Source organism: Sinomicrobium pectinilyticum (genome assembly GCF_003725735.1).
Taxonomy (GTDB): domain Bacteria; phylum Bacteroidota; class Bacteroidia; order Flavobacteriales; family Flavobacteriaceae; genus Sinomicrobium; species Sinomicrobium pectinilyticum.
The window spans coordinates 1-57671 of sequence record NZ_RJTM01000086.1 but is presented as its reverse complement, the minus strand read 5'-3'; the positions used below and the strand labels follow the sequence as shown (position 1 = coordinate 57671).

The 57671-nt window shown below is 44.7% G+C and carries 58 protein-coding genes (1 of these 58 running past the window's edge); 39 read left to right on the top strand and 19 right to left on the bottom strand.

Annotated elements, in window-relative coordinates:
• Positions 1-17, bottom strand: partial view of a TlpA disulfide reductase family protein gene (locus tag ED312_RS12385; protein WP_123216333.1) — the beginning only. It extends 547 nt beyond the left edge of the window; the window shows 17 of its 564 coding nt (coding positions 1-17); it begins with the start codon at positions 15-17; its stop codon lies off the left edge, out of view.
• A gap of 268 nt (positions 18-285) precedes the next feature.
• Between ED312_RS12385 and ED312_RS12380 the strand changes: the two genes are divergently transcribed.
• The 11 genes from ED312_RS12380 to ED312_RS12325 all read left to right on the top strand — a co-directional run bounded on the left by ED312_RS12380 (position 286) and on the right by ED312_RS12325 (position 9701).
• Positions 286-735: a MarR family winged helix-turn-helix transcriptional regulator gene (locus ED312_RS12380; protein ID WP_123216332.1), complete on the top strand. Its 450-nt coding sequence runs from the start codon at positions 286-288 to the stop codon at positions 733-735.
• Positions 736-769: 34 nt separating this feature from the next.
• Positions 770-1402, top strand: a complete 633-nt coding sequence (locus ED312_RS12375) for an NAD(P)H-dependent oxidoreductase (RefSeq protein ID WP_123216331.1) — start codon at positions 770-772, stop codon at positions 1400-1402.
• A 45-nt stretch (positions 1403-1447) separates the two neighbouring features.
• Entirely contained in the window at positions 1448-2026 is a 579-nt protein-coding gene (locus ED312_RS12370; protein ID WP_123216330.1) for a YceI family protein, read from the top strand.
• A gap of 310 nt (positions 2027-2336) precedes the next feature.
• Entirely contained in the window at positions 2337-3731 is a 1395-nt protein-coding gene (locus ED312_RS12365; protein ID WP_123216329.1) for an anthranilate synthase component I family protein, read from the top strand.
• Between the two features lie 31 nt (positions 3732-3762).
• Positions 3763-4341 (top strand): anthranilate synthase component II, encoded by a 579-nt coding sequence (locus tag ED312_RS12360; RefSeq protein WP_123216328.1) that lies wholly within the window; start codon positions 3763-3765, stop codon positions 4339-4341.
• 104 nt (positions 4342-4445) lie between these two features.
• Complete coding sequence (gene trpD, locus ED312_RS12355; protein WP_123216327.1) at positions 4446-5438, top strand: anthranilate phosphoribosyltransferase; 993 nt, start codon at positions 4446-4448, stop codon at positions 5436-5438.
• A 274-nt stretch (positions 5439-5712) separates the two neighbouring features.
• The gene (gene trpC, locus ED312_RS12345) at positions 5713-6501 is read left to right on the top strand and encodes an indole-3-glycerol phosphate synthase TrpC (protein WP_123216325.1); all 789 of its coding nucleotides are present in this window, start codon (positions 5713-5715) and stop codon (positions 6499-6501) included.
• 57 nt (positions 6502-6558) lie between these two features.
• Entirely contained in the window at positions 6559-7188 is a 630-nt protein-coding gene (locus ED312_RS12340) for a phosphoribosylanthranilate isomerase (RefSeq protein ID WP_123216351.1), read from the top strand.
• Entirely contained in the window at positions 7173-8405 is a 1233-nt protein-coding gene (trpB, locus tag ED312_RS12335; RefSeq protein WP_123216324.1) for a tryptophan synthase subunit beta, read from the top strand. The genes ED312_RS12340 and trpB overlap by 16 nt, the downstream gene beginning before the upstream one ends.
• 34 nt (positions 8406-8439) lie before the next feature.
• The gene (trpA, locus tag ED312_RS12330; RefSeq protein WP_123216323.1) at positions 8440-9207 is read left to right on the top strand and encodes a tryptophan synthase subunit alpha; all 768 of its coding nucleotides are present in this window, start codon (positions 8440-8442) and stop codon (positions 9205-9207) included.
• Between the two features lie 356 nt (positions 9208-9563).
• The gene (locus tag ED312_RS12325) at positions 9564-9701 is read left to right on the top strand and encodes a 30S ribosomal protein THX (protein WP_123216322.1); all 138 of its coding nucleotides are present in this window, start codon (positions 9564-9566) and stop codon (positions 9699-9701) included.
• 64 nt (positions 9702-9765) lie between these two features.
• On the opposite strand, the gene proS is transcribed toward ED312_RS12325, so the two are convergent.
• Positions 9766-11241, bottom strand: coding sequence for a proline--tRNA ligase (proS, locus tag ED312_RS12320; RefSeq protein ID WP_123216321.1), 1476 nt, complete (start codon positions 11239-11241; stop codon positions 9766-9768).
• 97 nt (positions 11242-11338) lie between these two features.
• Here proS and ED312_RS12315 point away from each other — a divergent pair, with 97 nt between their 5' ends.
• From ED312_RS12315 to yidD, 5 genes are all read left to right on the top strand, one after another.
• The gene (locus tag ED312_RS12315) at positions 11339-12463 is read left to right on the top strand and encodes a hypothetical protein (RefSeq protein WP_148044282.1); all 1125 of its coding nucleotides are present in this window, start codon (positions 11339-11341) and stop codon (positions 12461-12463) included.
• Between the two features lie 116 nt (positions 12464-12579).
• Positions 12580-14100 (top strand): OmpP1/FadL family transporter, encoded by a 1521-nt coding sequence (locus ED312_RS12310; protein ID WP_123216350.1) that lies wholly within the window; start codon positions 12580-12582, stop codon positions 14098-14100.
• A 314-nt stretch (positions 14101-14414) separates the two neighbouring features.
• Positions 14415-15095 (top strand): GTP cyclohydrolase I FolE, encoded by a 681-nt coding sequence (gene folE, locus ED312_RS12305; RefSeq protein ID WP_123216319.1) that lies wholly within the window; start codon positions 14415-14417, stop codon positions 15093-15095.
• 28 nt (positions 15096-15123) lie between these two features.
• The gene (gene cysS, locus ED312_RS12300) at positions 15124-16611 is read left to right on the top strand and encodes a cysteine--tRNA ligase (RefSeq protein WP_123216318.1); all 1488 of its coding nucleotides are present in this window, start codon (positions 15124-15126) and stop codon (positions 16609-16611) included.
• A gap of 29 nt (positions 16612-16640) precedes the next feature.
• On the top strand, positions 16641-16886 hold the full coding sequence (yidD, locus tag ED312_RS12295; RefSeq protein ID WP_123216317.1) for a membrane protein insertion efficiency factor YidD: 246 nt from the start codon (positions 16641-16643) through the stop codon (positions 16884-16886).
• A 161-nt stretch (positions 16887-17047) separates the two neighbouring features.
• Here the strand turns inward: yidD and ED312_RS12290 are convergent, their stop codons facing one another.
• Positions 17048-17500 carry a carboxymuconolactone decarboxylase family protein gene (locus ED312_RS12290; RefSeq protein ID WP_123216316.1) on the bottom strand — a complete coding sequence of 151 codons (453 nt, stop codon included), beginning with the start codon at positions 17498-17500 and terminating at the stop codon, positions 17048-17050.
• A 59-nt stretch (positions 17501-17559) separates the two neighbouring features.
• Entirely contained in the window at positions 17560-18417 is an 858-nt protein-coding gene (locus tag ED312_RS12285; RefSeq protein WP_206363253.1) for a sigma-70 family RNA polymerase sigma factor, read from the bottom strand.
• 157 nt (positions 18418-18574) lie between these two features.
• Between ED312_RS12285 and lgt the strand changes: the two genes are divergently transcribed.
• Both lgt and ED312_RS12275 read left to right on the top strand, forming a co-directional pair.
• The gene (gene lgt / locus ED312_RS12280; protein WP_123216315.1) at positions 18575-19405 is read left to right on the top strand and encodes a prolipoprotein diacylglyceryl transferase; all 831 of its coding nucleotides are present in this window, start codon (positions 18575-18577) and stop codon (positions 19403-19405) included.
• Between the two features lie 18 nt (positions 19406-19423).
• Positions 19424-19906: a DUF192 domain-containing protein gene (locus ED312_RS12275; RefSeq protein ID WP_123216314.1), complete on the top strand. Its 483-nt coding sequence runs from the start codon at positions 19424-19426 to the stop codon at positions 19904-19906.
• Between the two features lies 1 nt (position 19907).
• Here ED312_RS12275 and ED312_RS12270 read toward each other — a convergent pair whose 3' ends face one another.
• The 9 genes from ED312_RS12270 to ED312_RS12225 all read right to left on the bottom strand — a co-directional run bounded on the left by ED312_RS12270 (position 19908) and on the right by ED312_RS12225 (position 28565).
• Complete coding sequence (locus tag ED312_RS12270; protein WP_123216313.1) at positions 19908-21035, bottom strand: aminotransferase class V-fold PLP-dependent enzyme; 1128 nt, start codon at positions 21033-21035, stop codon at positions 19908-19910.
• Positions 21036-21241: 206 nt separating this feature from the next.
• Positions 21242-22672, bottom strand: a complete 1431-nt coding sequence (locus tag ED312_RS12265; RefSeq protein WP_123216312.1) for a DUF5723 family protein — start codon at positions 22670-22672, stop codon at positions 21242-21244.
• Positions 22669-23214: a hypothetical protein gene (locus tag ED312_RS12260; RefSeq protein ID WP_123216311.1), complete on the bottom strand. Its 546-nt coding sequence runs from the start codon at positions 23212-23214 to the stop codon at positions 22669-22671. Before ED312_RS12260 ends, ED312_RS12265 begins: the two co-directional genes overlap by 4 nt.
• Positions 23214-23921 (bottom strand): YjjG family noncanonical pyrimidine nucleotidase, encoded by a 708-nt coding sequence (locus ED312_RS12255; protein WP_123216348.1) that lies wholly within the window; start codon positions 23919-23921, stop codon positions 23214-23216. The genes ED312_RS12260 and ED312_RS12255 overlap by 1 nt, the downstream gene beginning before the upstream one ends.
• Before the next feature lie 37 nt (positions 23922-23958).
• On the bottom strand, positions 23959-25221 hold the full coding sequence (locus ED312_RS23770; RefSeq protein ID WP_240643094.1) for a polysaccharide deacetylase family protein: 1263 nt from the start codon (positions 25219-25221) through the stop codon (positions 23959-23961).
• A 162-nt stretch (positions 25222-25383) separates the two neighbouring features.
• On the bottom strand, positions 25384-26079 hold the full coding sequence (gene radC / locus ED312_RS12240; RefSeq protein ID WP_123216308.1) for a RadC family protein: 696 nt from the start codon (positions 26077-26079) through the stop codon (positions 25384-25386).
• An 81-nt stretch (positions 26080-26160) separates the two neighbouring features.
• Complete coding sequence (locus ED312_RS12235; RefSeq protein ID WP_123216307.1) at positions 26161-27039, bottom strand: Mur ligase domain-containing protein; 879 nt, start codon at positions 27037-27039, stop codon at positions 26161-26163.
• A 98-nt stretch (positions 27040-27137) separates the two neighbouring features.
• Positions 27138-27752, bottom strand: a complete 615-nt coding sequence (locus ED312_RS12230) for a trimeric intracellular cation channel family protein (protein ID WP_123216306.1) — start codon at positions 27750-27752, stop codon at positions 27138-27140.
• Between the two features lie 69 nt (positions 27753-27821).
• Complete coding sequence (locus tag ED312_RS12225; RefSeq protein ID WP_123216305.1) at positions 27822-28565, bottom strand: RDD family protein; 744 nt, start codon at positions 28563-28565, stop codon at positions 27822-27824.
• A gap of 253 nt (positions 28566-28818) precedes the next feature.
• On the opposite strand from ED312_RS12225, the gene ED312_RS12220 reads away from it, so the two are divergent.
• The 7 genes from ED312_RS12220 (at position 28819) to ED312_RS12190 (ending at position 35601) form a co-directional block, all read left to right on the top strand.
• Entirely contained in the window at positions 28819-29787 is a 969-nt protein-coding gene (locus tag ED312_RS12220; RefSeq protein ID WP_123216304.1) for a stage II sporulation protein M, read from the top strand.
• Positions 29784-30737, top strand: coding sequence for a hypothetical protein (locus tag ED312_RS12215; protein ID WP_123216303.1), 954 nt, complete (start codon positions 29784-29786; stop codon positions 30735-30737). Before ED312_RS12220 ends, ED312_RS12215 begins: the two co-directional genes overlap by 4 nt.
• A 10-nt stretch (positions 30738-30747) precedes the next feature.
• Positions 30748-31473: a DUF4129 domain-containing protein gene (locus ED312_RS12210; RefSeq protein ID WP_170164505.1), complete on the top strand. Its 726-nt coding sequence runs from the start codon at positions 30748-30750 to the stop codon at positions 31471-31473.
• Entirely contained in the window at positions 31470-32681 is a 1212-nt protein-coding gene (locus ED312_RS12205; RefSeq protein WP_123216301.1) for a DUF4350 domain-containing protein, read from the top strand. Before ED312_RS12210 ends, ED312_RS12205 begins: the two co-directional genes overlap by 4 nt.
• Before the next feature lie 2 nt (positions 32682-32683).
• Positions 32684-33772, top strand: coding sequence for an AAA family ATPase (locus ED312_RS12200; RefSeq protein WP_123216300.1), 1089 nt, complete (start codon positions 32684-32686; stop codon positions 33770-33772).
• 90 nt (positions 33773-33862) lie between these two features.
• Positions 33863-35134, top strand: coding sequence for a DUF58 domain-containing protein (locus ED312_RS12195; RefSeq protein ID WP_123216299.1), 1272 nt, complete (start codon positions 33863-33865; stop codon positions 35132-35134).
• 116 nt (positions 35135-35250) lie between these two features.
• On the top strand, positions 35251-35601 hold the full coding sequence (locus ED312_RS12190; RefSeq protein ID WP_123216298.1) for a n-acetylglutamate synthase: 351 nt from the start codon (positions 35251-35253) through the stop codon (positions 35599-35601).
• Between the two features lie 50 nt (positions 35602-35651).
• Here the strand turns inward: ED312_RS12190 and ED312_RS12185 are convergent, their stop codons facing one another.
• Complete coding sequence (locus ED312_RS12185; RefSeq protein ID WP_123216297.1) at positions 35652-36131, bottom strand: Dps family protein; 480 nt, start codon at positions 36129-36131, stop codon at positions 35652-35654.
• A 184-nt stretch (positions 36132-36315) separates the two neighbouring features.
• On the opposite strand from ED312_RS12185, the gene ED312_RS12180 reads away from it, so the two are divergent.
• On the top strand, positions 36316-37257 hold the full coding sequence (locus ED312_RS12180; RefSeq protein WP_123216296.1) for a LysR substrate-binding domain-containing protein: 942 nt from the start codon (positions 36316-36318) through the stop codon (positions 37255-37257).
• 306 nt (positions 37258-37563) lie between these two features.
• On the opposite strand, the gene ED312_RS24250 is transcribed toward ED312_RS12180, so the two are convergent.
• Positions 37564-37761 carry a hypothetical protein gene (locus ED312_RS24250; RefSeq protein ID WP_123216295.1) on the bottom strand — a complete coding sequence of 66 codons (198 nt, stop codon included), beginning with the start codon at positions 37759-37761 and terminating at the stop codon, positions 37564-37566.
• A 176-nt stretch (positions 37762-37937) separates the two neighbouring features.
• Complete coding sequence (locus ED312_RS12170; protein WP_123216294.1) at positions 37938-38327, bottom strand: acyl-CoA thioesterase; 390 nt, start codon at positions 38325-38327, stop codon at positions 37938-37940.
• A 104-nt stretch (positions 38328-38431) separates the two neighbouring features.
• Between ED312_RS12170 and ED312_RS12165 the strand changes: the two genes are divergently transcribed.
• The 3 genes from ED312_RS12165 to ED312_RS12155 all read left to right on the top strand — a co-directional run bounded on the left by ED312_RS12165 (position 38432) and on the right by ED312_RS12155 (position 41745).
• A complete protein-coding gene (locus ED312_RS12165) occupies positions 38432-39223 on the top strand; it encodes a TIGR02757 family protein (protein WP_240643093.1) in 792 nt (263 codons plus the stop codon).
• Between the two features lie 232 nt (positions 39224-39455).
• On the top strand, positions 39456-40937 hold the full coding sequence (locus tag ED312_RS12160; RefSeq protein WP_123216347.1) for a S10 family peptidase: 1482 nt from the start codon (positions 39456-39458) through the stop codon (positions 40935-40937).
• Positions 40938-40956: 19 nt separating this feature from the next.
• Positions 40957-41745 (top strand): patatin-like phospholipase family protein, encoded by a 789-nt coding sequence (locus tag ED312_RS12155; protein ID WP_123216292.1) that lies wholly within the window; start codon positions 40957-40959, stop codon positions 41743-41745.
• A 10-nt stretch (positions 41746-41755) separates the two neighbouring features.
• Here ED312_RS12155 and ED312_RS12150 read toward each other — a convergent pair whose 3' ends face one another.
• Genes ED312_RS12150 through ED312_RS12140 form a run of 3 tightly spaced genes read right to left on the bottom strand, consistent with a single transcriptional unit; the run spans position 41756 to position 44248 of the window.
• Positions 41756-43075 (bottom strand): hypothetical protein, encoded by a 1320-nt coding sequence (locus ED312_RS12150; protein ID WP_123216291.1) that lies wholly within the window; start codon positions 43073-43075, stop codon positions 41756-41758.
• Positions 43047-43652 carry a hypothetical protein gene (locus tag ED312_RS12145; protein ID WP_240643092.1) on the bottom strand — a complete coding sequence of 202 codons (606 nt, stop codon included), beginning with the start codon at positions 43650-43652 and terminating at the stop codon, positions 43047-43049. The genes ED312_RS12150 and ED312_RS12145 overlap by 29 nt, the downstream gene beginning before the upstream one ends.
• A 56-nt stretch (positions 43653-43708) precedes the next feature.
• A complete protein-coding gene (locus tag ED312_RS12140) occupies positions 43709-44248 on the bottom strand; it encodes an RNA polymerase sigma factor (RefSeq protein WP_123216290.1) in 540 nt (179 codons plus the stop codon).
• Between the two features lie 303 nt (positions 44249-44551).
• Between ED312_RS12140 and ED312_RS12135 the strand changes: the two genes are divergently transcribed.
• The 10 genes from ED312_RS12135 to ED312_RS12090 all read left to right on the top strand — a co-directional run bounded on the left by ED312_RS12135 (position 44552) and on the right by ED312_RS12090 (position 57456).
• A complete protein-coding gene (locus ED312_RS12135) occupies positions 44552-45148 on the top strand; it encodes a TetR/AcrR family transcriptional regulator (protein ID WP_123216289.1) in 597 nt (198 codons plus the stop codon).
• A 207-nt stretch (positions 45149-45355) separates the two neighbouring features.
• Positions 45356-46543, top strand: coding sequence for an efflux RND transporter periplasmic adaptor subunit (locus tag ED312_RS12130; RefSeq protein WP_123216288.1), 1188 nt, complete (start codon positions 45356-45358; stop codon positions 46541-46543).
• Between the two features lie 147 nt (positions 46544-46690).
• The gene (locus ED312_RS12125) at positions 46691-49846 is read left to right on the top strand and encodes an efflux RND transporter permease subunit (protein WP_123216287.1); all 3156 of its coding nucleotides are present in this window, start codon (positions 46691-46693) and stop codon (positions 49844-49846) included.
• A gap of 1 nt (position 49847) precedes the next feature.
• Positions 49848-51287 carry a TolC family protein gene (locus ED312_RS12120; RefSeq protein WP_170164504.1) on the top strand — a complete coding sequence of 480 codons (1440 nt, stop codon included), beginning with the start codon at positions 49848-49850 and terminating at the stop codon, positions 51285-51287.
• A gap of 140 nt (positions 51288-51427) precedes the next feature.
• Complete coding sequence (locus ED312_RS12115) at positions 51428-52384, top strand: aldose epimerase family protein (protein ID WP_123216285.1); 957 nt, start codon at positions 51428-51430, stop codon at positions 52382-52384.
• 100 nt (positions 52385-52484) lie between these two features.
• Positions 52485-53561, top strand: coding sequence for a methylmalonyl Co-A mutase-associated GTPase MeaB (gene meaB, locus ED312_RS12110; protein ID WP_123216284.1), 1077 nt, complete (start codon positions 52485-52487; stop codon positions 53559-53561).
• A gap of 144 nt (positions 53562-53705) precedes the next feature.
• Positions 53706-54419, top strand: a complete 714-nt coding sequence (locus tag ED312_RS12105) for a glycosyltransferase (protein ID WP_123216283.1) — start codon at positions 53706-53708, stop codon at positions 54417-54419.
• On the top strand, positions 54420-55043 hold the full coding sequence (locus ED312_RS12100) for a lipid-A-disaccharide synthase N-terminal domain-containing protein (RefSeq protein ID WP_123216282.1): 624 nt from the start codon (positions 54420-54422) through the stop codon (positions 55041-55043). It begins immediately after the preceding gene.
• Positions 55036-56676: an ArnT family glycosyltransferase gene (locus ED312_RS12095; protein ID WP_123216281.1), complete on the top strand. Its 1641-nt coding sequence runs from the start codon at positions 55036-55038 to the stop codon at positions 56674-56676. Before ED312_RS12100 ends, ED312_RS12095 begins: the two co-directional genes overlap by 8 nt.
• A gap of 96 nt (positions 56677-56772) precedes the next feature.
• Positions 56773-57456, top strand: a complete 684-nt coding sequence (locus ED312_RS12090) for a hypothetical protein (RefSeq protein WP_123216280.1) — start codon at positions 56773-56775, stop codon at positions 57454-57456.
• Positions 57457-57671 lie beyond the last annotated feature (215 nt).

The following is a 57671-nucleotide window of genomic DNA, read 5'->3' as shown; positions in this document are numbered from 1 at the left end:
GTAATATGTAGTTTCATCTCTGGAATTTTTATCCGGAACCAGCAAAAATACCCCGAATTTTATATCGGGACCAGCATTTTGTCATCATTCCGGGACTTTTCAACAAAAACCAATTACAAACAGTACTAATCACTAATTATTAAACAATTAGCCCGGGCACCGTATCATATAAAGATAAACACAAGCAGTCGGGAAGCAAGTAATTTAACAAAAAATTATCAAACAAAAAGTTGCAGGGAAATAAAAAACAAATTTATATTTGTACCTACAAATGTTGTATGAACAATGAAAATTGAAGAAGTTGTCAAATCACAAAATATGCAAAGCCATACCAGGACAATAATAAACCTGATATACACGGCGAGCGAAATAAGTGGTAAAGTTGCCGATGCGGTCAAACCTTATGACATTTCTATACCGCAATTTAATGTCTTGCGGATACTGAAGGGACAAAAAGGACAGCCTGCAAACCTGTCTACCATACAGGAACGGATGATTGCCAAAATGAGCAATACCACCCGGATTGTGGACAAATTGATAGATAAAGGCCTTGTAAAAAGAACTCAATGCCCGCAAAACAGGAGAAAGGTTGAGATCTTTATAACCAAAGACGGTATGGCCCTCCTGGAAGAAATGAATATTGCCGTAGCCAACGTGGAAAAAAAGATCATAAACAAACTGGATGAAGAACAGCTGGAAACCTTCAACCGGATGCTCGACACCATGCGAAGTTAAACATTATGTAGAACCAAATATAATTCAATTTAATATGAGCACTATTATCGAATCATTGAACTGGAGATACGCGACCAAGAAATTTGATCCGTCCGCAAAAGTATCAGCCGAAGACCTCAACACCCTTAAAGAAGCCATCCGTTTGTCCGCTTCTTCCTATGGTATGCAGCCCTACGAAGTCTTTGTCATAGAAGACCCGGAAATCCGCAGGCAACTCAAAGAGGCTTCCTGGGGACAACCGCAGATAACCGATGCCTCCCACCTTATTGTCTTTGCCAGTAAGACCGATGTTACCGCCAAAGACACCGAGGCATATATGAATAACATCAGTAAAACGAGAAACATCCCGGTAGAAAGTCTTTCAGGCTTCAGCAATATGATAAATAATTCGGTCATATCACTACCGCAGGAAGTAAAGAGTACCTGGGCTGCCAAACAGGCATACATAGCATTGGGAAATCTCCTGGCTTCCGCCGCCCAACTTCAGATAGACGCTTGCCCGATGGAAGGATTTGATGCCGAAGGGTACAACAAGATACTCGGACTTAAAGAAAAAGGATTAAATGCCGCGGTCATTGCCACTATAGGTTATCGTTCTTCTGAAGATGAAATGCAGCATCTCCCGAAAGTAAGAAAACCGTCGGAAGAATTATTTACCTCCATATAATCACAAATAAAAAGTTCAAACTCATAACACAAATTTCTGAAAAACATGAAAAACAAATTCGCAAAAGCAGCATTGACCCTGGTTATAGCTATAGGTGCTACCGCCTTTACACCCGTAGATAAAGAAGAAAAAAAAGTTGATGTAACCACCAGTAAAATTACCTGGAAAGGTTATAAAGTAACCGGATCTCACGAAGGTGTTATAAGTCTCAAAGAAGGTTCTCTCATTTTTGAAGGGGATAAACTTACCGGAGGAGAATTCGTGGTAGATATGACCTCTCTTACCAGTACAGACCTTGAAGGAGATTCCCGGAGCAAACTGGATGGTCACCTGAAATCAGACGATTTTTTTGGGGTGGAAACACATCCGACTTCCAAATTGATAATAACGAAAGTAAAAGCTTCCGGAAAAAATGCCTATAAAGTTACCGGCGATCTTACCATTAAGGGAAAAACGCATCCCGTAACTTTTGATCTTTCTGTTTACGGAAATAAAGCAACAGGCGCTTTGAAGATAGACCGGTCCAAATACGATGTCCGTTATGGTTCCGGAAGTTTTTTCGACAACCTGGGAGATAAAACCATTTATGACGAATTTGACCTGGTCGTAGACCTGAACTTTTAACCGGATCGGGAAAAAATAGCTATAATAAAGAATCCGGGCTCCTTTTGGCAGAAAGGAGCCTTTTATAAGGATACACAAAAAAAATGTTATAAAAGCATTTTACCACTTGCAGTTATCATTTTCCTTTCTATATTTGTATCCAAATAAAAGAAAATGCATACTATTTTAAACAATACTTGGTGGTGGAGCAACTTACGTCGAAACGTCGTGAGCTAGACCCCTGTAAAGTATTTTTAAAATCAAAATACAGAAGGCTTGTCAATCACGACAGGCCTTTTTTGTTTTCCGGACCTTTTAATTTCAAAATATAATGATACATCTGACCACAAATTACAAACAGATACTCGCAGATACCATAACCCCGGTAAGCGTTTACCTTAAAATACGCGACAGGTATCCCGGCAGTCTCTTGCTGGAAAGCAGCGATTATCATGCGAACAACAACAGTTTCTCCTATATATGCTGTAACCCTATAGCCAGTATCGAAATAAAAAAAGGGACCATCACCGAATCATATCCGGACGGGGCTACAACACAAACCTCTATAGGAGAGGACACCAATATACCCCTGGCCATACATAATTTTGCCAGTGCCTTTAAATCCAAAGACAACGGCTTTAAGTTCATCAACAAGGGCCTGTTCGGTTATATTGCCTACGACGGTGTCCGCTATTTCGAGGATATCGAGATTTCGGAAAAAGAAGAAACCTTGGATATCCCGGATATTTATTATGCCGTATATCAAAACATCATCGCCATCAATCACTTCAAAAACGAAGCTTATATTTTCTGTCACAGTGCAGATGGTGCCAACAATATCCCCGAAATAGAACAATTGCTTCAATCCAAAAATTTCGCTACCTACAACTTTACCAAAGTAGGCGATGCGGTTTCCAACCTTACGGATGAAGAATACAAAAAAAGTGTGGAATATGCCAAAAAGCATTGTTACAGGGGAGATGTATTTCAACTGGTCTTGTCCAAAAGGTTCTCCCAGGAATTTAAGGGAGACGAATTTAATGTATATCGCGCGCTCCGCAGCATAAACCCTTCCCCTTACCTCTTTTTCTTTGACTACGGTAACTTCAAGATATTCGGTTCTTCCCCCGAAGCGCAACTGGTGGTTAAGAACAGAAAAGCGGAAATACATCCCATAGCCGGTACCTTTCGGCGGACGGGAAATGATGAACAGGATACCGTCCTGGCCAGGCAGCTTGCCGAAGATGCCAAAGAAAATGCCGAGCATGTTATGCTGGTTGACCTGGCAAGGAATGACCTCAGCAGGCACGGCCATGAAGTTAAAGTGGAGACCTACAGGGAAGTACAGTTCTTCTCTCATGTTATTCACCTGGTATCCAAGGTCACGGGAAAATTACACGACCATGCATCTACCATGCAGGTAGTGGCCGATACCTTTCCGGCAGGAACACTCAGCGGGGCACCCAAACACATGGCCATGCAATTGATAGACAAGTATGAGAACTGTAACCGTAACTTTTACGGTGGCGCCATAGGTTTTATGGATTTTGAAGGAAATTTTAATCACGCCATTATGATACGGACCTTCCTCAGTAAGAATCACAGGTTGCATTACCAGGCCGGGGCCGGGGTGGTCTCCGAATCCAGTGCCGAAAGCGAATTACAGGAAGTATATAACAAACTCGGAGCCCTCAACACAGCCATGAGCCTGGCCGAAAGTATTTAACCCGTCCTTATTAATAAGAATACAAGAACCGATGAAAACACAAAAAATACTGGTTATAGATAATTACGACAGTTTTACATATAACCTCGTGCACTATCTCGAAGACCTGGGCTGTGAAGTTACCGTAAAGCGGAATGACCAGCTCGAACTGGAAGAAGCGGCACCATTTGACAAAATACTCCTTTCCCCCGGCCCCGGAATTCCTGATGAAGCCGGACTTTTAAAAGCAATTATCAAAAAGTATGCCCCCACCAAAAGCATCTTGGGCGTATGTCTCGGACAACAGGCCATAGGCGAAGTGTTCGGCGGAAAGATCATTAACCTGAACAAAGTATACCACGGTGTGGCCACTAAGGTAAAAATAACCGTTAAGGACGAACCGCTCTTCGAAGGCCTCGAACAGGAGATCGAAGCGGGGCGCTATCACTCCTGGGTCGTTGATCCTGAACTCCCCGCTTCACTGGAAGCCACATCTTTCGATGAAAACGGGCAGGTAATGTCCCTCAGGCACCGGGAATACGATGTGAAGGGCGTACAGTACCACCCCGAGTCGGTACTTACTCCGGACGGGAAAAGGATACTTAAAAACTGGCTGAAATCAACTCCGTAAAGAGAGGCTTTGCTTCTCTAACTAACAGGTAAAGGTGTACGGCCGTACACCTCAACTAACACAAAGACGTACGACTGTACGTTTTAACTAAAAAACCTTTCAAAATGAAAGAAATACTCAACAGGCTTATAAACCACGAAACCATCTCCAAGGAAGAGGCCAGGAACGTACTGGTCAACATATCCAAAGGGTCCTATAACACCAGCCAGATTGCCGCTTTTCTTACCGTCTACATGATGCGGAGTATTACCGTCGAAGAACTGGAAGGTTTTCGCGATGCCCTCCTTGAACTTTGTATCGCGGTAGACCTCAACGGCTACGAAGCCATTGACCTCTGCGGTACCGGGGGCGATGGTAAAGACACTTTCAATATTTCCACATTGGCATCATTCATAACCGCAGGTGCCGGGATTCCCGTTACCAAACACGGCAATTACGGGGTTTCTTCCAAATGCGGCTCCAGCAATGTAATGGAGTTTCTCGGTATTAAATTTTCCAATGACCCTGATTTCCTGAAACGGTCTATCGGGGAGGCGAATATCTGTGTATTACACGCTCCCCTGTTCCACCCTGCCATGAAAAATGTAGGGCCTATCCGCAAAGAACTTGCAGTGAAGACTTTCTTCAATATGCTGGGCCCCATGGTGAATCCGGCCTTCCCTAAGAACCAGATGGTGGGCGTATTTAACCTGGAACTGGCACGCATGTACGGATATCTTTACCAGAATACGGATAAAAACTACACCATACTTCACGCCCTCGACGGCTATGACGAACTATCGCTTACCGGTCCGGCAAAAGCCATTCGCAACCAATCGGAACAAATGCTGACCCCGGCCGATTTCGGAACGGAACAACTGGACCGGGAGGCTATAAAGGGAGGAGAAACCATAGAAGACTCCGCAGCTATTTTTATGGATGTCATAAGTGGAAAAGGAACGGAAGCTCAAAACAATGTCGTATGCGCCAACGCCGGGATGGCCATTGCCACCGTCAGAAACCTGCAACCGAAGGAAGGTTTTGAAATAGCGCGGGAAAGCCTCTTCTCCGGAAAAGCCCTGACCGCTCTTAAAAAATTACAGGAGATTAGTCGGTGACGGGTGACGGGTGACGGGTGACGGGTGCAAAATTAATTTAGACGAACCGATACACTACATAAAAAATGGAAGCTAAGTTTAAATTTGAAAAATTAATTGTCTGGCAGGAAGCTATGGATCTGGGAGAAAATATACAATTACTTTCTGAACGTTTTCCTCGATGAACAAATTAATCGCCTGTAAAAACAGCTTGCGATAACACAGTACCGAACACCGTTCCCCATCATCGGTCATCGTACAAAAACATTAATTAACATCTAAAAATCACAATCACATGTCTAACATATTAGACAAAATAATAGCCGATAAGCGCAAAGAAACAGAACTTAAAAAAAATATCGTTCCGGTTTCCCAGCTGGAATCTTCGGCGCTTTTCGGACGCAATACGGTTTCCCTGGCATATAACCTGAAAAACAGCGATACGGGTATTATAGCCGAGCACAAAAGACGGTCACCGTCCAGGTCCGTTATTAATCAAAGCCTTAGTGTTGCCGATGTGGCTAGCGGATATGAAAAGGCAGGTGCCTGTGGTATGTCGGTACTTACCGACGGCAAGTATTTCGGGGGTTCTCTGGAAGATCTGCTGCAGGCCAGGGCCGTGGCAAAATTCCCCTTATTGCGCAAGGAATTTATCATTGACGAATATCAGCTTCTCGAAGCCAAAGCACACGGGGCAGATGTCATACTCCTTATAGCTGCAGTATTATCGCGGGATGAAATAAAAAACCTCTCTCAATTGGCCAAAAGCCTGAGCCTGGATGTCCTCCTCGAAGTGCACAATGAAGAAGAATTGCATAAATCCCTTATGCCCACCCTCGATATGCTCGGCGTGAACAACCGGAACCTGAAAACCTTCGAAGTAAGCATCGATACCAGTAAACAACTATCCGGCATTATTCCCGACGATTTTGTAAAAGTATCCGAGAGCGGCATAAGCGACCCGGAAACAATTAAAGACCTGCAACATTACGGTTACAAAGGCTTTCTGGTAGGGGAAAACTTTATGAAAACCGAAAACCCGGGACAAAGTGCGGAAATATTCATCGGGAAACTGAAAAACTAAATGGCAGAAAATATTCAACATACCGGTTACAACATCCCTAGGCTAAAGGTCTGCGGCATGAAATATCCGGAAAATATCCGGGCGGTTGCAAGCCTGCATCCCGATTACATGGGATTTATTTTTCACGGGAAATCCCCGAGGTACTTTAAAGGAGAAATACCGGATGATCTCCCGGTAGCAATACGAAAAACGGGGGTGTTTGTAAACTCCTCCATTGTAGAAATTATCGAAAAAGTCACCCGCTACCATTTACACGCCGTGCAATTACATGGCGGGGAAACGGCAGAATTTTGCAGGGAACTCCGGGATGCCTTACCCCGTATAGAAATCATCAAAGTGTTCTCCGTAAAGGACGAATTCGATTTCGCGCAACTTCTTCCTTTTGAAAACACCGCAGATTATTTCCTTTTCGATACCAAAGGAAAACAGCCGGGAGGTAACGGTTACACCTTTGACTGGAAACTTCTTAAAAATTATCCGTCCGGGAAACCCTATTTTCTGAGTGGCGGAATAGGTCCGAAAGAAACGGAGAAAGTTCAGGACTTTCTCCATAATCAGGAATACCGCAACGTATCCGCCCTCTGTTACGCTATTGATGTGAACAGCAGGTTTGAAACGGAACCCGGGTCCAAAAACACCGAAAAATTAAAAGAATTTAAATCAAAAATACTATGTCAACACCAGTAAAAACTGCTGTTCCTATCGGTGGAGCTGCGGGATCGGGCTCCTATCACGTGAGTGAAAAAGGTTATTACGGCGAGTTCGGAGGGGCATTTATCCCGGAAATGCTCTACCCCAATGTAGAGCAACTCCGCCAGAAGTACCTGGAAGTAATGAGTGATCCTTCGTTTAAGGAAGAGTTTAACCAGCTTTTGAAAGATTATGTAGGGCGGCCTTCTCCCCTTTATTTCGCAAAACGGATGTCCGAAAAATACGGTACCAGGATATACCTGAAACGGGAAGACCTCAATCACACGGGAGCGCATAAGATCAACAACACCATTGGCCAGATACTCATGGCCAGACGCCTCGGCAAAAACAGGATCATTGCAGAGACCGGGGCCGGGCAACATGGGGTAGCTACTGCCACAGTATGTGCGCTTATGGGCATGGAATGCGTAGTGTACATGGGCGAAATAGATATAGCGCGCCAGGCACCTAACGTGGCGCGCATGAAAATGCTCGGGGCCGAAGTACGCCCGGCACTTTCCGGTAGCCGCACCCTTAAAGATGCGACCAACGAAGCTATCCGCGACTGGATAAACAACCCGGTAGACACACATTATATTATAGGATCGGCTATAGGCCCGCATCCGTATCCGGATATGGTTACCCGCTTTCAAAGTGTTATTTCCGAAGAGATCAGGATTCAGTTAAAGGAAAAAGAAGGACGGGAAAATCCGGATTATGTTGTGGCCTGTATAGGAGGTGGCAGTAATGCCGCCGGTACTTTTTACCATTTCCTGGACAAAGAAGAAGTAGGTATTATTGCCGTAGAAGCTGCCGGTAAAGGTATAGATTCCGGTGAAAGCGCGGCAACTTCCGTATTGGGTCATAAAGGCATCATTCACGGGTGTAAAACCCTGCTTATGCAAACCGATGACGGACAAATTACCGAACCCTATTCTATTTCCGCCGGACTGGACTATCCTGGTGTAGGGCCTATGCATTCCCATCTCTATACTTCGGGAAGGGCAACTTTTAAATCCATCACTGACGACGAGGCTATGAAAGCCGGACTGGAACTGTGCAAACTGGAAGGTATCATTCCTGCCATAGAATCCAGTCACGCCCTTGCCATTTTCGAGAACACCAGGTTTGAGAAGGACAATATCGTGGTGGTAGCTCTCTCCGGAAGAGGGGACAAAGATCTCAATACGTATATCGACCATTTCGGGTTATAATCTCAAAAAAATACAGACAATTAATCAGAAAAACATGACGACAAACAGGATACATCAAAAGTTACGGGAAGATAAAAAAATCCTGTCCATATACTTTACTGCAGGTTATCCCGATCTTGAAGATACCGTTCCCATTATAGAAAACCTTCAGGAGAGCGGGGTGGATATGATAGAAATAGGGCTCCCTTTCAGCGATCCCCTGGCCGATGGTCCCACCATACAGGAAAGTTCTACCCGCGCCCTGAAAAACGGTATGACCACAACCAGGCTTTTCAAACAACTGGAAAATATTCGTGAGACAGTGCATATCCCTCTTATTATTATGGGATACTTCAACCCCATAATGCAATACGGGGTAGAGAATTTCTGTTCCAGATGTGCGGAAACAGGGATAGACGGCCTGATCATTCCCGATCTTCCGGTAGACGTTTATGAGGAGGAATACAAAAGCCTGTTTGAAAAATATGGCCTGGCCAATATATTTCTCATTACCCCGCAAACCCCCAACGAACGGGTACGGTTTATCGATTCGGTTTCGGATGGCTTTATTTATATGGTAAGCTCTGCAAGTGTAACCGGGGCAAAGAATACTTTCGGGGCCATTCAGAAGCAATATTTCGAACGCATTCACAACCTCCGGTTAAAAAACCCGCAGATCGTAGGTTTTGGTATCAGTAATGAAGACACATTCCTGGCTGCCACAGAACTGGCCAAAGGGGCTATTATCGGTTCTGCATTCATAAAGTTCCTGAATGAGAAAGGAAAAGAACGGATACCGGAATTCGTAAATTCTATCCGGTAGCAGGTCGATCCGGGGCAAATGTATTATACTCCGAAAATCTAAGGGTGATAAAAAGTTTAGACGTTGCGGAGTACACCGGATGTCTGTTTAACCACGGGTATACGAATCACTGTAAAATGACCAATATATTATATATCCGTGAATCCCGGGCTTCGATACATCCCGATCGGAGTCCGGGGCACTCAGCCGCCTTCGTTTTGGCTCAGCCAACTGCAACCTGCAACTTCGGGTATTAAACATAGAAACAAAACTTGTTATATTTTGTGATACGTTTATTCCGGGCAAAACCTCCATACATTTAGCCGTTTAATCATAATTTATTAACTTGTGACGAAGTTTAACCAAATGATTAAAATATGGGAAAAGGAGACAAAAAAACGAAAAGAGGTAAAATAATCATGGGGTCTTACGGAAAATTACGCCCCAAGCGTCGAAAATTCAAGGTCCGCCCTAAGCATGTCAAAGGCGAGACCGTCAATGATGCGGACAAATAAACGTTAGCGGTAAAGTATTTGGAAAGAGGCGTACCTACAGGTGTGCCTCTTTCGTTTAATACGGTTAATATGCTTTGGCAAACAATACCCTTCTTCCCGAAGGTTTGCCACTGTATATACACTTACCTTCTTCCTCTTCAGCATCCAGCGGGATGCAGCGGATCGTTGCCTTGGTCAGTTCTTTGATGGTATCTTCCGTTTCCGCGGTACCATCCCAATGCGCAGAGAGGAACCCTCCCTTGCTTTCCAGTACCTCTTTGAATTCCTCGAAAGAATTGACCTCGGTAATATGAGTCCTCCGATGTTCAAGAGCCTTTTGGTATATCCGTTGCTGAATATCTTCCAGAAGGTTTTCTATCCTGGACACTACATCATCTTCATGTACCGTTTCTTTTTCCAGGGTATCCCGACGTGCCACTTCATAAGTACCGTTCTCCATATCGCGCTGGCCGATGGCCAGACGGACCGGAACCCCTTTCAATTCGTATTCGTTAAATTTCCATCCCGGTTTATGTGTGTCCCGGTTATCGTATTTTACCGAAATCCCCTTACTGCGTAATTCGCGTACAAGAGGTGCTACCTTTTCCGAAATGGCACTCAGTTGTTCTTCTCCTTTGTATATAGGCACGATTACAACCTGTATAGGTGCCAGTTTAGGAGGTAACACAAGACCGTTATCATCGCTATGTGTCATGATCAAAGCTCCCATAAGACGGGTAGATACCCCCCAAGAAGTGGCCCAAACATAATCCTGCTTTCCTTCTTTATTAGCAAATTTCACATCAAATGCCCTGGCAAAATTCTGCCCCAGGAAATGGGATGTCCCGGCCTGTAATGCCTTGCCATCCTGCATTAAGGCTTCAATACAATAAGTCTCTACTGCTCCGGCAAAACGCTCACTTTCCGACTTCACCCCCTTAATTACCGGCATTGCCATAAAATTTTCAGCAAAATCCGCATATACGTGCATCATTTGTTCTGCTTCTGCAACCGCTTCTTCGCGGGTAGCGTGGGCCGTATGCCCTTCCTGCCATAAAAATTCTGCCGTACGCAGGAACAGTCGCGTGCGCATTTCCCACCGCACTACATTAGCCCACTGGTTTACCAGTAAGGGCAAATCGCGATAAGACTGTATCCATTTCCGGTACGTATCCCAGATAATGGTCTCGGATGTCGGGCGGACAATAAGTTCTTCTTCCAGCTTGGCATCCGGGTCTACTATGACTCCGCTTCCGTCTTCCGCATTCTTGAGGCGATAATGGGTTACTACGGCACATTCCTTTGCAAAACCTTCTACGTGGTCGGCCTCCTTACTGAGGTAGGATTTTGGTATGAAAAGCGGAAAATAAGCATTCTGATGTCCCGTTTCCTTAAACATACGGTCCAGTTCGGCCTGCATTTTTTCCCATATGGCATAGCCATAGGGCTTTATCACCATACATCCCCTTACCCCCGAGTTTTCAGCAAGATCTGCCTTTACCACCAGTTCGTTATACCATTTGGAATAGTCTTCGCTTCGTTTTGTTAAGTTCTTACCCATTATCAGAAGTTTGGCACAAATATTGCGCTTTTGTTAAAGTAGAAAATAGTTTGGCAAAACTAACTATTTTTGTTATGTTCAACAATAAAATTTTGCAATGATGAATACTTTAAAACATATTAAAAAAATCCGTTTTCTACTGACCAGTGCAGTAGCCGGAGTTTTGCTCGTTTCCTGCGGTTCTTATCAGCAGGCTTCGTATTACGACTCCGATGGCATTTACGGAGATGCCACTGATTACAGCTATAGCGAAAGGCCGCAGAACAACAGGGCTGCACAATCTTCGCCTTCTTCGAATTACGAGGCTTACTTCGCAAGACAGTCCGAGCAATTCGAGCAGATAACCAGCAATGACTATATATTTACGGATATCGATTCCTATTCCAGTAATGAGGTAAACGATTCGACAGATATCGTAGCCGATAATTATAACTACAATTACCAGGGCGGATATCCCGGATGGGGTGATAATCCGCAATCCACTTCAGTGAATATTTATAATAATTCCTGGGGATGGGGTAACTGGTATGGAGCCGGATGGGGCGGCTGGTACGGTCCCGGATGGGGAATGGGCTGGTATGATCCCTACTGGGGCGCCGGATGGGGTGGCTGGTACGGTCCCGGATGGGGCGGTGGCTGGTATGGTGCCGGCTGGGGCTGGGGTCTCGGTTGGAGTTATTGGGGCGGATATCCCGGGTACTATTACCATCGTCCATACTACTATAACTATCCCAGAAGAACCTATGCCTACACCAATTCCAGGAGATATTATAACCGGAGCAACATCGCCAGTACAAGCAGAAGAAATTCATCTTCCTACAGAAATTCTTCTACAAACAGGAGATCGTACCGGAACAGTGCTGATGTGGGAACAAACAGAAGCAGCACCAGCAGAAGAACATATCGTAACAGTGCCAATGTGGGTACGGACAGAAACAGTACCGGCCGAAGGACATACAGGAACAGTTCTAATGTAGATGCCAACAGAAGCGGCACCAACAGAAGAACATACAGAAGCAGCAACCCTAACTATAATAGCCGTAGCCGGTCTACGCCGACAAGGGCCACACGCTCTTCCTCTACTACAAGGAGGTCCTACAGCACACCTGCGCGATCTACAAGGTCCAGCGGATCCTCTATGCGTTCTTCTTCACCGTCGAGATCCTCGGGAGGAGCCACGCGCTCTTCTTCATCCAGAGGTGGCGGCCGGGGAAGAGGCTAGGAACATAACAACGTATTCATCATTGCAAAAGCAGAAAAATAATCATGATATACCCCAATATCATGGTTATTTTTTACCTGGAACAAACATATTGTTTTTTATCAAAAAGAATTCTCATGAAAAAAATACTGGCAATACTTGTAATCTTTGGTGCTGCTACACAGGCAAAGGCACAGACCATTAACGACGTATTACGATACGGATCGGAGAATTTGCAGGGTACGGCAAGGTATCAATCCATGAGCGGCGCATTCGGTGCCCTGGGAGGAGACCTTTCCGCTTTGAATACCAATCCCGCCGGATCGGCTGTCTTTACCAACGGGAGCCTTACCATCTCCGGTACCAGTTATAACACAAAGAATAAAACCAATTATTTCGGGGGACGGACCTCTACCGATGTTTCCGACTTCGACCTCAACCAGCTGGGAGGCGTACTGGTTTTCCACAATACAAAAAACAATGCGGGATGGCGAAAATTTTCCCTGGCTTTTAATTTTGAGAAAGCAAACAACTTCGAAAACGAATTCCTGGCCGCAGGTCATGGAGATACTTCTATAGATCAATATTTTCTAACGTTTTCCCAAGGAGTTCCTCTTGGCGTTCTAGGTGTCGGATCAAACGAGGTAATAGAAGAGGCATATCTGAATATTTTTTCCGATCCAAACCTGGGTTTTGTTCCCCAACAGGCATTTTTAGGCTACCAGGCATATATAACTGATCCGGTGCAGGATATAAATAGCAATACAGAATACGTCTCCAATGTTAACTATAATACTGTCAGTCAACGTTTCCTTCAAAGTACTTCCGGGTACAATAATAAATTCACCGTTAACTTTGCAGGACAATACCTGGAAGATTTCTACCTGGGGGCATCCCTCAACTTCCACGATGTTCGATACGAAAAATACACCCAACTGGATGAGGATGGTTATGGCCCCGGAAGTAACCTGGAATACATAAATTTTGACAACCTTCTTCGTACTGACGGAAACGGTTTCTCCTTTTCTTTAGGGGGGATTGCACGTGTAGGGGAAATGGTAAGAGTGGGATTAACATACCAATCGCCTACCTGGTACAGGTTAACTGATGAACTCTCGCAACGTATCATCACAGATCAGGCATTAGAACAAAATCCGGATATCGAATTTATTAACTTCAACCTTGTAAGTGTCTTCCCCGATCACAAAATACAGATCCCGGCCAAATACACCGGTAGTATGGCTGTCGTTTTCGGGAAACAGGGACTCATAAGCCTGGATTACAGTTACCAGGATATGAGCAATGCCAAGCTGAAACCCACATCAAATCCGGATTTCGCAGCAGAAAATGATTATATGAGCGATGTTCTGCAAGCCGTATCTACCGTTCGGCTAGGCGGCGAGTACAGGATACGGCAATTCAGCCTGCGTGCGGGTTACCTCTATGAGCAAAGTCCTTATGACAACGATATGATGGGAGATCTCAATGGCTATTCCTTCGGACTGGGGTATGATTTCGGTGCAGCCAGGCTGGATGCCGCCTTTAATCAGTTTATGAGAGATTACAAGTCGCAGTTATATGAAACCGGACTTACCTCCGCGGCAGACATTGAGAACAGAAATACCAACGTAACGCTGTCGCTCACATTCAATCTTTAGGAGATTTTTTTATCCTTCCCGGTATGAATGACCCACCGGGAAGGATAAGACATTCCGTTAAAAGTAAATTAAAGTTATAGAACCATTATCATTATCTATACTTCAAAAAATAAATTGTCCTGTATAAATAACTATCTTTGCCTTTCCTTTTGCTTCGGAGGAGCATGGAGGTTTTTGAAAGACAATTTTCTTGCCGTAGTGTGAAGAATGCCTGTCACAAAAACCTTATATTTGCGACATAGTAGCAAAACACAAACAAGCATATAAAAACAGAATTATGCGTTTGTTTTCAGGAACATATAAATTCCGAAACGATGAAAATAGACAAAGCCTTGGAAGAACATTTTGAAGAGATCGGTGACAACCATGTTTCATCATCCGCAGACACGCCTTTGAGGGAAGATGCTTTTGATCTGTCTGACGATGAAAAAATAGAAAAAATACAACAGGACGTATATAACATTATGGAAACCCTGGGACTGGACCTTACGGATGACAGCCTCAGAGGGACACCGAGAAGAGTGGCCAAAATGTTTGTAAAGGAGATATTTGGCGGACTCCACCCGGAAAGAAAACCCAAAGCATCCACTTTTCAGAACAAATACAAATACGGCGAAATGCTCGTGGAAAAGAATATCACCGTTTATTCCACCTGTGAGCACCATTTATTACCCATCGTAGGGAGGGCCCACGTAGCCTATATATCCAAAGGAAATGTCATAGGCCTTTCCAAGATGAACCGGATTGTAGACTACTATGCCAAGCGGCCCCAGGTACAGGAAAGGATGACCATGCAGATCGTACAGGAATTACAAAAGGCACTCGGCACCAAAGATGTTGCCTGTGTGATAGATGCCAAACACCTGTGTGTGAATTCCAGAGGAATACGCGATATAGAAAGCAGTACGGTAACAGCAGAGTTCGGGGGTAAATTCAAAGATCCGGCCGTAAGAAGAGAATTTCTGGATTACATCAAATTAGAAACCGAATTTTAATTATAGCCCAAAATTCAAGTAACCGAGAATGCAACTGTACCAAAATCAAAAGCTGAAGATCTATAACTCACTTACAGGAAACAAAGAGATATTCGAACCCATTAACGAAAGCCATGTAGGCATGTATGTCTGCGGCCCCACGGTATACAATTACGTACACCTGGGGAACTGCAGGACTTTTATCTCCTTTGACCTGATTTTCCGCTATCTGAAACATCTCGGTTACAAAGTGCGCTACGTGCGGAACATTACCGATGCCGGCCACCTTGAAAACGATGCGGACGAAGGAGAAGACCGCATTGCCAAAAAAGCGCGTCTGGAGCAGATCGAGCCGATGGAAGTAGTACAGCGTTATACCGTGGATTTTCACAACACACTCAACCGCTTCAACAATCTCCCGCCCAGTATAGAACCTACAGCCACCGGGCATATTATCGAGCAGATAGATATTATCCGGGAAATTCTGGATAAAGGGTTTGCCTACGAAGTCAACGGATCGGTCTATTTTGATGTGATAAAATTCAACAAAAGTACCAAATACGGAAAATTAAGCGGGCGGAATATTGAGGACCTCATCCACAATACCCGTGAACTGGACGGCCAGAGCGACAAGAAAAACCCTCAGGACTTTGCCTTGTGGAAAAAAGCGGAGCCCCAGCACATCATGCGCTGGCCTTCCCCGTGGAGCGATGGTTTTCCCGGCTGGCACCTGGAATGTACCGCAATGAGCACCAAATATCTCGGGGAAAAATTTGATATTCACGGGGGCGGAATGGACTTGAAATTCCCACATCACGAATGTGAAATAGCACAGGCCGAAGCCTGTAACGGGCACTCTCCCGTAAATTACTGGATGCATGCCAATATGCTTACACTGAACGGTAAAAAAATGGCTAAATCCACCGGGAACAACATACTACCCAACCAGATTTTTACCGGGGACAACGACATATTGAGCAAGCCTTTTTCACCGGCAGTTGTGCGGTTCTTTATATTGCAGGCCCATTACCGTAGTGTACTGGACTTCAGCAACGATGCACTCATCGCTTCGGAAAAAGGGTTTAACAGGCTCATGGAAGCCATTCACCTCCTGGAAGAACTCCCCGTTTCTCCGGAAACGTCCGGCATTGATATGGCCCAATGGCAACAGAAGTGCTACGATGCCATGAATGACGACTTTAACAGCCCGGTACTCATTGCCAACCTGTTCGACATGGTCAGATTCGTCAACCAGGCAAAAGAAGGAAAAGCCGGAATATCGGAAGAGGACCTGGCATCCCTTAAAAACACGGTCCACGCTTTTGTTTTTGATGTCCTTGGCTTGGTCGACATAACGGTTTCCGAAGAAAACGGGGCCGATAAGCTTTCCGGAGTGGTAGAACTGCTCATCAATCTCCGCGCCGAAGCCAGGGCCAATAAAGACTTCGCCACATCCGACAAAATAAGAGATGAACTCGCGGCTATGGGAATACAGTTAAAAGACGGGAAAGAAGGGACTACTTTCTCCGTCTCCTGATAACCCGAAGCCCGGAAATCCGTATACGCATGAAATTTTTACTGAAAATACTCGCCTACCCGTTTATATTTTTAGTAAAAATATACCAGTACCTTATTTCGCCTTTAACTCCCGCCACCTGCAGGTATACGCCTACCTGCTCACATTATACGGTAGAAGCCCTTCAAAAGCACGGACTGATAAAAGGCGGAAGGCTTGCCATAAAGAGGATATTCAGTTGTCACCCCTGGGGAGGTTCCGGTTATGATCCGGTTCCAGAAAAAGAGGAGAACTGAGATATCTTAAAATCCCGGTGTTTACATCCCGCATTTCGCCCGGAAAGTTCCGGTAACTCATTTTTTCCGCATCATTCATTTTACATATTGAACAGAAAAGAGAAACGACAATAAAAATTCTCGTCTCTCTTTTACCGCTGGGCTGAGTTCCCTGAATCTTTTTAACCTCTTACCTTGTACTCACCCGGTTTGGTCCGTACCACCTGTTGAATACGGTTCCAGGTATTTATCTGGGCTATGACCAGTGTAAGAAGGGATATTTCCTGTTTGTTGAAAAAGCGTTGCATATTTTCAAATAGGGCATCATCAATATGCTCGTGCGGCAAATCCGTAAGAGCTTCCGCAAATTCCAGTGCCGCACGTTCTTGTTCCGAGTAATACGGGCATTCCCTCCAGGCTGCAACAGAATACAACCGTAAAGGTTCTTCTCCCATATGCAGCGCTTCTTTATAATGCATATCCAGGCAGTAAGCACAGTGGTTGAGTTGAGATACACGGTATTTCAATAGTTCCACCAATCGCAGATCCAGTCCGCTCCGGTGTATGTAATTCTCGACCTCCACCAATACCTGGTACATTCCTTTGGGCAATTCCCCATAGCTGATTCTTTCCATGACATTTGTTTTTTTAAGTTATATATACCATAGACAAACGAACGGAAAGAAACGTGACATCAAATATTATTTTTCCGGAGATTTTTTAGTTTCTCGGGGTTACGGACAAAATAAACATTCGCTATTTTTCCTTCTTTCATATCCAGAAACATACAATTAACTACCTTGTTTTCATAAGAATAAAACAGGGCCGGCCGGTTATTAACCTCGGAAATGGCAATAGTGACCTCCGGTACATTTTCGTAAAATTTCCTGAATATTCCGAAGAGAAATTTCGAAGCACTCTTTGTACCCGATACTACATTCAAAGCAGCGGAAACTTTACCTCCGCCATCCGAAGTTATACTGATATCCTTATGCAGCAGTACTTCCAGATCGGCCATTTCCCCGTTTTGTATGGCAAAAAGCAATTGCTCCAGTTGCTCCGGGTTTTGCGTATCCTTTTCCGTAAAAACTTCTTCCCCCCGGAGTTTGTCTTTTCCCCTCCGGTAAAGCTGCCTTGAATTATCTATGGAAATATCCAGCGTTTCGGCGATTTCTTTGTGCGAGTAATTATAAGCTTCCTTCAGGATAAATACCCCCCTCTCCTTAGGGGTGAGCCGCTCCATCAAAACCATCAGGGAATACGACAGTATCTCCCGGCGTTCCAGAAATATATCCGCCCGGTCTGTGGCTATCGGCTCCGGCAACCAGTTTCCCGGATAATCCTTACGAAATTTATGTTGCCGCTTTTTCACATTAATAGCGTGATTGATCACCGACCGGACGAGGTACGCCCGGGGATTTTCCATGTCCTCAACCGGTTTTTCCAGTTGCTTCAGCCACACATCCTGAACTACATCTTTCGCATCTTCATACGAACCGAGGATGTTATAAGCATATGTTTCCAATAAAGGTCTGTAAGTTTCTATTACCATCTTAGTCTTAGCACTAATTAAAGCTCAATATATCCGGACAATCAAGTAAAACCATACGTGACATTATTTTTGTTAAGATAATACATTTAATTTAGTTTTTCGTTTGTATTCATTTCGCCCGGGTTTCCCTATATTTACACCTACAAAATAAAAAACCATGCATCTTTTAAGTATAAACTGGAATCCGAGCGAAGGTATTGATCTCGGTTTTTTTATGCTGCGATTTTACAGCCTGATGTTTGTAGTCGCCTTTGTCCTCGGATGGTTCCTGATGAAAAAAATATACCTGCGGGAAGGTCTTACCGTAAAAGAACTGGACTCTTTGTTCATCTATACCGTCCTTGCTACGTTGATCGGCGCCAGACTGGGGCATTTCCTCTTTTATGAACCCGAAATGTTCATCAAAGACCCGCTTCATATATTTCTCCCCGTAGAGTTCAGCCCGAAATTCCGTATTGTAGGCTTTCGGGGACTGGCAAGTCACGGTGCCGCTATCGGTATTATTATTGCCATGTATTATTACAGTAAAAAAGTTATCCACAAACCTGTTTTATGGATACTGGACCGTGTGGTTATTCCGGTTGCCTGCGGTGGTGTTTTTGTACGTCTCGGGAATTTTATGAACTCCGAAATTATCGGCAAGCCTACCAATAGTGATTACGGGGTGGTTTTCCAGAAACTCGGGGAGACATTTCCCCGTCATCCTTCCCAGTTATATGAAGCTGCCGGGTACATCATCGTATTTCTGGTACTCTGGTATACTTACTGGAAAACAGATAAGAGAAAGCACCTCGGTTATATCTTCGGATTGTTCCTTGTTCTTCTCTGGACCGTACGGTTTATCGTAGAGTTCTTTAAAGAAAACCAGGTTGCCTTCGAAGACCAGCTTTCACTGAATATGGGGCAATGGCTGAGCATTCCGTTCATTCTCATAGGATTCTACCTCATATATAGGAGCAGGAATTCCGAAAAAACAGCTAATCCATAAACCCCAATACAAGAAGTTATGTACAAATTACCTGTATATCTGTTGCTTCTCACAGGCCTTGCCCTGTTTTCCTGTAAAGATAAAAAGCAGCACAATGCAGTAAAAAAACAGGAAGTAAGTTTTACCAAGGATGGTGAGCTGCAATTATACAAGGCAGACAGCACGTTCATAAAAAAACTGGAAATAGAGATAGCAGATGACGAATATAAAATACAGACAGGGCTTATGTATCGTACTGCCATGAAGGAAAACAGGGGAATGCTGTTTATTTTTGAAGATGAAGAGCCCCGCTATTTCTATATGAAAAACACCAATATTCCCCTGGATATCATTTATTTTGATTCCGACAAAAAAATAGTGAGTATTCGGGCTAATGCGGAACCCTTAAACGAAAAATCCCTGCCTTCCGGAGAACCCGCCCGGTATGTACTGGAAATTAATGCCGGACTTGCCGAAAAATGGGGGTTACAGACCGGGGATTATATGAATTTCGCCCGGTAGCCTACAAAAGTGCAAACAACTTGTCTATATCTCCCATATTGTTATAAATGTGTGGGGCAACCCGCATGTTATCACCCCGGAAACTGACATGGATTTTATGTTTGTCCAATTCGCTTTTGAGAGACCGGGATTTATCGCCGGGAATTTTTATCCCTGTCATATGTCCCACACGATCTGATTTCTTAACAGTCTCATATTCCGATGCCAGCGCTCTCTTTTCTATTTCATCTGTCAGTAGCGAAATGGTCTCCTGGATATTTTCAACACCCCACTCCAATATCCGGGCAAGTGCCGAAACAGCCATGGGAAGCTGAATAGTACTTGAAAACTCTCCGAAATCAAATCTTCTTGCTCCCGGCCGGTAAGCATCCTTATAATCCACCAGGCCAGAAAAATTCTCACTTTCCTTCTTATTGAGCCAGGAAAATTCGATAGGCTGGCCGTTTTCCGTATATTTTTTATCGGCATAAAGATAACCCAGCCCATAAGGCCCGAGAAGCCATTTGTAACCTACGGTGACCAGAAAATCCGGCTGTATTTTGGCGATGTCCAGCGGATAAGCTCCTACTGACTGGCTTCCGTCCACCACCAGTTTGGCCCCTGCCGACCGGGTTCTTGCTCCTATTTGCTCCAGGTCCAGTACTGCCCCGTCCGTCCAGTGGCAATTGGGGACGGCAACAAGACATGTACGGTCATCTATTTTTTCGAGTACCGCCCGGGTCCACGTTTGCTCCGGCCGCTTCTTCACTGTAATGATCTTTGCTCCCGATCGTTTCGCAAGTTCCCTCCAGGCGTAGATATTGGATGGATACTGCTGTTCCAGCACCACTATATTCTGGCCGCGTTCCGGTAATATGTTATTTGCGGCTATAGCAATACCATAACTGGCCGAAGGCACCAGTGCCACCTGTTCTTTATCTCCGTTAATAACACGGGCAAACAGCGTTCTGAGTTCTTCCGCAGGCGCAAACCAGTCTTCCGGTTTTAACTCCCACGGAGTTTTTCGCAACTGTAATCCGTCTATCCCTGCCTGCTCAACACTATACAACAACGGCGACATGTAGGAACAGTTCAGGTAGGTCACTTCATCGGGAATATGAAAAAAATCTTTTTTATTTTCTAATATCATAGGTTAAGAATTTCCCGGTTGCTCATACATCCGGTATTTAGTACAAACACTACTACTTGCATAAAGGGTCTTGAAAGTTTACAGGGGGGCCTGTTAACGTTACTTATGTTAATCAGCCCGGGCTACCGTAAACCTCTTGCATAAAATTAAACATATAGACAGAATGACAATCCAATGCTGTCAGTGATTTTTCACCTTTCCTTATCTTAATAAGGTTCTCCCGAGTGCGGAAAAACATAATTAAACCCGAACTGTAAAGACGCGTAATGTGTTTTAGCCAGGTCGAACAATCCGGGGATATTATCCGCAAGCAGGTAAAAGTGAACATTTTTCATATAAGCGGAAAGCCCTGCCCCTATATTGGTCTGTGAAAATTTATCGGCGGTATACGTGACTTTTACTTCCAGCGATTTCATCAGTTTCCTGCTGAAAAACCCGGTAACGGAAGGTAAAGGCCCCCTGGGGCGGTTTACTATAAAAAACTGTGCCCCCACGGTGTTGACATAATTTTCATAATCGGTCAGGTAATACCGTTTTTTATTTCTCCTTATGCCGAAAGAATAACGGACGGAGCCGTTCAGTTTCCACGGTCGCATAAGCGTATACTTGTTGTGCAGCGTATCATAGGGCAATTGTTCCTCTATATCATTTCGAAGATCTTCCCAGTAATCCCTGACCTCTCCGGAACCATCTATAATAGAAGGAAATATCAGCTCTATTCCTTCCAGTTCATAACTTCCTTTAAGGCTGTAAGACTCCACATCTTCCGTATACCGGATAAATCCCAGGTCCTGCAGACTTCCCGTAACCGTCCATTGCTTAGCGGGGTGATACGTAAATCCGAAGTCCAGTCCCAGCCCCATATTTCCGCTGAACAGTGCACGGCTGCGCAATTCTTTCCAACCGTTCTTCACCTGGTTTCCATCTTCTTCTATTTCCCTCAGCGAAACATAGCCCGAAGTATGCAACACCGCATCCGAAACCACCCGGTGCCTGTAGAAGTTCTCTTCTCCGGTCTCGGTGACAAAATAGCCCGAATTGTCGGTGGAATTAAAATTAATCATTCCGGAATATAGCTTGGCACGGGCACCTACATACAAACGTTCGCTGACTTTTTTACGAACTCCGAAATGCAGCACCGTGAGCATTTCTGCTGAAGCGTTAAGATGCCCGAAATTAAAACGTTTGCCCAGATAGTCCCGGTTTCCTTCATGTGCCAGGATGGCCAGGTCTTTCGGCCAGTACATAAAAGCATCTGCTTCCTGGTACATCCCGAAAGAATAATAATACCTCCCCTTCCAGTTATTCTTGAAGCCTATATTAAATATTTCCAGTTGCTGGTTGACCATAACGGCATCGCGGGAAGATAAACGGAATAAAAGATCCCGTACCTTGTCGTTGAAGCTCACTTCATTATCGGCAAAAAGATCATATACCGAAAACCCGTCCGAACCAAAGCTTGCGCGAACTCCCGACAACAATGGTATTCCCGTATACCAGCGATTATCCACTTCGGCCCCCGGGTTCAGGAGCAGGGACTGGGGTATTCCGGTAAAATCATACAATACCGGTTTGTTCTGGCCTAAAGCAGAAAAGGAAACCATACTCCATAAAATTATCCGGTATATTTTTCTCATCCCTCTATATGTAAATAAAAGGTCCCTTTCGACTTTAATTTAACATAAGCTTCTTCATTCCTGTTTTCTAAATAGGGGATGGTTATATAAAAAATGATTTGGGTGACATTGGTAAGTTTATCGATATTTTCCTCCGTATAGATCAATTCTGCCACGGAACTCTCTTCTTCTCCGTTTGAAGGCGGCAGGGACATCGACAATTCGTCGAGGACTATATAATAATCGTCCAGTAGCTGTATGTCTACGGACAAGGACTGGCTGACGGTGCTTAAAGTCTCAAAATAAAGTTCCGCTTTTTCCAGGTTATCTACGGAAAAAGAATCGGAAAACAACTCTATGCGGGTAGTATCGGACAAAACCAGGGAAAAAGGAATGCTGTCCACTACAGGTACGGGAAGTTCAGAATGGACCAGGCTGCTCTCCACCACGGGGTTCATTTCAAATTCGTTTACCTGGTCAAAGTCCACATCCTTAAGACAGGATACCGTAATACAGCATACGGACAGTAACAGGAGAGCAATATACAGTGTCCTGAATCTCATTATAAATATTTTTTTATCTCCAGAAGGTCATGGATGGTAATAACTTCCTCTCCTCCCCTTTCTTTCCGGGTATTGTAATGGATCGCATGCATTCCCACTTTCATGGCCCCTTGTATATCGGCCACAAAATCATCACCGATCATTACGGAATTTTCCGCCTTTATACCTGCCCTTTGCAGGGCGTGTTCAAAAATGGCGGGATGCGGTTTTTTAACCCCTGCAGTTTCGGAATTGACCACATGTGTAAAATAAGTGTGGATCCCGGAATTAAACAGTTTTTTATCCTGCACCTTGTCAAAACCGTTGGTAATAATATGCAATCGGTATCCGGGCTTGAGATAAGACAATATTTCGGTGGTATGATCGAAGAGATGGTTGTATTTCGTAAGGTAACGGATATAATCTTCGGATAACTGGTCTATAAAGTTATGTTCTACCGATGCTCCCAGGGTAAAGAAAGTCTCCCTGAGCCTGCGGCGGCGCAGTTCTATCTGGTCTATCCTCCCTTCCCGGTACTCTTCCCAGCACTTGCGGTTCACCGGCACATATACCTCCAGGAAGTCTCCGAGAGGGATTCCCATACGATGTTTTTCCAGGAGATGTCCGAAAGTCAGTGCCGAGTTTTTTTCAAAATCCCACAGGGTGTGGTCCAGGTCAAAGAAGACATCCGTTATCTTGTTATTTCCTCTCCACTGTGTTGTACTCATTGAATTTCTTTTTGGTTGGCCTGTTGCCAGTGTTTTATTATTCATCCGTTCCATTTTCCGCAACATATGCTATCCACCGCATATATACATTCCGTAAATTCACCTGTGTTTCTTCTATCCACCTTTCGTTGGAAAATACGGTAATAAAATCCCCTCCTACCTGTTGTATTCTGCTATAGAGTTCCTGCATTTTTGCTATCGCCTTTTCTCCGCTTTCAAAGGCTGTCAGGGCAGAATCCTGGACACAAAACGGATTTATTTTCAACGGAAGCTGTATCTCGTAACTAATATCATAAAAATGAAAAGGGGTACAGGTTCCCGCCCGGAACCCCGGAAAATTGGAATATCCCATAGTATAATCTTCATTAAACCCGGCTTCTACCTCATCTTTAAAGGTATCGGGTATAAGGAGGCGGTTATAGCGGGCCCTTGCCCTTTTCACCGGCCTGTTAATAATATTTATCAGGCGTTTTCGCTCCTTCTTAAGCCGTGCCACATCATTTACGGCATAATACGACATCATAAGCGACACAATATGGTAATCAGCTACCGACTTAATCAGCGTCCGAAATGATCCCTTATTATAAGGTATGTTCTTGTCAAATGCCGAATAATCACCCAGCAGGAAGAAAAAGAGGGCTTCCGTTCCGTATTTTTTATGCGCCTCGATCAACTCCTCAAAATAGTCATAAGGGTCCTTTTTCAGTCCCAGTAACACCATGTATCTTTCCAGCACCTTGTTGATCTTAAAGGCAGTTATATCCATTAATGTCCCGGCCAGGGTACGGATAATTCCCTTTTTCCTGTAAGCATAGGCCACAGCAATATCCATAACCGAAACATACCCGGTTTTCCTTTTCCCGAAATTTTCTTCCGGGAACCTTTTGCTCAGGGCCACGGCTAATTTTCTTACCCAGTAATCGATGACCGGCACCTCCAGGAAACCGTGCTCCCAGGCAAGGCTTTCCCTGGCGGGATATCTTCCGTGCTCGTCTTTTACGTGGGGCAGATATTCCTCGTACCTGCTCAAAAGATAAAAACTGGCGGCAAAAATATCAAAAGGGATGCTTCCTTTATCCCCTATGCCGAAAAAGCAGGGGACATCTTCCCATGATTGCACATTGATTTCCAGGGTGGTAATGCCCTGTTCAAAAAGGATATCATGGCTGCGCACGAAAAACTCATTTTGCAGCGGATGCCGGGTATAGGTGATCTTCGGTCCCGTATGTGCAATGAAGTCTTCTACTTTGGCCGTTATGGCAACTTCTGTCTGAAGCATATTCTTAAAAACGTGCTTCATGATATAAGTAACCCTCGGCGTGATCTTATGTGTATAGACTAATAACATTCCTGTTCTTTCCGTTGGCATTTGACAGCTATGGCAACAACCACAGACCCGGCAAGCCCGTATACATACCTTTTCTCTGCGAATGCTTCAAAAACGGTATCTCGCATTCCGGGCTCACAGTATTCTCTGGTCCGCAAAACTGAAATAGTTTTCTTCCGTAATGATCAAATGATCCAGAACACTGATATCCAGGCTTTCGGAGGCTGTTTTCAGCTTTTGTGTGAGTTGTTTATCTGCTTCACTCGGCAGCAAAGTACCCGAAGGATGATTATGTACCAGTACTATGGCGGTAGCTCCCAGTTCGAGGGCGCGTTTCATCACCAGCCTAACATCTACCAATGTCCCCGTAATCCCTCCTTTGCTCAATTGAACATATTGTATGACCTTATTGGAATTGTTGAGATATATGATCCAGAACTCTTCATGAGGGAGTTCTCCCACTATGGGCTGCATAAGTTCAAATACCGATTTGCTGCTGATTATTTTCATCCGCTCCAGGGCCTCTTCCTTCCGTCGTCTCCTGCCCAGTTCGAGAGCAGCAGCAATAGTAATAGCCTTGGCATCCCCTATTCCTTTGAACTGTGTGAGCTGTCTTATGGAAAATTTCCCCAGTTCATTGAGGTTGTTATTTGCAGCAGACAATATCCGCTTGGAAAGTCCTACGGCACTTTCATCTTTATTGCCGCTTCCTAACAGTATGGCTATGAGTTCGGCATCGGTGAGTACTTCCCTGCCTTTCTGTGATAACTTTTCTCGTGGTCTGTCATCTTCTTTCCAGTTCTTTATGGAAAAGGATGCCGTTTTTTCCATGCGGTCGTATTTTGCATAAAGATAAAGTTTTTGATGGGATTTTTACAAATTTACCCACACATGAAAAACCCGTTTTAACCTTTACATACCATATGCAGCGATCGCTTCATAAAAATCGTCTTCATCTACTCCCATATGCTGACAGATCCATTTTGCGCCGGCAAGGTGATGCAATGCCAGTTCATCCGGCAGTTCGAGAGGCATCGGTCCTTCCGGTGTATCCAGTATAATAGCCCCGTTCTCCTCTTCGTATTCCGGTCGGCCGTACGGATGTTTGCGGATAGGATTTTCGGACGTTTCCACTATGGTTTTCAGTTTTTCATCTTCCTCGTTATAGACTGCAATGCCTCCCTTAACTATACGGTCTACAAAAATCCGGAAATGTTCTTCGGTTTCCGTTTCCGCACCCATTCCGCTTAACAGGGCAATATTGGGCCGGTACCAGTGAAATTCCGGGGTTTTATCCGTTTCAGACGAAGGCAGGTCATTACCCGTAAGAAGTATAAAGTCATTGTCTTTCGTAAGGTGTGCCGTATGCTCCGGTTCACCGGAGATTACATGGTCTACTTCCCTGTTGTGATATTCCAGCACGTGCAGTATTACGGATGCTATGGCAGCCCTTCCCGAATCGCCTCCTATAACTACCCGGGTCTTATAGCGGGCAAATTCATACAAGAATTCCGGAACGGAATAAATTTTTATTTCCAGATCAGCAGCTTTCAGCAATTCCGGGTGATCCGGTTTTACATGGGCCCCGGTTATTACTCCTTCCAGTCCGGTGTGTATCTGTCCGGCCGAAGGGGTCTCACCGGTTACCGGCCATCCCTCTTCTTCCATTTCGGATTTTTGCGCAGCGGAGATATCCTCACCACTGCCACTTACCACATATCCACATTCCCGCAGGGCGCGGGCAAGAGTATATAGTTTGTCTTCTCCTATTCCAATACAATGTAGATGCATACGAAATTTATTTCTGCGCGTAAAGGTAAAAAAGGAGATTTATAAAAGCACTAAAAAACGGGAAAACTCAGGTGGGATTAAGGCCGGAGGACAATAACTCACTTCCCGTTTTTTCCATAGATACTCGGAAGGGCAAGTTGAAATTTCACCGCCAGTAACCTTATGGCAATAACGATAAGAATGGATGCTATAAAAACCACATCATCGGATACCGGCAGTGACCTCAACAAAAAATAAGCCACTGCCCCCACTACACATGCGGTGGCATAGATCTCCCTATGGAAGATCACAGGGATATCATTACATAAAATATCGCGGACGACCCCTCCGAAGCAGGCGGTAATGGTGCCCAGAACAACGCACATTACGGCACTCAATTCCACTGCCAGACCTTTTTCTATCCCCACTAATGTATAAAGGCCTATTCCTATGGTATCAAAAAGAAAAAGGGACGTACGCAGATACTTCAGCTTTTCCTTAAAGATCAACGCAAAAATTACCGTTATGATAATTGTGTACATATATACATTGTCCTGGAGCCAGGTGACAGGTTCCGTTCCGATGAGGATATCGCGGATAGTTCCGCCCCCTACGGCCGTGACAAAAGCAATAATAAAAACGCCGAAAATATCCAGTTTTTTCTGCAAAGCCGCCAGAACGCCCGATATGGCAAAGGATACCACACCGAGAAGATCTATAACAAGGTAAAACATTCCAATTTGGGTTTATGGGTTTTCAGGCATCCGTTTGATTGGTCTATCTGCAGCGGATTGCTTCCGCTTCTACATTTTTTGAGTAAAATAATTATAATCCTTAAGTACCCTGTCTATAAATGAGTTCACATCCGGCTCCACCGCCTTCACCTGTATCACTTCTTCTATTTTTGTCTTCAGTTTCAGCATCACCAGTCTGTCCCTTGATTTTTTGGCTGACAAAAAGGTCTCTTTAATAATCCGTGTATCATTATCGGATAAACGGATCACGGAAGGATATACAGGCTGGTAGCCTTCCTGCAGGTTTTCCAGGATCGTGTGGTCTATGGTTACCTTGTTTTTCAGACTTATTACCGAAGTACCCGCTGTCATATCGCCCAGCCGCTGGCTTTTTTCACTGGCCACAATACTGATAATGGCAATGATACCACTAAGCATATTGATATCCACTATCCTGAGAAACCATCGGATGAGATAATCCGGGAACGAAGCCTGATAACCGTCTATTTTCACTACTTTAATCTTGAGCAGCCTCTTGCCGGGGGTTTGCCCTTCGAGCATGGATTCGAACAAAAGGGTATAGAATATAAAAGGCAGAAAGAAGATCAGTACAACAGCTATCTGCGACCATTGGTCCATTCCGCTCAGTAAACGGTCAAACGCCAGAAGCCGGAACAATATCTGGTAAACCACCACGGCATAGGCCACTTTTATGAGCATATCAATAATATAGGCAAGGATACGTTCTCCTACGGAAGCAGCAGTAAAACTGATATTAACGTTCTGGGTTGTATTTATTTGTAGTTCTGCCATATCACTGTCTTCTGATATTTAATCGCATGCGGAGCGGCAATTGCCGTATAGCATTATTTTTCACCTCTAAATTACTGTACCGGCAGTCATTGTATCCATCCCTTAAATCCGGTATATTTGAACAAAATAACCGTGCGCCCGATGTAAAAGTATCAGTTTTATTTTAACTTTACACTTTCAACACGCCTTATTTGACGTACTATCGCATGTCTCCGGCGGAACTACTCAATACCGCGAGCATTTAACCAGGACTATGAGAGAAGTAGCCTTCATAAAACAAAATAAAGAAAAATGGCTCAACTTTGAAAAAGCTGTTTTCAACCAACGGTTTAAAAACCCGGATGAGCTGGCCACTTTATACATCCATCTCATCAATGACCTGTCGTATGCCCAGACCTACTACCCGAAAAGCAAGGTCATAGCATATCTCAATCAACTGGCAGCCCGGGCCTTTCAGCGAATATACCGGACTAAACGACAGGAGACCAATCGATTCCTGTATTTTTTCCGGACGGAGGTCCCGATGACGGTATATCAGTACCGGAGATATTTTGCCTATGCCTTTATTCTCTTTTTTGCCTTTGCGGCCATCGGAGCCGTATCGGCTGCATATGACGATACTTTCGTACGCCTGATACTCGGGGACGGCTATGTAAACATGACCCTCGACAATATACAGAACGGGGACCCGGTAGCTGTTTACAAAAGCGGAAGTAACTGGGGCAGTTTCATAGGTATTACCATTAACAATATCTATGTAGGAATGCGGGCATTTGTCTATGGCATTTTCGGCGGACTCGGCACCGGGTGGATATTATTGCAAAACGGCATTATGCTGGGGGCATTTCAGTACATGTTCCAGGCCGAAGGAGTTTTGTGGGAAAGTGTCCGCGGCATATGGATACACGGTGCCATGGAAATATTTGCCATCGTAGTAACAGGTGCTGCCGGCTTTATTCTTGGTGCGGGCATACTCTTCCCTGGTACATATTCCAGAAAAACTTCCTTTAAAATGGCTTTTAAAGACGGGATAAAGATACTTCTCAGCACCTTTCCCTTCTTTGTTATGGCCGGTTTTCTGGAAGGTTTTGTTACCCGTTATTCCGCAGCCATGCCAAATGCGCTCTCGGTAACCATTATCCTTGCTACTCTTGCGTTCATTACCTTCTATTATATTTTTTATCCTTTTATGGTAACCAGAAAAATCAATCCGCATTTATGATACAGCTTTACAGGAAAAGGGATTTCGGGGAATTATTTTCCGATACGTTTGCTTTTATAAAGCAAAACGGAAAACATTTCTTCAAACATTTTTTCGTCATAAACGGAGGGTTTATACTGATTCTTATGGTACTTATGTACTTTTTCATAAAGGTTTATACCTCTTTAATGACATCGTCCTTCACCCCGGGCGGTGGCAGCCCCGATACGGCAATAGAGAATTACTTTAACAACAATGGTATCGTTGTCCTGATTTTTCTCTGTTTGTTTATAGCGGTTGCCGTTTTTGTGGCTTTTCTGACCTATACCTATACACCGGTATATATGCTGCTCTATTCCAGGAAAGGTTCCAATGACTTTACGGGAAAGGATATTGTTAAGGCTATAAAAGACAATATCGGTAAACTTATCATTTACATACTGGCTTCCGTATTATTGTCCCTGGCCGTTTTTCTCGGGGCAGGGATTGCCATGTTCATCCTGTTCATTACCATAATCGGAATATTTTTACTACCCGTTCTTTTAGGGGCCATCACGCTTACATATAACAATGCCCTGATGGAGTACCTTAATTCGGATAAAGGTGTATTTGACTGTTTCGGATATGGTTTTCAGTTAACCACCAAACGTTTCTGGACATCGGTAGGGTGTGTGGCTCTCTTTTATCTGATGGTACAGATCATTCAAGGTGCCGTTACGCTTATCCCCTACATGGCGGGTATTTTTTCCATTGTGATAAGCCCCTCCGGGCTGGATGCCAATGCCGAAGAAAATGCCATGTTATTTTTTACACTTATACTCTTTGTTTATTTGTTTGCTTTTCTTCTAAGTCTTCTGGGGAATACTGTCATACAAATAAACCAGGGTATTATCTATTTTAGTCTGAAAGAAGAAAGCGAAAATATAAACACCTCCTCGGTCATAGATCAGATCGGCCGGTCGGAGGATTAAAAAAATGGTGTTGAAGAAGTATTTTTTATCTTTTATTTTCTGTTTTTTCTTCGGCGCCCTGTCCTTTGCCCGGGAGACGGCGGACAGTTTGCGCATCGATAATTCTTCTCCGGAAAAAAGAACATTTCCGGAAGGCTTCGGACAACAATATTCAGGGCCCGAATACCAGTACGATACAACCAATGCCACGGGTTGGTTTACCCGTCTCAAAGAAGCGATCATTCAGTTCTTTATCGATCTCTTTAAGCTCAGTTCCAGGCACCAGGCAGAAAATATTGCCGATATTTTCCTGAAGGTTTTCTACATCCTGATTTTCATTGCCGTGGTCTATTTTATCGTCAGGGCCATTATGAACCGGGAAGGCCAATGGATTTTCCGCAAACCGTCCGACCGCAAGATCATCGCTGCCCGTGATATTGAAAACAATATTCACGCCACGGATTTTCATCAACTCGTGAGCGATGCCGTCTCCGGACAACATTACCGTGAAGCTGTCCGGTATTACTATCTGTGGCTGCTCAAAGAACTCTCGGGAAGGGAGCTGATCGATTATGATGCCGAAAAAACAAATTCCGATTACCTCCGGGAACTGGAAAACCACCGGTTACAAAAAGATTTCCGTTATGCCTCCTACCTCTACAATTATATCTGGTACGGGGAGTTTGACATAGACCGTACACAGTATGACAATGCCGCCCGTGCCTTTTCTGCGCTGATAAACTCCGTAAACCAATGAACAACAGGATAAAGTTATATACCGGGATTCTGGTTCTGCTGATCATTGTAGTGACCATATTCGAGTTTTCACGACCGGAGCCGGTAGACTGGAGCCCCACTTTTAATGAAAAGCATACCAAACCGTACGGACTCAAGGTATTGTACTCGGAATTACCATCTTTCTTTGCCGGGGGAGTAAAAGACGTAAAAGTATCCCCCTATGAATTTATTGCCGATCTGTGCGATCCGGTCGATTCTACCTATATTTCGGACAACAGTTACCTGTACATTAACAGGTATTATATACCCGACGAAACTTCTACCCGCGAACTCCTCAGATATGCCGCCGCCGGGAATACTGTATTTATCGCGTCCGAAAATATGCCTGCCGAACTACAGGATTCCCTGGGTTTTGCTTCCGAATATGATTTCAGTATGAAAAGCAAGGGAAAAATAACCCTTGCCAATTCCCGGTTGAAAAAAGATTCCATTCCTGTGGATAACGGCATGATGAGCACCTGTTTTTCCAAACTGGATTCCGTCAACACCACTGTTCTGGGATACCAGAATTTCGGGAAAGAAAAGATCAATTTTGTGAAGATAGCCTATGGGGACGGATATTTCCTGTTGCATACCTACCCCTATATATTTACCAATTATTATCTGTTAAAAGGTAATAATCATCAATATGTAGCGGATGTCCTCTCCTATCTGCCGCAGGGCGGACTTTATTTCGACTGCAAAGACCGGCTGAGTGCGGAACTGGGAAATTCCCCGCTCCGGTATATTTTATCACAACCGGCCCTGAGGTGGGCATGGTATATCGGTATGGCTGCATTACTGGTATTTATGATATTTAACGCCAAGAGAAAGCAACGTATTGTAAAAATTATTCCTCCCGTGGAGAACACAACTGTGGCCTTTACCAAAACCATAGGCAACCTGTATTACGAAACCAGGGACCACACCAACCTGGTAGATAAGAAGATCACCTATTTCCTGGAAAAGATACGCAGCGATTATTATTTGGAAACAAACGATTTAAACGATAAATTCGTTCGTAACCTGGCCGCAAAGACCGGCAAAAATAAAGATGTTATAAAAAAACTGGTAGACCGCATCATACGGCTCCAATCCAAACCCGATTGTACGGAACAGGACCTGCTGGAACTAAACCGGGCCATCGAACAATTTCATTCCCGGAACAATATCAGAAAAGAAAAATAAATATGAGCGAACAAGAACATAATCCTGAAGAAATTACGGGACAGAATATAAATCAGGACAGTGGAAACACCGAAATCCCGAAAGAAGAAAACAACACAGGAAAAACCTCTGCTTCCGGCGAACTGGAATTCCGGTCACGCATAGACCTCTCGGGGCTTCAGTCTGCCGTGGAACAGATCAGGGGGGAGCTTTCCAAAGTTATCGTCGGGCAGAAACATATGATAAACATGCTCATTACTGCATTGCTGGCTGACGGGCATGTTCTTATCGAGGGTGTTCCCGGTGTTGCCAAGACCATTACGGCAAAACTGCTCTCCAAAGCGCTGACGGTAGACTTCAGCCGGATCCAATTCACACCGGACCTGATGCCTTCCGACATACTCGGGACCTCGGTATTTGACCTGAAAAAATCGGAATTTGAATTTAAAAAAGGACCTGTATTCGCCAACATGCTCCTGATCGATGAGATAAACCGGGCACCTGCCAAAACCCAGGCCGCCCTCTTTGAGGTGATGGAAGAAAGGCAGATTACCATGGACGGACAGCGTTATGTCCTGGAGCCGCCTTTTATGGTGCTGGCCACCCAAAACCCGGTAGAACAGGAAGGAACATATCGGCTTCCGGAAGCACAACTCGACCGTTTTCTTTTTAAGATCAATGTGGCATACCCTTCCCTGGAAGAAGAAATAGAGATCATATCCAGGGAACATCAGCTCAAGGAAACCAAAAAAACGGATAAAGTAACAGCTTTCCTTACCAGGGAACAGGTATTTACCTATCAGAAACTGGTCAATGATGTCCTGGTAGAACCGCACTTGCTGAAGTACATAGCGGAACTGATTATCAATACCAGGAACAATCCGTTTTTATATCTCGGCGCTTCTCCGCGGGCATCTATTGCCATACTGAAAGCTTCCAAAGCCTATGCCGCAATTAACGGACGTGATTTTGTCACCCCCGAAGATATTAAAGAAGTGGCCGTCCCCGTACTGCAACACCGCATTATTATTACCCCGGAGCGGGAAATGGAGGGTGTAACCGGTAAACAGGTAATACAGCAGATCATACAGGCGGTTGAAATACCCCGGTAACGGAATAAACACAACTTAGAAAAAAGAGCATTGAAATTTTTAAAACCTCTATATCTTCAAAACCGTTTTTTTTACGGCTGTATAATCGTAATGGTCCTGTTCATTATCAGTTTCATTTTTAACAGGCTGTTTTTCCCTGCCCAATTAGGGCTTATTATTTTGCTGGCATTTACTTTTCTGGATATTCTCATTCTCTTTTTCACCAAAACAGGCATAAACGCAGAGCGGGTACTTCCGGAGAAATTGTCCAACGGCGATGAGAATCCCATAAAGATCAGCATAGACAATTACCATACTTTTCCCGTCTATGCCAGAATAATCGATGAAATTCCCGAACAATTCCAGGTGCGTAATTTCCGGATCGACCGGAAACTGGCTGCTTCGGCCACACATACCTTAGAATATGATCTGCGGCCTACCCAACGGGGCGAATATTATTTCGGGAAACTGAATATTTTTATCTCTTCTGCATTAGGGCTGGTCTCCAAACGGTATATTTTCTCAGACGATGCCATGGTGCCTACCTATCCCTCTTTTCTCCAGCTCCGAAAGTACGATCTTATGGCCTTTTCCCACCGTCTGCACCAGTACGGAATTAAAAAGATCCGCAGGATAGGCCATACCATGGAATTTGAGCAGATAAAAGAATATGTACAAGGGGATGATCTTCGCACGTTGAACTGGAAGGCTACCGCCAAGAAAAACCAGCTAATGGTAAACCAGTTCCAGGACGAAAAGTCGCAACCCGTTTATTCCGTAATAGACAAGGGACGCGTGATGAAAATGCCTTTCGAAGGGCTGAGCCTACTTGATTATGCCGTTAATGCCACCCTGGTAATCAGCAATGTTGTGCTAAAAAAACAGGATAAGGCGGGTATGTTCACCTTTTCCAAAAAAGTGGAAAATATTGTTGTGGCGGAACGACGGTCTTCCCAGATGGGGCTTATCCTGGAAACACTTTACAATATAGAAACAGATTTCTTTGAGTCGGATTTCAGCCGTTTATATGCCGATATTAAACGCAGTATTACCAACCGCAGCCTCATCCTGCTTTACACCAACTTTGAAACGCTGGACGGGCTTCACCGGCAGTTACCCTATTTAAAAGGTATCGCCAAAAACCACTTGCTCGTAGTTATTTTCTTTAAAAATACCGAACTCAATAATCTGATACAAAACCGGGCAGAAACCATTCAGCAGGTTTATGACAAGGTCATTGCAGAAAAATTTGCCTTCGAAAAACGGCTTATTGTCAATGAACTGAGAAAATACGGTATCTATTCCATATTAACCACACCGGAAAATCTTACTGTGGATACCATTAACAAATACCTGGAGATAAAAGCCAGGGGACTGTTATAACTATTATAGTTAAAACCGTAAGAGTTATGCCACGCCATTTAACGGGTCAGATTTTCCTTTAAAGATAAAGATCTTAATTTTGGTATTCGATTTTAACATACAAACAATATTCTGTGATGAAAATCAATTACGACAACCGGGTTTTCCGCCCCGTAAGTAATACGAAAAACGGAGAGACCTCTTCCGAAACCGTTTTTTTATATAAACAAGAGGGAAATATCCTGACTTCCGAATATAAAGGAGGAAAGATACGTTGCGGTCACCTGGTAGGAATAGTAGATTTCGAAGGAGTTATAGAAATGCGTTATCACCAGGTAAACACCTCGGGAGAGTTAATGACCGGCACATGCAGGTCTGTGCCTGAAATTCTATCCGATGGCAGGATAAGGCTCCACGAAACCTGGCAATGGACTTCGGGGGACGAATCCGAAGGGCATTCGGTAATTGAAGAGATTTTCCAAAAATAAAGGCGCGGAATTCCGCGCCTTACACATGTTCTTTTCTTATTTGGAACAAATTATATCTTTTCGTCCAGCCATGCTTTCATCATCCAGACGGTTTTTTCCTGTTCGGTAATGAAATCACTCATCATGGCGTTGGTACCTTCATCGCCGGCATCGTCAGATTCATCCAGGATGACCCGCTCTATTTTCAGCAATTCCGTTAATGAATCCACTACAAGCGTCACGGCAGCTACGTCCTGATGAATATTCTTACCAACCGGTACTTTTCCGGCTTTGATGTAATCCTCAAAAGTATGTAAAGGTGTACCTCCCAGGGTGAGTACCCTTTCCGCTATTAGGTCTATTTTTTCCTGACTGTCATTGTATAATTCCTCGAACTTGGGGTGAAGGTCAAAAAAGCGCTTTCCGCGTATATTCCAATGAATCCCTCTCAGGTTCTGATAGTACAGTTGAAAATTAGCCAGTAGATTATTGAGATCTTTTACCAGATTTCCGGTTTTTTTAACATCTAATCCTAAACTGTTTAGTTCCATAATAGTATGATTTTTAAGTTCCTTATCAATTTACAACAAATTTACGGATTATTTCAGAGGGAAGATGTATAACATTTATCAATAGTTTTTATATTTTTATCGAATAAAACTATGTAAAAAACAGGGAGAGAAAAGCTCAGAAAACAACAGGTTCCTCTTCTTTTACAGAGCATAATATACGACAATGACCATAACACAATTGCAATATGTACTGGCTGTGGCCGAGTACCAGAATTTTACGCTTGCCGCCGAAAAGAGCTTTGTTACCCAGCCCACCCTGAGCATGCAGATACAAAAGCTGGAAGACGAACTGGACATCCTGATTTTTGACCGTAGCAAAAAGCCCATCCAGCTTACGGAGGTCGGGAAAAAAATCGTTGCCCAGGCCAGGAATATTGTCAGTGAGTCCGGGCGGATCAAAGATATTGTTCACCAGGAGAAAGGATATATCGGCGGGGAATTTAAGCTGGGTATTATTCCGACGGTTATGCCAACCCTGCTCCCCATGTTCCTCAAAAATTTCATCAATAAATACCCCAAAGTCAATATAAAAATAGAGGAACAGAATACGGCAACCCTCATTCAAAAAATTACGGACGGGCACCTGGATGCCGCTATAGCCGCTACACCACTGGAAAACATCAATATCAAAGAGCGGGTATTGTACTATGAGCCTTTTGTGGCTTATATCCCCGAGGATCACCGCCTGCACTCCAATATGAAAATCGATACGGCCGATCTGAAGATAGAAGATGTCCTGCTTCTCGAGGACGGACACTGCTTCCGTGACGGGGTTATCAACCTGTGCCATGCCGAAAAAGATTTTAAAGACGATCGTTTTCAACTGGAAAGCGGAAGTTTTGAAACCATGATAAGACTGGCCGATGAAGGGATGGGAATGACATTACTACCTTACCTTCATACCCTCGGGCTCAATGAAAAAGAAAAAAAACACCTTCATTTTTTCAACGATCCCAGCCCGGCAAGGGAAGTTAGCCTCATTTATCACAAAAGCGAGCTCAAACTACATATTATCGAGGCCCTGAAAGAAGTGATCGCCGGTGTCATACGCGGTGCCATTGCTTTTCAGAATGTACAGATCATTAGCCCTTTAGGTAAAAAATAATGAAAAGTGAGAGGTAGCTATGAAGTTTTTTAGTTGGTAGTTATGTTGTTTCAAAGTAACAACAGTTCCTATCTGAAAAAATCCGCTTTTCCGTATTTCTATAGGTGTTATCTTTCGGATAGTAGTGAATATTTCCGGTTCCGGGTTATAAATAATCGCTCCTTCCCAACCAGCTCGAAGGCTATTAACAACAAACCAAAGAATTCCCGCAGGATTCCTGCCTGGCCCCGGAACTTTTGTACCGGTCCTGAATAATAATACTACCCTTTTAAAACAAAAAATCCCGCTTTTGCGGGATTCAGATTTTTATGACCTGAGATAAATTAGACATTGTGATAGTTCAGGTTTTCCGGATATAAACTGATCAAGCCAGATTTTTAATTCTTCCAGTTCATATGGTAATAATCGGTGAACCGCTTTTTCTACCTCTTTACAAAAGAGAACGGAATCAAAGCTCACTTTCTGGAGTACGACTTGGGTATACTCATACATAGCTCTTGCCATAATTATGAACGTTTTTAGGGTTAGTGACCCGGCACCGGGCCGGGTAATAATTATATCAAATATAACGATTTTTCCATACCGATTATTTCAGGCAATCGTTAAATATTTACTAATTAACTGATTTGCAAAATCATGCATACATATTTCTACCCGGATTTCCATAACATATAAAACCGTTACTTTTCCAGGCGGTCTTTCACATATTCTATCTTGGTCTTCCCATGTGGTTTGGGTTTACCGTCATCGCCGAGATTTACCATAACTATCCTTTCTATGGAAATAATGGTTGCCCTGGTCATTTTATTTCTCACCTCACACCGGAGGGCCAAGGAGCTTTTACCGAAGTTAACCACATCAATACCTATTTCTACAATATCGCCCTCCCTGGCCGAGTCGATAAAATTGATATCGGACATGAATTTGGTGACTACCTTTTTATTTTCCAGTTGAATAATGGCATATAATGCAGCTTCTTCGTCTATCCACTGCAAGAGGCGCCCCCCGAAAAGGGTTCCATTCGGGTTCAGGTCTTCGGGTTTTACCCATTTACGGGTGTGAAATCTCATAGTTGTCGCATTATGATTATCCTCTAAAATTATTTATTTTGCACGAGATAACCTAACAGAACCACCGGATGTTTTCCGGGGTCACAAACCAGAAACAGGAAATATTGGAACTGAAGAATAACACAACTCCGCTATCGTCCTCCGAATTAAAGGAATTTCTCGATGCCAAAGCGGCAGAATACAATAAACCCGATTTTATTGATACGGACCCTATACAGGTCCCTCATGCCTTTACACGTAAGGAAGATATAGAAATAGCCGGATTTCTTGCTGCCACCATTGCCTGGGGAAACCGTAAAAGCATTATTAACAATGCCCGCAAGATGATGGCCCTTATGGGAGATGCTCCTTACGATTTTGTAATGTCGCACAAAGCGGATGACCTGGAAAAGCTGAATACGTTTGTGCACCGCACTTTTAACGGAACGGACCTGAAGTGCTTTGTGCAGTCCCTGAGACATATATATGGCAGACACGGGGGACCGGAAACCGTTTTTGCCAAATACGCCGGAGAAGGAGGACTGCAGCATGCCATTCATCATTTTAAAAAATCATTTTTTGAGATCCCGCATTTACCCAGAACAGAGAAACATGTTTCCGATCCTTTAAAAGGTTCTTCCGCCAAACGCATTAATATGTTCCTCAGGTGGATGGTAAGAAATGATAATACCGGCGTGGATTTCGGTATCTGGAAACAACTATCCCCTTCCCAGCTTTCCTGCCCCCTGGATGTGCATTCGGGCAATGTGGCAAGGAAGCTGGGGTTACTGAAAAGAAAACAAAATGATGCCAGGGCACTGACAGAACTGGACGGCAACCTTAGAGAACTGGACCCCTCCGATCCGGTAAAATACGATTTTGCACTGTTTGGTCTCGGGGCCTTTGAAAAATTCTAGGCCTGTCCTTGAATGTACCGGTCTTCAAAAGGATTAAAACTATCCGCTCCGGTGATCCCCGCACGTAGGGGATTGCCCTGACTTTTAAAAATCGTCGCCCGGGTTAATGGAGTACCGGCTTAAACGGTTCAGGGCAAATTTGCAAAGTTCCGGGTATTGTTTCTTGATAATTTATAGTAATTTAGGTGCAGCCCAAATAGCTCAGTAACCCGTTAAAAATCACTTTATGAAAATGAGAAATACCCCCTTCCTTTTATTGCTGTTCTTCTGTTCCCTTTTATTCGCTCAAAAACGCACTATTCCGGCCGATACTACGGTTACTACCACCCATGAGGTAACAGTCAACGGCAACCGCTTTTCCTATACTGCCACTACAGGCACTCAACCGGTTTGGGACGAAGGCGGCAACCCTACGGCTACTTTATATTATACTTATTACGAGAGAAACGGAATAAAGGACAGGGCCTCCAGACCCCTGGTCATTTCCTTTAACGGGGGACCGGGATCAGCTTCCGTGTGGATGCATATTGCATATACCGGTCCCCGCCTGCTGAACATCGATGACGAAGGATACCCGGTACAACCTTACGGCATTAAGGAAAATCCGTATTCTATCCTCGACGTTGCAGATATCATATATGTAAATCCTGTAAACACCGGCTATTCCCGGCTCATCGGGACCGAAGACAAAGAAGTGAAAAAATCCGATTTCTTCGGGGTGAATGCCGATATCAAATATCTCGCGGAATGGCTGAATACTTTTGTCTCCCGGTCAAACCGCTGGCAATCGCCGAAGTACCTGATTGGTGAAAGCTATGGCACAACCCGCGTTTCCGGACTTGCCCTTGCCCTGCAAAACCAGCAGTGGATGTACCTAAACGGCGTTATCCTGGTGTCCCCGACCGAACTGGGCATCAAGAGGGACGGTCCTGTGGAAACAGCCAATCGCCTGCCATATTTTGCCGCAGCCGCATGGTTTCACAAGATGCTGCCCCCCGACCTGCAACAGAAAAAACTCGAAGAAATACTGCCGGAGGTAGAACATTATACGATCAAAGAACTTCTCCCCGCACTGGCACAGGGAGGACATCTGGATGACGCACAGAAAAAATCTGCCGCCTCAAAAATGGCCAGGTATTCCGGCTTATCCGAAAAGGTATTGTTACAGCACAATCTCAACGTATCTTATGGCTTTTTCTGGAAAGAGCTTCTCCGGGATAAAGGCTATACCATAGGCCGGCTGGATTCCCGTTATCTCGGCATAGACCGTGAAGATGCGGGAGATTCCCCCGATTACAATGCAGAACTTACCTCCTGGCTGCACTCCTTTACCCCCGCTATAAACTATTACGTGAGGGAGCACCTTAATTTCAAAACTGATGTCAAGTACAATATGTTCGGACCGGTCCACCCATGGGACAGGTCGAATGACAATACCGGAGATGACTTGAGGCAGGCAATGGCGCAAAATCCTTACCTGAAAGTCATGGTGCAATCCGGGTATTTTGACGGGGCATGTACGTATTTCAATGCCAAGTATACCATGTGGCAAATGGACCCTGCAGGAAAATTTGCCGACCGCATGCGTTTTGAGGCCTACCACAGCGGACACATGATGTACCTGCGTAAGGAAGACCTCAAAACCGCTAATGACCATATCCGCGAATTCATACAGAACTCCCTGCCGGGAAAGAACGTACCGGCCAGGTACTAATGCCAAATCATACCCGTTTATGCTGAAGTCCTTGTTCTCCAGGAAAAAATCCGCTCCCTACCGTTACGGCATAGCACTCGGTGGAGGTGGTGCCCGGGGATTTGCACATCTCGGTGTTCTCAAAGCTTTGGAGGAAATTGGCATTAAACCGGACATGATATCCGGAGTAAGTGCAGGGGCCATTGTGGGCGCTTTTATCGCAGGTGGTTTTTCTCCCGAAGAAGTTTTTGACATTATGAAGGAGAACAGACTGGGAAACTTTACCAGTATACAATTCCCCAGGGACGGGCTTCTTAATTTTGATAAGCTCCGGCATACTATTGCCCGCTATATCCCGGCCAAAAATATAGAAGACCTTCCCATCCCTTTCTATGCAGCAGCATCCAACCTTAATGATGGCATTATAGAATATTTTGACAAAGGTGACCTGGGAAAAATAGTACAGGCTTCCTCATCTATTCCCATATTGTTTTCACCGGTCAAAATAAATGGCAAAAAATATGTAGACGGCGGTATTTTTGACAACATCCCCATCGCCCCCCTGAAGGGTAAATGCGATACTATCATAGCCATAAATATCACCCCGCCTCATAAAGCGGATAAGCTGAATAACCTGATAGATATTGCCACAAGGACATTTCACCTGAGTGTAGAATCCACGTCTTTCCGGAAAAAAGAAGAATGTGATATTTATATAGAACCGCCGGAACTGTATAACTATCCTATACTGGATGCTTCGAAAGCAGAGAAAATGTTCCTTATAGGATATGAGTATACCAAACTACTGGAAGTGCTTCCCCCGGAATAGTGTCCGGGCGTTAATTAAACCTGACATTACTGTATTTGGCATGAACGGTGATCTGCCCGTCGGAATCACCTTCCCTGGTATTGCCCCTGATTACCTTATTGTCCGTATTTCCGGAAGTCGAGACCTTCAGGCCTGCGGGTATTTTTATATCAGAATTTTCACTGTTCACGGAAATCCGGAAACCGGCTTGGGGCAATGTAATTACGGCAGTAGCATTATCCAGCATAAGGTCCAGGTTCCGGAAATCTTTTCCTATTTTATTGATCTGTAAATTTCCTAACGTTCCCTGTATATGCCCGGTATACAGTAGGTTATTTACCGTTACGTCGGACGCCTTGGATATAAGATTCATGCTTGTAACGTTTTCCAGGGCTACTTTCTTTACATAATTTACCTTCAGGGTTCCCCCGTTCCAGTTGTGGACCAGAACGGGAGCATATGAAGTTTCTATAGACGTATCCTCACCTTTTACCTTATTGGCAAGCAGGCTCGCATGAGAAAGGGTAGCCTTTATGTTCTCGGAATTCTCTGCCAGTTTAACCTCCCCGTGACGTACGTTCATTTTCAGTTTCGCTTCTTTCGGTATCCGGATAAGAATACTTTTCCGGATCTTTATATGTTGTTTACCGGATTGCCCGTTCTGCATCTTCATTTCTCCCTTGCTTCCGTCGTCTGAAAAATAGAATATTTTCATGTTCTTCTGGGTCTCCTTGACATGTGCCTTTATTTCTTCGGCATTTAATTGCATTTCCTTAGCGTTTAATCGCATTTCTTCGGAACGCTCTTCCATTTCTCTTTTCCATTCCTCCATATTTTCCCTGAAATCTTCGTCGAAAATATTCTTCATTTTCTTTTTCCATTCCTCCAAATAGGCATCGCCTTCTTTCCGGTATGCTTCATAATCAAAAGTAAGACCTGACATATCCGGCATTTTGGGCGGAACCGGAGGTACGGGGGGAATGGGTAATTCTATGGGTTCCGGCATTTCAGGGATCTCGGGGAAAGCAGACAGTACAAATACATTACCGGGTTTTGTTGACACCTGTATTTTGTTTTTATCTCCGGTAGCCCGAAAGTCCCAGCTTTTAAAATATTTCTCTGCTTCTTCCCTGTTGAGTCCTTCCACATCTATGGTCGCGACGACCTCAACCGTATTTTTCTCCCACGTCTCAAATTGTACATCGGAATGGCTGGTATTTACTTCAACCGTTACGTCCTTGTTTACCGGAAAGTTTTCCCGGAAAGTTTTAGACTCTTTCTGCGCTTGTACCTGCAGGGCAAAAAACCCCAGCAGCAATGCGCTAAACCTGTAAATCGGATATTTCTTCATTGTTTTTGTTCTTTAATTCCTGTAATTTGTCTTTCAGGCGGTACAGCAATTGCAGCCGCATTTTCAAATTGTCTATCAGAGCAACAACCGTCTGCTCGTTGGGCCCTATATCGTTCAGTTCCCGGTTTAATGTCTGATATTCCTCATTAAGTTCGCCAAGCCTGGCCATATATTCATCAAAAAGCTGCTTGTTCGCATCGTCAATTTCCACCTGGGATAATTCCCAGTTAATAGCAGTCACATAATATTCCTCTACTTTTTTCAGGTCGGGAGAAAGGTCTCCGAGCGATAACCTGTTGGCATCATTTACCGGATTCTGTTTATCCGTAACTACCGGGGTACCCTCTGCAACAGCACCCTTTTGTTTTATCCCGAAAAAAAGAACAGCGGTAATGCCTCCCACGATTAAAAAAGAAGCGGCGATTTTCCAAACCTTGCCCAATCCGAAATGTACCCGTCTTACTTTCCTTTCCGGCAATTCACGCTCTAACCTGGCCAGAAAACGTTCTTCATGATCTTCCGGCATCTTCTCCCGTTCCTTATATCCCTTTTCCAGTAATTCCCTGATGTCTTTCATTTGACCGTCCTTTTTACTTTATTCTCAATACAGATTATTCCCCCGCCATAAAACTATCATACCACCTTATACTCCCTAAGTATTTCCCGGAGTTTTTGTTTACCCCGGAAGAGCAATGTTCTGGAATTTACTTCCGTAATTCCCATGATCTGCGCTATCTCCTCATGATCGTACCCTTCGAGTAAAAAGAGCATAACCACATATCTGCTACTTTCCGGCAGTTGCTCAATGGCACGTACAACCATTTTGGGGGTTACGCTGTCTTCTACCTGCCAGCTTCCGTTTTCTTCCACCACGGCATTGAGATATTTCTCCTCTAAAGCCAGCAATTTTTCCTTTTCTTTCTTTACTCTGTCCAGACAGTGGTTAATAACAATGCGTTTCAGCCACGCCCCGAAAGCCACTTCCTCCCTGTATTGATGTAAATTTTTAAAAACTTTTATAAAAGATTCCTGCACGGCATCTTCTGCATCTTCCCTGCTGGCCAGGTAACGCTTGGCCACACAAAACATGGCACTGCAATACTGCCGGTACAGTTTTAATTGCGCCCTGCGGTCGTTATTTCTACACTTTTCAATAAGTTCTGTCTGAAACATTCCGGCCGGTTTGTTCTGGTTTTATAGTTTTGATATACTCTCGGATCGCCGTAGCTTTCACCTTTATAGACGAGCCGGAATACAGTGTGTTGCAGATTTTTGACAATTTTATACTTTTGTCCTGAAAAAAAAGATATAAAAATCACTACCAAAAACCGCAAAACACTGTAAAACAGTAAATTAATACTATTTTTAGATACTGAAAAAATATTCCCGGCTTTTTCTTATCAAAATTTTAACATTTGACATTTGGTTTTTATAGACGACCGGTCATATTTTTGCATCTGAAATTAAGAGTAAACGGTGTCAAAGACAATCAAACATCAGGAAAAGACAGATTTCCTCCTGGATAAGGGGTTGGAACTGCTTTGGTGTAAAGGTTATAACGGCACCAGTGTCAATGACATCGTAAAGGTAGCTGATGTTCCCAAAGGTTCATTCTATTTTTATTTTGACTCTAAAGAAGATTTTACTGTTAAGGCTCTGGACAGATATTTTGCCTTGAAGCGAGCGGCCACTGCAGAAGTATTGGAAGATCGGTCTGTCTCCCCTTCGCAACGGTTGTACAATTACTACGAAAAACGGGTGAATATCATGAAAGACCAGTTGAATTGTACGTGGGGCTGTATGGGAGCCAACATAGGCAATGAAATGTCCGAGCACAGTGAAAAAATACGTGTAACCATTGTTAACCACGAAGAAAAAATAAGGCGGCAGCTTGTGGATGTGGTCATTGAAGCGCAGATGGACGAGGAAATAGATCATACTGTGGACCCGGATAACATTGTTGCATTTATCGAAGATGCCTATAAAGGCATGCTGATATCGATGAAAGAAACCCAAAGTGCCGGCCCCCTCGATAACTTCCTGTTCTTTTTAAAGACGCTCATATTAAAGTAATCTTTTTTTGAACTTTATATAGACGACCGGTCAATTTCAAAAAATACCAACATTAAACCCTGAACTTATGAAACATTCTATTTCTCCACCAGGATATCATATTCATTAATATGTCGTCCACAGTCAACCACATTCATTCTCAAACTTAAATTAAATCAGATCGGAGCACACGGCCCGCGCTTTGTCCTCCCAAAAAAAGTAAACGCTATGAAAAATTACAAATATCAAACTACAGTACTTCCCCTGTTGGCATTCCTGCTGGTTACTTCGGTTTTTGTTTCCTGTAGTGATGGTAATGCTGCGGAACAGGGGCCACAGGCTCTTCCTGCGCCTTACGTTCATCCCGCTGTTCATAAAATCACGGACTGGAGTGAATATATAGGCCGTTTTGAGGCTTCGGAGCGCGTGGAAATACGCTCCAGGGTAAACGGATATATTCAATCCGTCAACTTCAGGGACGGTGATATGGTCGAAAAAGGGCAGACCCTCTTTATCATTGATCAGCGGCCTTATTATGTAGCCCTGAAACAGGCCGAAGCTGAAAAACTACAGGCCGAAGCTGATCTCCGCCGTATGCAAAGCGATTATGACCGTATTGCTTCCGTACAGGATTCCCGCGCCGTATCTGCCGAAGAAGTAGAACAGCGGAAGCAAATTGCCAAATCTGCCGAAGCACGCCTTATGGCTGCCAATGCCCGACTAGCACAGGCCCGTCTCGACCTCAGTTATACGGAAATCAAGGCACCCATAAGCGGAAAAATAAGTGAAGATTTTGTCAATTCCGGAAATTACATAACCGGCGGAGCTTCCAGTGCCACACTCCTGACCACTATTCTCGCTGTTAATCCAATCCATTTTTATTTCGAAGGGAATGAAAACGATTTCCTGAAATTTCACACTTCCCCCGGTTCGGATGGTAACACTTCATCCATAAAAAAACCCGTGGTTGTGAAATTATCCGGAGAGGGAGAGTATTCGCGTGAAGGATATATGGATTTTGTCGATAATGAAATCCGGAGGAATACCGGGACCATCCGGGGCAGGGCCGTATTTGAAAATCCGGATATGCAGCTGGAGTCGGGGATGTTTGGACGTCTGAGATTGCTCGAAGAAACAAAGACCGATGCCATTCTCATTCCGGAGGCCGCCATAAGCAGTAACCAATCACAGAAAATCGTCTATACCATCGGTGCGGACAGTACCGTCCAGGTAAAACCCGTAAGAATAGGTAAGCTATATGGCGAGAAGTACAGGATTGTCGTAGGCGGACTTACGGAAGAAGACCGCATTATAACAGGCAACCTGCTTAAAGTACGGCCGGGAATGAAGGTAGCCCCCAAGGAAGGAACTTTCGCGGTGACCACACGTGACACTGTTTCCGTAGCCCTGCGCTAATAATTCCTGACATAATATTTTGTTTCCTTACTCCCGGCATACAATGGCCGGGAGAAGGATCTTATTTTCCTGTTTTCAAACTATTTATCACTAAAAACGGAAGGCTATTCCACCGGGAAACTTTCCACAACAAAAAGTAGTAAACCAATGAAATTCAGTCATACTTTTATCAAAAGGCCGATTCTTTCGATCGTGATCTCCATCCTGCTCATGATCGTCGGGGCCCTGGCCTATTTTTCCCTGCCGATATCGCAGTATCCGGATGTAGCTCCTCCCACTGTTGTGGTCCGGGCAGTGTATCCCGGGGCCAGCGCGGAGACCATTTCCAAAACCGTAGCCACTCCCCTGGAGCAGGAGATCAACGGGGTGGAAGGAATGATATACATGTCGTCACAGGCTTCCAATGACGGTGCCCTGCAGATCACCGTCTCCTTTAAGCAGGGAGTAGATGTGGACAATGCCCAGGTACTTGTACAGAACCGGGTTGCCACTGCGGAACCCCGTCTCCCGGAGGAAGTGCGAAGGCTCGGAGTAACCACAGAAAAGAGCTCTCCGGACCTCATGATGGTTATCCACCTGATATCACCGGACAATACATACGACCAAACCTACCTGGCCAATTTTGCCAATTTCCAGATTACAGACCGTCTTTCCCGTATTGACGGAGTAGGTTCGGTGCAGATGTTTGGTGGTGACCAGTATTCCATGCGAATATGGCTCAACCCTGACCGTATCGCCACACTGGATATGACGCCCAATGAAATACTCACCGCCCTGAGATCACAGAACATCCAGATTGCCGGGGGGACATTAAACCAGCAACCCCTGACCAACCAGAATGCCTTTGAGGTAAATGTTCAGACCCAGGGCAGGCTCAATTCTATCGAAGAATTCGAGAATATTATCGTAAGGAACGGGGATGAAGGTGAACTGGTCCGTATCAAAGATATAGGAAGAGTAGAACTTGGCGCCGCCACATACAGTACCAAGGGATACCTCAGTCAGTACCCCGCCGTGGCCCTGCCCATCTCGCAAAGGCCCGGAACCAATGCCCTGGAAACCGCAGAAGCCATAAAGGCAACCATGACAGAGGCCGCCAAAGATTTTCCGCAGGGGATCGAATACCGTATTGCCTATAACCCTACGGAATTTATACAGCAATCCGTAGATGAAGTGGAACATACCATCTACGAAGCCGTATTCCTTGTTGTGCTGGTTATTATATTATTCCTCCAGACATGGCGGGCAGCCATTATTCCTATTCTCGCGATTCCTGTTTCACTCATAGGTACATTTGCGGTTATGCAGGCCCTCGGGTATTCCCTTAACTATCTTACCCTGTTCGGACTGGTTCTGGCCATAGGTATTGTGGTAGACGACGCTATTGTCGTCGTGGAAAACATGGAACGTAACCTGGAAGAAGGTCTGAGTGTCCGGAAAGCAGCTAAAAAGACCATGAACGAAGTCGGTGGTGCGTTGGTATCCATGGGGCTGGTCCTTGTAGCGGTTTTCCTGCCTACCATATTCCTCGAAGGTATCAGCGGACAGTTTTACAGCCAGTTCGGGGTAACGGTTGCCGTGGCCACAATGATCTCCGTATTCGTATCCCTGAGTCTCAGCCCGGCCATAGCGGCCCTGGTTATGAAAAAACATAAACCTGCAGAAGAGCAGCATGCAACCGTCAAAATGGGTATTATATCCGCATTCTTTGCTCAGTTCAACCGTATGATGGACTGGGTTTCTGACCGCTACGGAAAAATAGTCCAGAAATTTATTGGCATCCGCGCATGGGCCCTCGCCATATATGCAGTACTTATCCTGCTGACTGTCTTTGCCTTTTACCGCGTTCCCTCCGGGTTTATACCGGCCCAGGACCAGGGTTACTTTATAGCTGTGATCCAGTTACCTCCCGGGTCCTCCCTGGAAAGGACGGACAATGTGGTGAAAAAGGCCATTGACAGTATTATGAAAATCGACGGGATAAAAGATGCTGTCGCATTTACGGGCTTTGATGCCGCAACCTTTACCAATGCTTCCAATGCCGGGGCTATATTCCCCGTGCTGGAAGATTTTGACACCCGGAAATCCAAGGGAATCGCATATGAAGATATTCAGGCCAAACTCAACCAGGCCCTGGGAGTTTTTGAAGATGCATTCATCGTCGTTATCCCTCCTCCTCCCGTAAGCGGAATCGGAAATGCCGGGGGATTTAAACTCATGCTCCAGGACAGGGGCGGACTGGGCAACGAACAACTGCTCCAGGCCGGGTATGCGCTAATGGCAGCAGCCAATCAGGATCCTGCTCTTACCGATGTATTTACTTTTTTTAATACAAGTTCCCCCCAATTGTTCTTTGACATTGACAAAGAACGGGCGCAGAAACTGGGTATTCCCATCCAGGAAATATCCAGTGCCATTGAAGTTTATCTGGGCTCCGCTTTTGTGAATGATTTTAACCTTCTGGGGAAAACATTCCGCGTAACCGCCCAGGCAGACGGGGATTACCGTTATGGCCCGGAAGACCTGACCCGTATCCGGGTGCGGAACAAAGAGAACAAGATGATACCACTCGGGGCCATCGGTGAACTGGAAAACTTTTCGGGCCCCGCAAGAGTTCCCAGGTACAACCTCTACCCTGCCCTTGCCCTGACTGGTAACACCGCGTCAGGATACAGTTCGGGGGAAGCCATTGAGGCCCTGGAAAAACTCGCCGACGAAACCCTTCCGGAAGGTATCGATTACGAATGGACGGAAATAGCTTATCAGCAGAAACAGTCAGGTAATACCGCAGGTATTGCTTTTGCCCTTGCCGTACTTTTCGTTTTTCTCCTGCTTGCCGCACAGTACGAAAGCTGGGTATTGCCGCTTGCCGTTATTCTTATCGTCCCCATGTGTCTCCTTTCCGCCATGCTGGGTGTGGGGATCGCAGGTATGGACAATAACATCCTTACCCAGATAGGACTGGTAGTCCTGGTGGGGTTAGCCAGTAAAAATGCCATTCTCATCGTAGAGTTTGCCAAACAACTGGAAGACCGCGGTTATGCCCTAGAAGAAGCAGCCAGAGAAGCGGCCAGACTCCGCCTTCGTCCCATTCTGATGACCGCATTTGCCTTTATACTGGGGGTAGTACCATTGGTTTTGGCATCCGGTGCAGGCTCCGAAATGAGAAGGTCGCTCGGTACGGCCGTATTCAGCGGTATGCTGGGAGTTACCTTTTTCGGGCTTCTCTTTACTCCCGTATTCTATGTTCTATGTAGAAAAATGGGAATTAAAAAAACTAAAACTATTGATGTAAATGCATAATATGAAAACGATCCATTTTTTGAAATTTGCTTATGTCATCCTCGCCGGATGGACTATCCTTCCCTTACAGGCACAGGATAGCCTTACGGGCTGGAAATGGCAGGAACCACCACAGGAAAACATAGTATTATATATAGGAAACGACACCATTACCAAAAATGCCGACCCCGTAACGGATAGCGCCCCCTGGTGGAAAGCATTCGGATACACTGAACTGGACAGCCTGGTACAAAAAGCACTAGCTAACAATATAGACCTCAGGATTGCCGGGGCAAGAGTAGAACAGGCCAGGGCAAACAAAAAAATAGCGTTGGCCGCAATGTTCCCCGCTATCCGTCTGGAACCGTCTTTTGTAAGGCAAGAGTTTTCCCCGAACCGTCCGAACCCGTTTGGCGGACAACTGGACAGGGCTACGCTCAACACATATGAACTACCGGTGACCCTGTCCTATGAAGTGGATGTTTTCGGTAAGAATATCAACAACGTGGAAGCCAGTACTCTCATGTCCAGGGCAAGTGAGGAGGAACGCAAAAATACCCTGCTCGCCGTTATCGCTGAAGTATCCCGGAACTACTTCCTGCTGTTACAACTCGATGCGGAAAGCGATCTTCTGAAGCATACGGAAACAACCCGGAAAGACAATCTCGAAATCACCTCAACCCGGTATGAAGCCGGCCTTGTCAGCGAAATCGACGTGCTCAGGGCAAAAACGGAACTTTCGTCCGTACAGGTGCAATTAAAGAACAACAGGCAGCTCCGGGCGGAAATAGAGTTGATCCTCGCCACATTGACCGGTGAGGATGCAAGTACTTTCCAGGTTCCCCATAGCAAGGTCAGATATCTTCCGCCTTCCGTAGCATTTATGGAGAAAGATTCCCTTGCCCTTTCCAGGCCGGACTTAAAAGCGGCCCGGTTGTTACTGCAATCTTCGGATAAAAGGGTAAGCAAACAGTGGAAAGAACTCCTGCCATCATTTTATCTGAACGGCTCATATGGTTACCTCTCCGGGGATGCCGGCACTCTCATAGAAACTAACGGCAGATCCTGGATTGCAGGGATATCCGCTTCCCTTCCTATTTTTGAAGGAGGAAGAAAACGTTCCGAGATAAAGCTGAGACGAAGTGAATTACAGGAAGCCCGGGAAAATTATAACAAACTCACCCTCGAATCCTATCGCCAGGTAGAAAATGCATATGCCCAGCTGCAATGGGTCCATCAGCAGCTACTGGCACAGCAACAATTTGTCATTGCCGCCAGGGATGCCGCAAACCTTACAGGTGAGCGATATCGAAAAGGACTGGTGAATTATATCGATGTCGTAGATGCCGAACGGCAGGTTCTGGAAGCAGAACGCCTGAGCGTACAGCTCTTCGGCCAGGAGCTCAGCGGACGTGTTTCGCTGATCCAGGCTCTAGGGCTGTTTCCGGAGACCCTGAAGTAATTTTTATCATTCCACTATATACATTCGTTTTATTTACAACACGAAAACCCTGCGCATGCGGGGTTTTCGTATTTTAGCCTTCCATAAAAAAACATTTCTGATTTCCCGCGGGAAATCCGGACCCTTAAAAGATATTTTCGGTGAAACATACCATAAAGAATTCCCATATTAGCCTGGTTACCTTTAATTATGGCGCTACGATACAACAACTGATTGTCAAGGACAAAAACGGAAATGACATCAACGTGGTTCTCGGTTTCGAGACAGAAGAGGATTATAAGAACAATCCATTTTACATAGGGGCCTCCATAGGCCGTTATGCCGGGAGGATAAGCCAGGGAGGCTTTTCCCTGAACGGTACAGATTACAAACTACACCAGGAAAACGGCGTGCACCTTCACGGGGGCAGAAACGGACTGAACAAGAAAAACTGGAAGCTGGAAAAAGCGGAAACAGAAGGGGAAAGCCCGTTTGTAACCTATGCGGTTACCAGTCCGGATCTCGAAGAAGGTTATCCCGGCACCCTAAAGGTAAGCGTTACTTACCGGTTGACCGGCAACAGCCTTAAAATAACCTATGAGGCCACAACAGACAAAACGACGGTCATTAATCTTACCAACCATGCGTATTTTAATCTCGAAGGAAGAAACTCCATTCTCAACCACGAATTAGAACTAAACAGCGAGGTCTTTGTTGAACTGGACGATAAGCTCCTGCCTACGGGAGACTTTTTGCCGGTAAAGGGAACCTCATACGATTTTCTGTCTCCTGAAGTGATTGGAGCGAAACCGGGATTTTCGGGGATAGACGATGTTTTTGTATTGAAAGGACAAGACCCCGCGGCCACCTTATACTCCCCGGAAACGGGAATTGAGATGAAGGTAAGTACGAATCAAAGGGCAACAGTGGTCTTCACTCCGGAAGATCTCGGAACAACGGAGTTCCTGAACGGTACCCGATACGGAAATTTTTCTTCGATCTGCTTCGAGGCCCAGACCTTTCCGGATGCGCCGAACAAGCCGGATTTTCCTTCGGCAGTATTGGAACCAGGAGAAACTTACAGGAACGAAACGGTATTGCAATTCAATGTGAGGTAGTCTTTTCCCCTCGAGAAAACACAACATTGAGAAGCGGGAAATATCCCTGCGGAATGCACTGAAAGAAATTGTATTTTTACAAAAAGAAACTCCCGGATCTTTGAGCGAAAAACGAAAACCAACAGCAAAAGAACAAAGCGCTGCCGGAGAAAATCTCTCCGGAAAGTCGGTCGCACCCGATCTTCAAAGATTTAAAAGAGTACAGATATCTCCCGAAAAACTCGCCGAAAAGATCATTTCCGGAGATGTGGTGGCACTTAGCCAGGCCATAACCCTGGTAGAAAGTACAAATCCCGCACATGCCGAAAATGCACAGTCCGTTATTGAAAAGTGCCTTCCTCATGCCAACCGTTCCGTCCGGATAGGCATTACAGGAGTTCCCGGGGCCGGGAAAAGCACTTTCATAGAAACTTTCGGAAAACACCTGACCTCCGTCGGGAAAAAAGTTGCCGTACTGGTGGTAGATCCCAGCAGTACCATAAGCCGCGGCAGTATCCTGGGTGACAAAACACGTATGGAAGAACTGGTAAAAGACAAAAATGCTTTTATACGTCCCTCCCCTTCCGGTAATTCTCCCGGAGGTGTGGCGAGAAAAACCAGGGAAACCATACTGCTCTGCGAAGCCTGTGGTTTTGATACCATTATTGTGGAAACCGTTGGGGTGGGCCAGGGAGAAACCGCCGTACACAGTATGGTGGATTTTTTCCTGTTGCTGAAACTGGCGGGTGCGGGTGACGAGCTACAAGGTATTAAACGGGGGATTATGGAAATGGCAGATGCCATTGTCATCAATAAAGCCGACGGGGACAATAAAAAAGCCGCAGATAAAGCCAGGGGTGAATTTGCCCGGGCACTTCACCTCTACCCACCCAAAGAAAACGGATGGACCCCGAAAGTCCTCACTGCTTCCGCCCTCGAAAACCGGGGAATCACGGAAATATGGGAACTCGTGGAAAGCTACATCTCCGAAACCAGGGAAAGCGGTTACTTCCGGCACAAACGAATGGAACAGAATAAATACTGGTTGGTTCAAACCATTGAAGACAGGCTTAAAATGCGCTTTTACCAGGATGAAAACATAAAAAGACAACTCGACAAGGAGCTCCTGGCTCTTGAAAAAAACGAGACCACACCATTTGCCGCCGCCCGGAAACTGCTGGAGTTATGGGACAGATAAAATACTGTTTTCCATAGATTTTAACCCATTTTCACCTCTCACCTCAACATTTCCGAAGGAAATCACATATTTTTTTTACATCTTTGCGTGTTAAAAGCGGCCAGAATAAACCCGGACCGGGTTTCTGCGATTATTAAACGGAGAATGAACTACCAATTTACCATTATTGTTCCTATCTATAACGAAGAAGATAATCTCGAACGTCTAGAAAAAGAGCTTACCGGGTATATTTCCAATACAAAAACAGCAACAAAAGTACTTCTGATAAATGACGGTTCCGGAGACCGTAGCCAGGAACTTATCGAGGTCATCTGTCAACGCAATGAAGCCTTTCATTTTTTGCAATTTGCAGAAAACAGGGGGCTGAGCGCCGCCATAAAAGCGGGCTTCGATCATGTAGACACCCCGCTTCTCGGCTATATGGACTCTGACCTGCAAACATCCCCGGAAGATTTTAACCTGCTCCTTGAGCACATCGGGGAATACGACCTGGTGACAGGTGTAAGGGCCAACCGTAAAGATTCTTTTGTAAAAAACATGTCTTCGTTGATTGCCAATAAAATAAGAAGGACTTTTACCCATGACGGCATGGATGATACCGGATGTCCGCTGAAGGTCATCAAAACAGAATATGCAAAACGGATTCCCATGTTCAAAGGCCTTCACCGTTTTCTGCCGGCTATGATACTGTTGCAAAACGGAAAGATCGTCCAGATTCCCGTCCGCCATTTCCCGAGGACTGCCGGAGAAGCCAAGTTCGGATTATGGAACAGGCTGATCGGCCCCCTGATGGACTGTTTTGCATACCTCTGGATGAAGAGAAAGTATATCAACTATACCATAGCCAAGAAAGGATAAATGCAAAACTGGATCGTTTACGCCATCGGATTTCTTGCACAAATTTTGTTTTCCAGCAGATTGCTGCTGCAGTGGATCCTTTCCGAAAAAAACAAAACGGTGCTTACTCCGCGCCTGTTCTGGCAACTCAGCCTGCTGGCATCGTTTCTCCTGTTCATCTACGGTTATCTCCGCCATGATTTTGCCATTATGCTGGGACAGGCACTCACGTATTTTATATACATCCGCAACATGCAGATGCAGGGAGCATGGGCGAAATTCCCCTGGATCTTCCGTACTTTTTTATTGCTCTTTCCGTTTATAATAGTGCTTTATTACTACAACAACAATAAACTAGATATTCAAAACCTGTTTCAGAATGAAAACATCCCTTTATGGTTATTAATGATGGGGAGTATAGCGCAGGTTATTTTCACTTTTCGCTTTATCTATCAATGGATATATTCGGAAAGAAAAAAGGAATCCGTTCTGCCGACAGGGTTCTGGGTTCTCAGCCTAACCGGGGCGGTACTCATTCTGGCTTATGCCGTTTTGAGAAAGGACCCGGTACTGATGATAGGCCACCTGTTCGGAAGTGTCATTTATGTTAGAAACCTGATGATATTAAACAAACAACATGGTTAAAATACTGGAAAGATATCCGGCAATTACACTTTTGCTGGTATGCCTTATTATCTTTTTCTGTAACCTGGACGAGCTTTATGTAAATATTATGGAAGCCCGTAATTTTATCACGGCCAGGGAAATGCTTTCGGAGAACAACTGGTTACTTACCACCCTCAACGGCCTGCCACGCTACGAAAAACCGCCTTTACCCACTTGGTTAACGGCATTCTCGGCCGCTGCTTTCGGTATGGAAAACCTGTTTGCCCTCCGGCTTCCTGCAGCACTTGCTGCCACATTTATGGTGTATATGATGTACAGGTTCAACCTGAAGATACATCGGAACAACCGACTGAGCCTCTATACCGGCCTTATCCTGGCCACATCGTTTTACGTGATCTTTTCGGGACGGAACGGGCAGTGGGATATATTTACCCACGCTTTTATGATCGCTTCCATTTACTTTCTTTACGCCATGTTCCGGGGAGAACATTTGTGGAGAAATGCATTCCTTGCAGGAATCTTTGCCGGCGCTTCTTTTCTGAGCAAAGGTCCCGTTTCCCTATATACACTCTTCCTGCCTTTTATCATAGCGTATGGTATCGTCTACAAATTTTCCGGTTTTCGCAGAAAGGTGCTGCCACTTATCTTCTTTATTATAATTATGAGCCTGTCCGGCCTCTGGTGGTTTGTATATGTACGACTGGCCGATCCGGAAGCCTTTGTCGCCATTGCTTCGGAGGAAGCAACCAACTGGGGCAGCTATAACATAAGACCTTTCTATTATTACTGGAGTTTCTTTACACAAAGCGGCATATGGACTATCCCGGCATTTACCGGACTGCTGTATCCCTACCTCAAGAACAGGGTAAGTGATAAGAAAGCTTATTTATTTGCTTTTTTATGGACCGTGGGCTCCGTAGTACTGCTTTCCGTGATTCCCGAGAAAAAATCGCGTTACCTGCTTCCGGTACTATTACCATTAGCGATGAACACTGCCTTCTACATAGAGTACCTGGTCCGTGAATTTGCAACTCTAAAAAATAGAAAGGAAACTATTCCGGTATATTTCAACTTCGGTTTAATAGCTCTTATAGGGATTGCTTTCCCAATAGCCGGGTATATTTTTTTCGGAAAAGAATTACAGGGACTCCGGGTATCTTTTCTGCTGGTCTCGGTATTTTTGTGCGCCACAGGCATCTTCATGTTAAGGAACCTGTTCCGAAAAAACATCAGAAACGTATTTTTACTCACTATTGCTTTTATACTGGGAATCATTCTTTTCGGATTCCCCCTGGAAAATACCTTCAGTAATGACAATACAGGATTCCATAATATTAATCACCTGGCAGAGAAAGCACAAAAAGAAGGTATCTCCGTTTATTCCTTCGGGGAAATAGCTCCCGAAGCGATTTGGGAATACGGAACCATAGCCCCCAGGATAGATGCCCGTTCCCGGATAAAAATCCCCGCGGAAAACAGCTTCGGCGTTTTGGTCCCCCCCGTAAGTGAAACGGAATTTAAACGTATCTTTGCAACGGATTTTAATCTCCGCCTGCAAGATGTCTTTGACATAAACTACACTGCGGGGAAAAAGGAAAAGGACTATAAGCAAAGGCTGGTAAGCCAATATTATATCGTAACCAAAAAATAACAAAAACGAATGTGACTTGCCCTCCGGGACATTCACTGAAATTTTCGGTATACCCGGGTCCGGTCCGGCATTGCGGAAAACAAACAGACAACTACAATGAAAAATTTAAGCAGAATAGAAGTTTTCGGATACATGTTCCTTATCATTACCTTCGTGAACAGCCTTTATTTCGGTTTTACCGATGCTGCTCTTTTTAATGAACATTATGCACAGGAAGACGGGCTTGTGGAAAACGAAACCGCCCTGATGCTCCTCGCCATAAGCATACTGTGTGTCTATCATCTTTTCAAGCTGTGGAATTTCAAGAAACCCCTGTGGAAGGCAGGCACCCTGATTTTCGCCGTTCTGTTCTTCTTTGCTGCCGGTGAAGAAATATCCTGGGGACAAAGAATCTTCGGAATGGAATCCGGAGAATTCTTCCTGGAGAACAATGCCCAGGGGGAGACTAACCTTCACAACCTGGTCGTAGGTGACACTAAAGTAAACAAATTAATATTCAGCCAGCTCCTAATGATCGTCATGGTCCTGTACCTGGTCATTGTTCCGTTACTGTACAAAAAGGTCCGATGGATAAAAAACCTGGCGGATACCTTTGCCGTACCGATAGTGGAATGGAGGCACACGATAGCTTTTATCGTTTGTACCATTCTGGTAAGCCTTATTCCCGCCGACAGAAAATGGGAGGTTTATGAACTGGCTTTCGGGATCATTTTCTTCCTTATCTTTCTCAATCCTTTTAACCGTCATATTTTTCGGGAAAGTAGTAATGCACATGAATAATGTTTAGAACTTTTGAAAGTAAAGGTGTTTTTAAGACTTTAATCTCATTCGGATTTTTCCCAAAGGCCTCCTTCGACCGGGCTAACACTTGCGAGGATAATCCGGAAGCACTACCGGTATTCATCAGGATGATGGAGGAAACTACGGGATTATTTATGCCCGGGTAAGCCTGAATAGTACCATTTAAGGGATTGGGTATACGCCAAACCCATTCC

Coding starts and splice junctions, on each gene's coding strand:
- ED312_RS12340 (WP_123216351.1), top strand. CDS start 6,559: ATGAAATATCCGGAAAATATCCGGGCGGTTGCAAGCCTGCATCCCGAT.
- ED312_RS12185 (WP_123216297.1), bottom strand. CDS start 36,131: ATGGAACTAAACAGTTTAGGATTAGATGTTAAAAAAACCGGAAATCTG.
- ED312_RS12380 (WP_123216332.1), top strand. CDS start 286: ATGAAAATTGAAGAAGTTGTCAAATCACAAAATATGCAAAGCCATACC.
- trpD (WP_123216327.1), top strand. CDS start 4,446: ATGAAAGAAATACTCAACAGGCTTATAAACCACGAAACCATCTCCAAG.
- ED312_RS12290 (WP_123216316.1), bottom strand. CDS start 17,500: ATGGAAAGAATCAGCTATGGGGAATTGCCCAAAGGAATGTACCAGGTA.
- ED312_RS12190 (WP_123216298.1), top strand. CDS start 35,251: ATGAAAATCAATTACGACAACCGGGTTTTCCGCCCCGTAAGTAATACG.
- ED312_RS12125 (WP_123216287.1), top strand. CDS start 46,691: ATGAAATTCAGTCATACTTTTATCAAAAGGCCGATTCTTTCGATCGTG.
- ED312_RS12200 (WP_123216300.1), top strand. CDS start 32,684: ATGAGCGAACAAGAACATAATCCTGAAGAAATTACGGGACAGAATATA.
- ED312_RS12255 (WP_123216348.1), bottom strand. CDS start 23,921: ATGAGTACAACACAGTGGAGAGGAAATAACAAGATAACGGATGTCTTC.
- ED312_RS12230 (WP_123216306.1), bottom strand. CDS start 27,752: ATGTTTTACCTTGTTATAGATCTTCTCGGTGTGGTATCCTTTGCCATA.
- ED312_RS12090 (WP_123216280.1), top strand. CDS start 56,773: ATGAAAAATTTAAGCAGAATAGAAGTTTTCGGATACATGTTCCTTATC.
- ED312_RS12365 (WP_123216329.1), top strand. CDS start 2,337: ATGATACATCTGACCACAAATTACAAACAGATACTCGCAGATACCATA.
- trpC (WP_123216325.1), top strand. CDS start 5,713: ATGTCTAACATATTAGACAAAATAATAGCCGATAAGCGCAAAGAAACA.
- ED312_RS12315 (WP_148044282.1), top strand. CDS start 11,339: ATGATGAATACTTTAAAACATATTAAAAAAATCCGTTTTCTACTGACC.
- ED312_RS12150 (WP_123216291.1), bottom strand. CDS start 43,075: ATGAAGAAATATCCGATTTACAGGTTTAGCGCATTGCTGCTGGGGTTT.
- cysS (WP_123216318.1), top strand. CDS start 15,124: ATGCAACTGTACCAAAATCAAAAGCTGAAGATCTATAACTCACTTACA.
- ED312_RS12155 (WP_123216292.1), top strand. CDS start 40,957: ATGCTGAAGTCCTTGTTCTCCAGGAAAAAATCCGCTCCCTACCGTTAC.
- ED312_RS12120 (WP_170164504.1), top strand. CDS start 49,848: ATGAAAACGATCCATTTTTTGAAATTTGCTTATGTCATCCTCGCCGGA.
- ED312_RS12275 (WP_123216314.1), top strand. CDS start 19,424: ATGTACAAATTACCTGTATATCTGTTGCTTCTCACAGGCCTTGCCCTG.
- ED312_RS12105 (WP_123216283.1), top strand. CDS start 53,706: ATGAACTACCAATTTACCATTATTGTTCCTATCTATAACGAAGAAGAT.
- ED312_RS12215 (WP_123216303.1), top strand. CDS start 29,784: ATGATACAGCTTTACAGGAAAAGGGATTTCGGGGAATTATTTTCCGAT.
- ED312_RS12180 (WP_123216296.1), top strand. CDS start 36,316: ATGACCATAACACAATTGCAATATGTACTGGCTGTGGCCGAGTACCAG.
- yidD (WP_123216317.1), top strand. CDS start 16,641: ATGAAATTTTTACTGAAAATACTCGCCTACCCGTTTATATTTTTAGTA.
- ED312_RS12225 (WP_123216305.1), bottom strand. CDS start 28,565: ATGGCAGAACTACAAATAAATACAACCCAGAACGTTAATATCAGTTTT.
- ED312_RS12130 (WP_123216288.1), top strand. CDS start 45,356: ATGAAAAATTACAAATATCAAACTACAGTACTTCCCCTGTTGGCATTC.
- ED312_RS12375 (WP_123216331.1), top strand. CDS start 770: ATGAGCACTATTATCGAATCATTGAACTGGAGATACGCGACCAAGAAA.
- ED312_RS23770 (WP_240643094.1), bottom strand. CDS start 25,221: ATGAAGCACGTTTTTAAGAATATGCTTCAGACAGAAGTTGCCATAACG.
- proS (WP_123216321.1), bottom strand. CDS start 11,241: ATGGGTAAGAACTTAACAAAACGAAGCGAAGACTATTCCAAATGGTAT.
- ED312_RS12325 (WP_123216322.1), top strand. CDS start 9,564: ATGGGAAAAGGAGACAAAAAAACGAAAAGAGGTAAAATAATCATGGGG.
- ED312_RS24250 (WP_123216295.1), bottom strand. CDS start 37,761: ATGGCAAGAGCTATGTATGAGTATACCCAAGTCGTACTCCAGAAAGTG.
- ED312_RS12270 (WP_123216313.1), bottom strand. CDS start 21,035: ATGATATTAGAAAATAAAAAAGATTTTTTTCATATTCCCGATGAAGTG.
- ED312_RS12370 (WP_123216330.1), top strand. CDS start 1,448: ATGAAAAACAAATTCGCAAAAGCAGCATTGACCCTGGTTATAGCTATA.
- trpA (WP_123216323.1), top strand. CDS start 8,440: ATGACGACAAACAGGATACATCAAAAGTTACGGGAAGATAAAAAAATC.
- folE (WP_123216319.1), top strand. CDS start 14,415: ATGAAAATAGACAAAGCCTTGGAAGAACATTTTGAAGAGATCGGTGAC.
- ED312_RS12220 (WP_123216304.1), top strand. CDS start 28,819: ATGAGAGAAGTAGCCTTCATAAAACAAAATAAAGAAAAATGGCTCAAC.
- ED312_RS12195 (WP_123216299.1), top strand. CDS start 33,863: ATGGTCCTGTTCATTATCAGTTTCATTTTTAACAGGCTGTTTTTCCCT.
- ED312_RS12265 (WP_123216312.1), bottom strand. CDS start 22,672: ATGAGAAAAATATACCGGATAATTTTATGGAGTATGGTTTCCTTTTCT.
- lgt (WP_123216315.1), top strand. CDS start 18,575: ATGCATCTTTTAAGTATAAACTGGAATCCGAGCGAAGGTATTGATCTC.
- ED312_RS12360 (WP_123216328.1), top strand. CDS start 3,763: ATGAAAACACAAAAAATACTGGTTATAGATAATTACGACAGTTTTACA.
- ED312_RS12145 (WP_240643092.1), bottom strand. CDS start 43,652: ATGAAAGACATCAGGGAATTACTGGAAAAGGGATATAAGGAACGGGAG.
- ED312_RS12260 (WP_123216311.1), bottom strand. CDS start 23,214: ATGAGATTCAGGACACTGTATATTGCTCTCCTGTTACTGTCCGTATGC.
- ED312_RS12235 (WP_123216307.1), bottom strand. CDS start 27,039: ATGCATCTACATTGTATTGGAATAGGAGAAGACAAACTATATACTCTT.
- ED312_RS12140 (WP_123216290.1), bottom strand. CDS start 44,248: ATGTTTCAGACAGAACTTATTGAAAAGTGTAGAAATAACGACCGCAGG.
- ED312_RS12100 (WP_123216282.1), top strand. CDS start 54,420: ATGCAAAACTGGATCGTTTACGCCATCGGATTTCTTGCACAAATTTTG.
- ED312_RS12205 (WP_123216301.1), top strand. CDS start 31,470: ATGAACAACAGGATAAAGTTATATACCGGGATTCTGGTTCTGCTGATC.
- ED312_RS12095 (WP_123216281.1), top strand. CDS start 55,036: ATGGTTAAAATACTGGAAAGATATCCGGCAATTACACTTTTGCTGGTA.
- ED312_RS12160 (WP_123216347.1), top strand. CDS start 39,456: ATGAGAAATACCCCCTTCCTTTTATTGCTGTTCTTCTGTTCCCTTTTA.
- ED312_RS12310 (WP_123216350.1), top strand. CDS start 12,580: ATGAAAAAAATACTGGCAATACTTGTAATCTTTGGTGCTGCTACACAG.
- ED312_RS12170 (WP_123216294.1), bottom strand. CDS start 38,327: ATGAGATTTCACACCCGTAAATGGGTAAAACCCGAAGACCTGAACCCG.
- ED312_RS12285 (WP_206363253.1), bottom strand. CDS start 18,417: ATGGTAATAGAAACTTACAGACCTTTATTGGAAACATATGCTTATAAC.
- trpB (WP_123216324.1), top strand. CDS start 7,173: ATGTCAACACCAGTAAAAACTGCTGTTCCTATCGGTGGAGCTGCGGGA.
- radC (WP_123216308.1), bottom strand. CDS start 26,079: ATGGAAAAAACGGCATCCTTTTCCATAAAGAACTGGAAAGAAGATGAC.